The sequence below is a fragment of the Phaeovulum vinaykumarii genome, from assembly GCF_900156695.1.
GTDB classification, from domain to species: domain Bacteria; phylum Pseudomonadota; class Alphaproteobacteria; order Rhodobacterales; family Rhodobacteraceae; genus Bieblia_A; species Bieblia_A vinaykumarii.
This window is the reverse complement of sequence record NZ_FTOM01000007.1, coordinates 1-55,315: the sequence shown is the minus strand read 5'-3', so window position 1 is coordinate 55,315 and position 55,315 is coordinate 1. Positions and strand designations below refer to the sequence as shown.

General features: G+C 69.8%; 55 protein-coding genes and 2 tRNA genes (1 of these 57 cut by a window edge). 25 read left to right on the top strand and 32 right to left on the bottom strand.

Annotated features, from left to right (window positions below):
* The 4 genes from BW949_RS16890 to BW949_RS12895 all read left to right on the top strand — a co-directional run.
* Positions 1-148: the end of a hypothetical protein gene (locus BW949_RS16890; RefSeq protein ID WP_076366749.1), read on the top strand. Its footprint begins 242 nt before the window's first position; the window shows 148 of its 390 coding nt (coding positions 243-390); the start codon falls outside the window, past its left edge; the stop codon is at positions 146-148.
* A 296-nt stretch (positions 149-444) separates the two neighbouring features.
* Positions 445-1,779 carry an alanine/glycine:cation symporter family protein gene (locus BW949_RS12905; protein WP_076366747.1) on the top strand — a complete coding sequence of 445 codons (1,335 nt, stop codon included), beginning with the start codon at positions 445-447 and terminating at the stop codon, positions 1,777-1,779.
* 171 nt (positions 1,780-1,950) lie between these two features.
* Positions 1,951-3,111, top strand: a complete 1,161-nt coding sequence (locus tag BW949_RS12900) for a glycosyltransferase family 4 protein (RefSeq protein ID WP_083947762.1) — start codon at positions 1,951-1,953, stop codon at positions 3,109-3,111.
* A 208-nt stretch (positions 3,112-3,319) separates the two neighbouring features.
* Positions 3,320-4,069, top strand: a complete 750-nt coding sequence (locus BW949_RS12895) for a glutathione S-transferase family protein (protein WP_076366745.1) — start codon at positions 3,320-3,322, stop codon at positions 4,067-4,069.
* Here BW949_RS12895 and BW949_RS12890 read toward each other — a convergent pair.
* From BW949_RS12890 to trxB, 6 genes are all read right to left on the bottom strand, one after another.
* Complete coding sequence (locus BW949_RS12890; protein WP_076366743.1) at positions 4,033-5,010, bottom strand: Hint domain-containing protein; 978 nt, start codon at positions 5,008-5,010, stop codon at positions 4,033-4,035. The two genes, BW949_RS12895 and BW949_RS12890, sit on opposite strands and share 37 nt — an antisense overlap.
* Positions 5,007-5,327 (bottom strand): hypothetical protein, encoded by a 321-nt coding sequence (locus BW949_RS12885; RefSeq protein WP_076366741.1) that lies wholly within the window; start codon positions 5,325-5,327, stop codon positions 5,007-5,009. Before BW949_RS12885 ends, BW949_RS12890 begins: the two co-directional genes overlap by 4 nt.
* A 75-nt stretch (positions 5,328-5,402) precedes the next feature.
* Entirely contained in the window at positions 5,403-5,867 is a 465-nt protein-coding gene (locus BW949_RS12880) for a calcium-binding protein (protein ID WP_076366739.1), read from the bottom strand.
* 338 nt (positions 5,868-6,205) lie between these two features.
* Entirely contained in the window at positions 6,206-7,918 is a 1,713-nt protein-coding gene (locus tag BW949_RS12875; RefSeq protein WP_076366737.1) for a bifunctional sulfate adenylyltransferase/adenylylsulfate kinase, read from the bottom strand.
* A gap of 300 nt (positions 7,919-8,218) precedes the next feature.
* Positions 8,219-8,770 (bottom strand): VOC family protein, encoded by a 552-nt coding sequence (locus tag BW949_RS12870; protein WP_076366954.1) that lies wholly within the window; start codon positions 8,768-8,770, stop codon positions 8,219-8,221.
* 169 nt (positions 8,771-8,939) lie between these two features.
* The gene (trxB, locus tag BW949_RS12865; protein ID WP_076366735.1) at positions 8,940-9,884 is read right to left on the bottom strand and encodes a thioredoxin-disulfide reductase; all 945 of its coding nucleotides are present in this window, start codon (positions 9,882-9,884) and stop codon (positions 8,940-8,942) included.
* A 334-nt stretch (positions 9,885-10,218) separates the two neighbouring features.
* On the opposite strand from trxB, the gene BW949_RS12860 reads away from it, so the two are divergent.
* On the top strand, positions 10,219-10,719 hold the full coding sequence (locus BW949_RS12860; RefSeq protein ID WP_076366733.1) for an Lrp/AsnC family transcriptional regulator: 501 nt from the start codon (positions 10,219-10,221) through the stop codon (positions 10,717-10,719).
* A gap of 172 nt (positions 10,720-10,891) precedes the next feature.
* Here the strand turns inward: BW949_RS12860 and BW949_RS12855 are convergent, their stop codons facing one another.
* The 5 genes from BW949_RS12855 to lgt all read right to left on the bottom strand — a co-directional run bounded on the left by BW949_RS12855 (position 10,892) and on the right by lgt (position 15,555).
* Positions 10,892-11,737: a Hint domain-containing protein gene (locus tag BW949_RS12855; RefSeq protein WP_083947761.1), complete on the bottom strand. Its 846-nt coding sequence runs from the start codon at positions 11,735-11,737 to the stop codon at positions 10,892-10,894.
* 344 nt (positions 11,738-12,081) lie between these two features.
* Positions 12,082-12,261 (bottom strand): hypothetical protein, encoded by a 180-nt coding sequence (locus BW949_RS12850; RefSeq protein WP_076366731.1) that lies wholly within the window; start codon positions 12,259-12,261, stop codon positions 12,082-12,084.
* Positions 12,262-12,584: 323 nt separating this feature from the next.
* Positions 12,585-13,346: a peptidoglycan editing factor PgeF gene (gene pgeF / locus BW949_RS12845; RefSeq protein ID WP_076366729.1), complete on the bottom strand. Its 762-nt coding sequence runs from the start codon at positions 13,344-13,346 to the stop codon at positions 12,585-12,587.
* Between the two features lie 182 nt (positions 13,347-13,528).
* On the bottom strand, positions 13,529-14,626 hold the full coding sequence (locus BW949_RS12840) for a class I SAM-dependent methyltransferase (protein WP_076366727.1): 1,098 nt from the start codon (positions 14,624-14,626) through the stop codon (positions 13,529-13,531).
* Positions 14,623-15,555, bottom strand: a complete 933-nt coding sequence (gene lgt / locus BW949_RS12835) for a prolipoprotein diacylglyceryl transferase (protein ID WP_076366725.1) — start codon at positions 15,553-15,555, stop codon at positions 14,623-14,625. Before lgt ends, BW949_RS12840 begins: the two co-directional genes overlap by 4 nt.
* A 232-nt stretch (positions 15,556-15,787) precedes the next feature.
* Between lgt and BW949_RS12830 the strand changes: the two genes are divergently transcribed.
* Complete coding sequence (locus BW949_RS12830; RefSeq protein ID WP_076366723.1) at positions 15,788-16,036, top strand: accessory factor UbiK family protein; 249 nt, start codon at positions 15,788-15,790, stop codon at positions 16,034-16,036.
* 85 nt (positions 16,037-16,121) lie between these two features.
* Here BW949_RS12830 and BW949_RS12825 read toward each other — a convergent pair whose 3' ends face one another.
* The 6 genes from BW949_RS12825 to BW949_RS12800 all read right to left on the bottom strand — a co-directional run bounded on the left by BW949_RS12825 (position 16,122) and on the right by BW949_RS12800 (position 20,810).
* A complete protein-coding gene (locus BW949_RS12825; protein WP_076366721.1) occupies positions 16,122-17,102 on the bottom strand; it encodes a hypothetical protein in 981 nt (326 codons plus the stop codon).
* A gap of 69 nt (positions 17,103-17,171) precedes the next feature.
* Positions 17,172-17,873, bottom strand: coding sequence for an energy-coupling factor ABC transporter ATP-binding protein (locus tag BW949_RS12820; protein ID WP_076366719.1), 702 nt, complete (start codon positions 17,871-17,873; stop codon positions 17,172-17,174).
* A complete protein-coding gene (gene cbiQ, locus BW949_RS12815) occupies positions 17,870-18,613 on the bottom strand; it encodes a cobalt ECF transporter T component CbiQ (RefSeq protein WP_076366717.1) in 744 nt (247 codons plus the stop codon). The genes BW949_RS12820 and cbiQ overlap by 4 nt, the downstream gene beginning before the upstream one ends.
* The gene (locus BW949_RS12810; protein ID WP_235816301.1) at positions 18,610-19,317 is read right to left on the bottom strand and encodes a cobalamin biosynthesis protein CbiL; all 708 of its coding nucleotides are present in this window, start codon (positions 19,315-19,317) and stop codon (positions 18,610-18,612) included. Before BW949_RS12810 ends, cbiQ begins: the two co-directional genes overlap by 4 nt.
* Before the next feature lie 19 nt (positions 19,318-19,336).
* A complete protein-coding gene (cbiM, locus tag BW949_RS12805) occupies positions 19,337-19,963 on the bottom strand; it encodes a cobalt transporter CbiM (RefSeq protein WP_076366713.1) in 627 nt (208 codons plus the stop codon).
* Position 19,964: 1 nt separating this feature from the next.
* A complete protein-coding gene (locus tag BW949_RS12800) occupies positions 19,965-20,810 on the bottom strand; it encodes a DUF4198 domain-containing protein (protein WP_235816300.1) in 846 nt (281 codons plus the stop codon).
* A gap of 220 nt (positions 20,811-21,030) precedes the next feature.
* On the opposite strand from BW949_RS12800, the gene nikR reads away from it, so the two are divergent.
* Complete coding sequence (nikR, locus tag BW949_RS12795) at positions 21,031-21,525, top strand: nickel-responsive transcriptional regulator NikR (protein WP_076366711.1); 495 nt, start codon at positions 21,031-21,033, stop codon at positions 21,523-21,525.
* Between the two features lie 131 nt (positions 21,526-21,656).
* On the opposite strand, the gene BW949_RS12790 is transcribed toward nikR, so the two are convergent.
* The 3 genes from BW949_RS12790 to ectA form a co-directional block, all read right to left on the bottom strand.
* A complete protein-coding gene (locus tag BW949_RS12790; protein ID WP_076366709.1) occupies positions 21,657-22,061 on the bottom strand; it encodes an ectoine synthase in 405 nt (134 codons plus the stop codon).
* A 4-nt stretch (positions 22,062-22,065) separates the two neighbouring features.
* Positions 22,066-23,352: a diaminobutyrate--2-oxoglutarate transaminase gene (gene ectB / locus BW949_RS12785; protein ID WP_076366707.1), complete on the bottom strand. Its 1,287-nt coding sequence runs from the start codon at positions 23,350-23,352 to the stop codon at positions 22,066-22,068.
* A gap of 114 nt (positions 23,353-23,466) precedes the next feature.
* On the bottom strand, positions 23,467-24,006 hold the full coding sequence (ectA, locus tag BW949_RS12780; RefSeq protein WP_076366705.1) for a diaminobutyrate acetyltransferase: 540 nt from the start codon (positions 24,004-24,006) through the stop codon (positions 23,467-23,469).
* A 238-nt stretch (positions 24,007-24,244) separates the two neighbouring features.
* On the opposite strand from ectA, the gene BW949_RS12775 reads away from it, so the two are divergent.
* The gene (locus BW949_RS12775; protein WP_076366703.1) at positions 24,245-24,721 is read left to right on the top strand and encodes a MarR family winged helix-turn-helix transcriptional regulator; all 477 of its coding nucleotides are present in this window, start codon (positions 24,245-24,247) and stop codon (positions 24,719-24,721) included.
* A 336-nt stretch (positions 24,722-25,057) separates the two neighbouring features.
* Here the strand turns inward: BW949_RS12775 and BW949_RS12770 are convergent, their stop codons facing one another.
* Together BW949_RS12770 and BW949_RS12765 are read right to left on the bottom strand one after the other, a co-directional pair.
* A complete protein-coding gene (locus BW949_RS12770; protein ID WP_076366701.1) occupies positions 25,058-25,798 on the bottom strand; it encodes a hypothetical protein in 741 nt (246 codons plus the stop codon).
* A 314-nt stretch (positions 25,799-26,112) separates the two neighbouring features.
* A complete protein-coding gene (locus BW949_RS12765) occupies positions 26,113-28,410 on the bottom strand; it encodes an adenosylcobalamin-dependent ribonucleoside-diphosphate reductase (protein ID WP_076366699.1) in 2,298 nt (765 codons plus the stop codon).
* A gap of 212 nt (positions 28,411-28,622) precedes the next feature.
* Here BW949_RS12765 and BW949_RS12760 point away from each other — a divergent pair, with 212 nt between their 5' ends.
* Positions 28,623-29,045 (top strand): DUF1489 family protein, encoded by a 423-nt coding sequence (locus BW949_RS12760; RefSeq protein ID WP_076366697.1) that lies wholly within the window; start codon positions 28,623-28,625, stop codon positions 29,043-29,045.
* Positions 29,046-29,222: 177 nt separating this feature from the next.
* Here BW949_RS12760 and hisG read toward each other — a convergent pair whose 3' ends face one another.
* The 3 genes from hisG to hisS are packed head-to-tail and all read right to left on the bottom strand — an operon-like array spanning position 29,223 to position 32,493.
* Positions 29,223-29,924, bottom strand: coding sequence for an ATP phosphoribosyltransferase (gene hisG, locus BW949_RS12755; protein WP_076366695.1), 702 nt, complete (start codon positions 29,922-29,924; stop codon positions 29,223-29,225).
* Positions 29,918-30,994, bottom strand: a complete 1,077-nt coding sequence (locus tag BW949_RS12750) for an ATP phosphoribosyltransferase regulatory subunit (RefSeq protein ID WP_076366693.1) — start codon at positions 30,992-30,994, stop codon at positions 29,918-29,920. Before BW949_RS12750 ends, hisG begins: the two co-directional genes overlap by 7 nt.
* Complete coding sequence (gene hisS / locus BW949_RS12745) at positions 30,994-32,493, bottom strand: histidine--tRNA ligase (RefSeq protein WP_076366691.1); 1,500 nt, start codon at positions 32,491-32,493, stop codon at positions 30,994-30,996. Before hisS ends, BW949_RS12750 begins: the two co-directional genes overlap by 1 nt.
* 72 nt (positions 32,494-32,565) lie before the next feature.
* On the opposite strand from hisS, the gene BW949_RS12740 reads away from it, so the two are divergent.
* From BW949_RS12740 to BW949_RS12725, 4 genes are all read left to right on the top strand, one after another.
* Positions 32,566-32,811 carry a SlyX family protein gene (locus tag BW949_RS12740; RefSeq protein ID WP_076366689.1) on the top strand — a complete coding sequence of 82 codons (246 nt, stop codon included), beginning with the start codon at positions 32,566-32,568 and terminating at the stop codon, positions 32,809-32,811.
* A gap of 154 nt (positions 32,812-32,965) precedes the next feature.
* Positions 32,966-33,042: transfer RNA gene (locus BW949_RS12735), tRNA-Asp, on the top strand.
* Between the two features lie 30 nt (positions 33,043-33,072).
* Positions 33,073-33,149 (top strand) — tRNA-Asp (locus BW949_RS12730).
* Between the two features lie 85 nt (positions 33,150-33,234).
* Entirely contained in the window at positions 33,235-34,503 is a 1,269-nt protein-coding gene (locus BW949_RS12725; protein ID WP_076366687.1) for a glutamate-5-semialdehyde dehydrogenase, read from the top strand.
* Between the two features lie 91 nt (positions 34,504-34,594).
* Here BW949_RS12725 and BW949_RS12720 read toward each other — a convergent pair whose 3' ends face one another.
* A complete protein-coding gene (locus tag BW949_RS12720; protein WP_076366685.1) occupies positions 34,595-35,200 on the bottom strand; it encodes a histidine phosphotransferase family protein in 606 nt (201 codons plus the stop codon).
* 147 nt (positions 35,201-35,347) lie between these two features.
* Here BW949_RS12720 and BW949_RS12715 point away from each other — a divergent pair, with 147 nt between their 5' ends.
* From BW949_RS12715 to olsA, 3 genes are all read left to right on the top strand, one after another.
* Positions 35,348-35,536 carry a DUF3553 domain-containing protein gene (locus BW949_RS12715; protein ID WP_076366683.1) on the top strand — a complete coding sequence of 63 codons (189 nt, stop codon included), beginning with the start codon at positions 35,348-35,350 and terminating at the stop codon, positions 35,534-35,536.
* A 332-nt stretch (positions 35,537-35,868) separates the two neighbouring features.
* Positions 35,869-36,648 carry an L-ornithine N(alpha)-acyltransferase gene (gene olsB / locus BW949_RS12710; RefSeq protein WP_076366681.1) on the top strand — a complete coding sequence of 260 codons (780 nt, stop codon included), beginning with the start codon at positions 35,869-35,871 and terminating at the stop codon, positions 36,646-36,648.
* On the top strand, positions 36,645-37,475 hold the full coding sequence (olsA, locus tag BW949_RS12705) for a lyso-ornithine lipid O-acyltransferase (protein WP_076366679.1): 831 nt from the start codon (positions 36,645-36,647) through the stop codon (positions 37,473-37,475). Before olsB ends, olsA begins: the two co-directional genes overlap by 4 nt.
* 71 nt (positions 37,476-37,546) lie before the next feature.
* Here the strand turns inward: olsA and BW949_RS12700 are convergent, their stop codons facing one another.
* From BW949_RS12700 to BW949_RS12680, 6 genes are all read right to left on the bottom strand, one after another.
* Positions 37,547-38,146 carry a DUF1638 domain-containing protein gene (locus tag BW949_RS12700; RefSeq protein ID WP_076366677.1) on the bottom strand — a complete coding sequence of 200 codons (600 nt, stop codon included), beginning with the start codon at positions 38,144-38,146 and terminating at the stop codon, positions 37,547-37,549.
* 8 nt (positions 38,147-38,154) lie between these two features.
* Entirely contained in the window at positions 38,155-38,325 is a 171-nt protein-coding gene (locus tag BW949_RS17195; RefSeq protein WP_179747549.1) for a hypothetical protein, read from the bottom strand.
* 76 nt (positions 38,326-38,401) lie between these two features.
* A complete protein-coding gene (locus BW949_RS12695; protein ID WP_076366675.1) occupies positions 38,402-39,100 on the bottom strand; it encodes a corrinoid protein in 699 nt (232 codons plus the stop codon).
* 124 nt (positions 39,101-39,224) lie between these two features.
* Positions 39,225-40,235, bottom strand: coding sequence for a betaine--homocysteine S-methyltransferase (bmt, locus tag BW949_RS12690; RefSeq protein WP_076366673.1), 1,011 nt, complete (start codon positions 40,233-40,235; stop codon positions 39,225-39,227).
* Between the two features lie 257 nt (positions 40,236-40,492).
* On the bottom strand, positions 40,493-42,610 hold the full coding sequence (locus tag BW949_RS12685) for a phosphatidylglycerol lysyltransferase domain-containing protein (protein WP_076366671.1): 2,118 nt from the start codon (positions 42,608-42,610) through the stop codon (positions 40,493-40,495).
* A 205-nt stretch (positions 42,611-42,815) separates the two neighbouring features.
* Positions 42,816-43,130 (bottom strand): DUF1476 domain-containing protein, encoded by a 315-nt coding sequence (locus BW949_RS12680; protein WP_076366669.1) that lies wholly within the window; start codon positions 43,128-43,130, stop codon positions 42,816-42,818.
* Positions 43,131-43,503: 373 nt separating this feature from the next.
* On the opposite strand from BW949_RS12680, the gene purC reads away from it, so the two are divergent.
* The 9 genes from purC (at position 43,504) to BW949_RS16885 (ending at position 55,246) form a co-directional block, all read left to right on the top strand.
* Positions 43,504-44,259, top strand: a complete 756-nt coding sequence (purC, locus tag BW949_RS12675) for a phosphoribosylaminoimidazolesuccinocarboxamide synthase (protein WP_076366667.1) — start codon at positions 43,504-43,506, stop codon at positions 44,257-44,259.
* Between the two features lie 11 nt (positions 44,260-44,270).
* Positions 44,271-44,510, top strand: a complete 240-nt coding sequence (purS, locus tag BW949_RS12670; protein ID WP_076366665.1) for a phosphoribosylformylglycinamidine synthase subunit PurS — start codon at positions 44,271-44,273, stop codon at positions 44,508-44,510.
* 338 nt (positions 44,511-44,848) lie between these two features.
* Entirely contained in the window at positions 44,849-45,523 is a 675-nt protein-coding gene (gene purQ, locus BW949_RS12665) for a phosphoribosylformylglycinamidine synthase subunit PurQ (RefSeq protein ID WP_076366663.1), read from the top strand.
* A 919-nt stretch (positions 45,524-46,442) separates the two neighbouring features.
* The gene (locus BW949_RS12660) at positions 46,443-48,146 is read left to right on the top strand and encodes a sensor histidine kinase (RefSeq protein ID WP_412779625.1); all 1,704 of its coding nucleotides are present in this window, start codon (positions 46,443-46,445) and stop codon (positions 48,144-48,146) included.
* Between the two features lie 3 nt (positions 48,147-48,149).
* Complete coding sequence (locus BW949_RS12655) at positions 48,150-49,481, top strand: sigma-54-dependent transcriptional regulator (RefSeq protein ID WP_076366661.1); 1,332 nt, start codon at positions 48,150-48,152, stop codon at positions 49,479-49,481.
* Positions 49,482-50,043: 562 nt separating this feature from the next.
* Positions 50,044-53,058: an Rne/Rng family ribonuclease gene (locus BW949_RS12650; RefSeq protein WP_076366659.1), complete on the top strand. Its 3,015-nt coding sequence runs from the start codon at positions 50,044-50,046 to the stop codon at positions 53,056-53,058.
* A 252-nt stretch (positions 53,059-53,310) separates the two neighbouring features.
* The gene (locus tag BW949_RS12645) at positions 53,311-54,009 is read left to right on the top strand and encodes a phosphatidylserine decarboxylase (protein WP_076366657.1); all 699 of its coding nucleotides are present in this window, start codon (positions 53,311-53,313) and stop codon (positions 54,007-54,009) included.
* Positions 54,010-54,043: 34 nt separating this feature from the next.
* Positions 54,044-54,850 (top strand): CDP-diacylglycerol--serine O-phosphatidyltransferase, encoded by an 807-nt coding sequence (gene pssA / locus BW949_RS12640; RefSeq protein ID WP_083947760.1) that lies wholly within the window; start codon positions 54,044-54,046, stop codon positions 54,848-54,850.
* A gap of 174 nt (positions 54,851-55,024) precedes the next feature.
* Positions 55,025-55,246, top strand: coding sequence for a hypothetical protein (locus tag BW949_RS16885; RefSeq protein WP_143524451.1), 222 nt, complete (start codon positions 55,025-55,027; stop codon positions 55,244-55,246).
* Positions 55,247-55,315 lie beyond the last annotated feature (69 nt).

Genomic DNA, 55,315 nt, shown 5'->3' with positions numbered 1-55,315 from the left:
GGCCGCCGCCGCCCGCGCCCAGGCCGCGCTGGTGCTTGCCCCCGCGCCGGCCCCCGCGGCCCCCGACACGATCACCGCCCTGGCCGGCCCCACAGGCCCCGACGCCCTGGCCGCCATGGGGTTGAGCGCGCCCGTGACCGAGACCTGAGCAGGGCCCTGCCCGCGAGGGTCGGCAATGCATCTGGTGTCCGGGGCCTCGGGTGTCCGGGGCCCCCTGTTTCCTTGGAAGCCCTTGCTTCCAGGGGCGCGGTCGGCGTATTCCGGCGCCGGCCGCGCGGCTGTCTTTGCTGCACCTTGCCGGGTGAACGCGCGCGTTTCGGTCGATGACCGGGCCGGCAAGGCTGCCGTGACGCAGGCGGACCCCGTGTCCGTGTGCCTCATGTCTGCGGCTGACAGGGAGGGTTAGGCCGCACTGCCGAAACAAGAAGTCGGAAGAAGAACAAGATGGAAGACCTACTCAATACGATAAGCTCCTTTGTCTGGGGGCCGCCGATCCTGGTGCTGTTGCTCGGGACGGGGCTGTTCCTGACGCTGGGGCTGAAATTCCTGCCGCAGCGCAAGCTGGGCCACGGGATCGCCCTCATGTTCGAGGGCCGGCGCGGCGATGCTGCGCATCCGGGCGAGATCACCCCCTTTCAGGCGCTGACCACGGCGCTGTCGGCCACGATCGGCACCGGCAATATCGCCGGTGTGGCAACGGCCATCTTCCTGGGTGGTCCGGGGGCCGTGTTCTGGATGTGGCTGACCGCGTTGGTCGGGATGGCCACGAAATATGCCGAGGCCGTTCTGGCCGTGCAATTCCGCGAGACCGGCAGCGACGGGCGCACCGTCGGCGGTCCGATGTATTACATCCGCAACGGGCTGGGGCCGCGCTTTGCCTGGCTGGCCTGGCTGTTTGCCTTCTTCGCCACCATCGCGGCCTTTGGCATCGGCAACACGGTGCAGGCCAATTCGGTTGCGCAGGCCGTGCAATCGACCTTTGGCGTGCCGGTGCTGTGGACCGGGATGGCGCTGGCGGCGCTGACCTTCATCGTCGTGATCGGCGGCGTGAAGCGCATCGGCTCGGTGGCCGAATTCCTGGTTCCGCTGATGGCGGTTCTCTATATCACCGGGGCGCTGTCGATCCTGGTGGTGAATGCCGCCGACGTTCCGGCGGCCTTCGCGCTGATCTTCGAGGATGCCTTCACCGGCACCGCTGCCACCGGCGGCTTTGCCGGTGCCGCGGTGATGGCGGCGATCCGTTTCGGCGTGGCGCGCGGCGTCTTCTCGAACGAGGCGGGGCTGGGCTCGGCGCCGATCGCGCATGCTGCCGCGCTGACCGATGATCCGGTGCGTCAGGGCAATATCGCCATGCTGGGCACCTTCATCGACACGATCCTGATCTGCTCGATGACGGCGCTGGTCATCATCACCACCGGCGTCTGGACCAGCGGCGAGACCGGCGCGGCGCTGTCGGCGCTGGCGTTCTCGACGGGGCTGCCGGGGGGCGAGCTGATCGTCAGCCTGGGGCTGATCGTCTTTGCCTTCACCACCATCCTGGGCTGGAGCTACTACGGCGAACGCGCGGCCGAATACCTGTTCGGGCCCAAGATCATCCTGCCGTTCCGCCTGCTGTGGGTGGCCGGTGTCGTGGTCGGTGCGATCTCGAACCTCGGGATGGTCTGGATCGTGGCGGACATCATGAACGCGCTGATGGCGATCCCGAACCTGATCGCGCTGATCGCGCTGTCGGGCACGGTCTTTGCCGTGACGCGCGCCTATTGGAAGAAAGCGGCCTGAGATCTGCGGGTCGTGCAAGACAGGGCCGCGCCGGGTGATCCGGCGCGGCCCTTCTTCATGCCGGCGGGCGAGCGGGGGCCGGTCTTTGCGCAACCTTTTCGGTTCTGACACGAGGGCGTCACCTGAACGCAATAGAGCGGCGGGGAACGCGGCCCGCCGAAAGGATGCGGAATGTCGGTAACCCTGGACCAAGCGCCGATCCTGCGGCGCAGATCCGCCGTGCGCCCGGCGCGCGCCGCGGTGCCCGGTGACGCCGGGCGTATCCTCATCATCAGCGACGCCTGGCAGCCCCAGGTCAACGGCGTCGTGCGCACCTATGAAAACATCTGCCACGCGCTCGAGGCGCAGGGCTGCACCGTCCGCGTGATCGGCCCGGCCGATTTCCGCGCCGTGGCGTTGCCCTCCTATCCCGAGATCCCGCTGGCGCTGTTTCCCGGCCGCCGGCTGGCCGCGCTGATCGAGAGCTTTGCCCCCGATGCCGTCCATATCGCGGTCGAGGGGCCGCTGGGTTGGGCCGCGCGCGGCTGGTGCCTGGCGCGCGGCGTGCCCTTCTCGACCGCCTTTCACACCAATTTCCCGGCCTATGCGGCGGTGCGCGCGCCCCGCGGTCTGCGCGGCGGTGTCGAGGCGCTGACCATCGCGGGCTTGCGCCATTTCCATGCACCGGCGCGTTTCATCTATGTGGCGACCGCCTCGCTTGAAGAGCAGCTCCGCGGCTGGGGCTTTGCCAACCGCTTCGTGCGGCTTTCGCGCGGGATCGACTTCACGCTGTTCCACCCCGCCATGCCCGACCGGCGCAGCCCCGGTGCGCGCGGGACGGCAAATGGGGCGGGGCCGGTCCTGCTCTATGTCGGGCGGGTGGCCCCCGAGAAGAACATCGAGACCTTTCTTGCCCTGCGCACGCCGGGCCAGAAGGTCGTGGTGGGGGATGGCCCGCTGCTGCCGGCCTTGCGCGCGCGCCACCCCGAGGTGATCTTTCACGGCACGCTGCGGGGGCGGGCGCTGGCCGATGCCTATCGCGCGGCCGATCTCTTCGTGTTCCCCTCGCGCACCGACACCTTCGGGAATGTGGTGATCGAGGCGCTGGCCTCGGGCCTGCCGGTGGCCGCCTATGACGTGCCCGGACCGCGCGACATCGTGGCGGGCGATGCCCGTCTGGGTGCGGTCGATGCCGATCTCGAGGCGGCCGTGGCGCGCGCGCTGATCGCGCCCGGCACCGCGCAGGAGCGCCACGATCTGGCCCGCGCGCGGTTCTGCTGGAACAAGGTGGCGCAGGTCTTCCGCGATCATTGCGCGGAATTGCGCGGCCCCGGGGCGGTGCCGGCGGGCTGAGCGGGGGGCCGCGCGGGTAGCCCTTTTCCTGGGCGCGGCGCGCCATGCGGGCCGCACGATAATATGACTTTTCTGCACATCTTTTGGTTGCCCGATCCCCCCGCCCGGCGCTATGACCTGAGGTCGGGCGGGCCATCGGCGCCCCTGTCATGTCCGCGCCCGGCCGTTCAGGCCCCCCGAAGGCCGGGGGCAAGCAGGAAAGACCGCCATGACCGACGACGACGACGCCGCCGCGCCCCGGACCATTCTCTATCAGTTTCCCGCCATGCTGGGGCTGCCCAATGCCTCGCCGCCCTGCATGAAGGTCGAAACCTATCTGCGCTTTCGCAAGCTGCCCTACCGCACCGAGATCCGCTCGACCCGGCAATCGCCCTCGGGGCAATTGCCCTTTGCCACCATGCCCGACGGACGTGTGCTGGCCGACAGCGAACGCATCATCGACGCGCTCGAGGCCGAATGGGAGGCCGCGGGCAAGGGGCCGGCGCTCGATGCCGGGCTGAGCGACGCCGAACGCGGCCTCTCGACACTTCTGTGCACCACCTTCGAGCGCGATCTCTATTGGCAGATCGTCTGGAGCCGCTGGGGCGAGGACGCGACCTGGCGCGCCTTCTTCGGCGAGATGCGCACCCATCTGCCCTGGCTTCTGGCCAATGGCCCGGTGATGCCGATGGCGCGGCGCAAGGTCGTCAAGCGGCTCAAGGTCGAGGGGCTGAGCCGCGAGAAACGCGCCGCGATCCCGGTCAAGGCGCAGGCCATCCTGGACACGCTGGCGCAGATCCTGGGCGACAAGCCGTTCTTCCTGGGCGATGCGCCGCGGCGGATCGACATGACCGCCTATGCCGGCCTTTCAAGCGCGATGGACCAGACGCTGGACACGCCGCTGACGCGTGCGGCCAATGCGATGCCGACGCTGCTGGCCTATCAGCGGCGGATGAAGGCGCTGACTTTCGGCGGCTGATCGCCCGCGGTGTCGGCGGCATCGGCGCAGGCAAAGGCCCCGGCCTGCCGGCTCCAGTCGCGGCAGGCCGCGCGCGTCACCGCCCGGCGCGGCAAGAGCGGGCGCACCCGCGGCGAATAGAGTCGCTCGACCGCCACCATTCCCGTCAGCGCGGCAAAGAGATCGGAGCGCGCGGCCAGAAGCGCAAGCTGGCCGGCGCGGTCCTGGGCGGCAAGGGCCATCGGGCCGGGCCAGAGGCTTTCGAGCCACAGCCCTCGGCGCAGACCAGCGCGTGGCGCGGCAGCAGAAGGTGGTGGTAGGCAACGCGCCGCAGGCCGCGCAGGAGGCGCACGCCCCCCCCAGCCGGTGGCGGCCAGATGGCCCGCTCGCACCAACCGTTCGGGGGGCGCATCGCCGGGGCGGTCGCGGGTGGCGGGCAGGTGGTGGGGGGCAAGGGGGCCGTGGGGCGCAAGGGGGCGTGCGGGGCAAGGGGCACCATCACGCAATGCCGCCCCGAGACCCGCACCGCTGCCCAAGGCCCCGGCCCGGATCTCGATCGCGCGCATCCGCGGATCGGCGTCAAGCGCGGCGCGCCCGGCCAGGCTCTGCCCGGCCCAGAGCACGGGCAGCGCTGCGCCGTCGCGCACCCGCACCAGATCGCCCGCGCGCAGATCCTCGACCGGGCGGGGGCCGGTGGGCGTGTCGATCCGCGTGCCCGCGACAAAGCAGGGGATCCCCATGGAATACAGGGGCTTGGCGCTGGAGACGCTGGTGTGCGGGATGCCGATCAGGGTCAGCGTCTCGCCGTTGGGAAAGGTCAGCAGCGCATTGCCCGAGCCGTCGTTGGTGACATTGACATCCCAGGCATTGACCGGATTGCCGTTCGCATCGGTCAGCGCGCTGACGTCGATCAGGTCGAACGTGCGGCCGAAGCCGTCGTCGGTCATGTCGAAATCGGTCACCGTGTCGGCGCCGTCGCCGTCGCCGACGCTGAAGCCCAGCGTGTCGGCCCCGGTGCCAGAGTCAGCCGATCATCGCCCGCGCCCCCGGCAATGACGTCATCGCCCGCGCCGCCCGAGATCGTCTCGGCAACCGTCCCTCCTGCGAAGCGGTCGCCGCCTCCGCCCAGATCGCAGCTGAAGGCGCCGCTGTTGGCGCCGGCGTCGATGCTGCCGCTGGCGCTGCCCGAGGTGGCCACCGTGTCATAGACATAGGTGAAGCTGCCCGCGCCGGTGAAGGTGGCGCTGATCCCGTTGCCGGTGCCGTCGCTGAAGACCACGGTGCCGGTGTCGCCGTCGATCAGGGCGGTGCCGTTGCCGTAATCGGCCTCGATTCGGTTGTTGCCGCCGTTGCCCTAAAGGCTGTCGTCGCCGCCGCGCAAGGTCTCGGCGCCCGCGCCGCCATGGGTCGTGTCGCCGCCCGCACCGCCGTCATAGCTTGCGGTCAGCGTGTTCGAGGTGGCGTCGATCCAGTCATAATGATCGGTGCCGGTGATGTTCTCGATGCCTTGCGCGGTGCCGCGCTCGGTCAGGGTGCCAAACTCGAAATAGTCCAGCGTGCCGCCGCCGGTGTAATGGATATAGGTGCCCGCGGTCGTGGCGTTCGAGACGAACTCGAGCCGGTCGGTGCCGCTGTCCCCCGCGAGGACGCCGAAGCCGTCGGTGTCGGTGACGCGGATCGTGTCGTCGCCGGTGCCGCCGAAGATCAGGTCGTCGCCGGTGTCGGTGATCCAGGAGCCGAAGCTGTCGTTGCCGTCGCCCAGGTCGACGGTATCGGCGCCGGCGGTGCCAGTGATCGTGTCGTCGCCGTTGCTGGCCATATGCGCCCGCGCCCCCCCCCTCCTCAGATCGGGCGCCGGCCGGATGCCGGTCCGGTGGCGGGCGGGTGGGCATGCCCGAAGGGCCCGCCGGGCCTGGGGCGCCAGCAGGGCAGGGCGCCGGAAATCCGGCGCGCGGGGCGGCGGCAGGCGAGGGGCGGACATCGGGACCAGGCTCCAACGCGAGCTGAACCGAGCATTCAGATGCGGGCACAGTCCTGATTGATGGCGCGGCGTTGGTGCGCGCAGCCCAGGTGCCGGAGGGCCCGCCGCAGGGGGCCAAAACGCAAGACGCCCCGGAAGACCGGGGCGCCACGCGAGTGTCTGGGGGCAAGGGGCGATCAGGCCTTGATCAGGCCCATCGACTCGAGCTTCAGGATCACCTGATGGGCGCAGTGATCGACATCGACCCCGGTCGTGTCGACGGCCAGTTCCGGGCTTTCGGGCACTTCGTAGGGGTCGGAAATGCCGGTGAATTCCTTGATCTTGCCTTCACGCGCCAACTTGTAGAGACCCTTGCGGTCGCGCGCCTCGCATTCCTCGAGGGGGGTGGCCACATGCACTTCGACGAAGGCGCCATAGGCTTCGATCATCTCGCGCACGGCGCGGCGGGTGGCGGTATAGGGCGCGATCGGGGCACAGATGGCGATGCCGCCGTTCTTGGTGATTTCCGACGCCACATAGCCGATGCGCTTGATGTTGATGTCGCGGTGCTCCTTCGAGAAGCCCAGCTCCGAGGACAGATGCTTGCGCACCACATCGCCATCGAGCAGCGTGACCGGACGGCCGCCCATTTCCATCAGCTTGACCATCAGCGCGTTGGCGATGGTGGACTTGCCCGAGCCCGACAGCCCGGTGAAGAACACGGTGAAGCCCTGCTTGGCGCGCGGCGGCGAGGTGCGGCGCAGCTCGTTGACCACTTCGGGGAAGGAGAACCACTCCGGGATCTCGAGCCCCTCGCGCAGGCGGCGGCGCAGTTCCGTCCCCGAGATGTTGAGGATGGTCACCTGATCCTTGTCGGCGATCTCGTCGGCGGGCTCGTATTGGGCGCGCTCCTGCACATAGACCATGTGCTTGAAGTCCACCATCTCGATGCCGATCTCGTCCTGATACTGGCGGAACAGATCCTGCGCATCATAGGGGCCGTAGAAATCCTCGCCCGCGGAATTCTTGCCGGGGCCCGCGTGGTCGCGGCCCACGATCATGTGGGTGCAGCCGTGGTTCTTGCGGATCAGGCCGTGCCAGACGGCCTCGCGCGGGCCGGCCATGCGCATGGCCAGGTTCAGCAGGCTCATCGTGGTGGTCGATTGCGGGTATTTGTCCAGCACCGCCTCGTAGCAGCGCACGCGGGTGAAATGGTCCACGTCGCCCGGCTTGGTCATGCCCACGACCGGGTGGATCAGCAGGTTCGCCTGGGCCTCGCGCGCGGCGCGGAAGGTCAGCTCCTGGTGGGCGCGGTGCAGCGGGTTGCGGGTCTGGAAGGCCACGATGCGCTGCCAGCCCAGCTTGCGGAAATAGGCCCGCAGCTCGTTGGGCGTGTCACGGCGCGCCTTGAAGTCGTAATGCACGGGCTGCTGGATGCCGGTGATCGGGCCGCCCAGATAGACCTTGCCGGCGGTGTGATGCAGGTAATTGACCGCCGGATGCGCCAGATCGTCGGCGCCAAAGACCTTTTCGGCCTCGCGCGACTTGTTGGGCACCCATTTGTCGGTCACCGACAGGATCGCCAGGATCACGCCTTCCTGATCGCGCAGCGCGATGTCCTGGCCGACCTCGACGCGGGCGGCGAAATCGTCGTTGATGTCGAGCGTGATCGGCATCGGCCAGAGCGTGCCGTCGGCCAGGCGCATGTTCTCGACCACGCCGTCGTAATCCGCCTCGCTCAGGAAGCCCTTGAGCGGCGAGAAGCCCCCGTTCATCAGCAGTTCCAGGTCGCAGATCTGACGCGGCGTCAGATCCCACGACAGCAGGTTGCCCGCCTCGTGCTTCAGCTTCTGGGCGCTTTCATGAGAGACATAGAGTTCCGGGATCGGAGACAGGTTCGGGCTGGGCATCGGACGTCCTTTGCAGATGGCACGGTCACAAGGGTGGCGCGGGGCTGGCGCGCGGGCTGGAAATTCGCGTCAGGGCCTTGCGCGCTTTTGCCCGAGGGCCAATTCTCTTTCAACCCGCGCGCAGGGAAATGCGTGGAAAAAGGAAGGGTGTGACCGGGATTTTGCCGAAGCCGGGAACAAAGGTGCTGCGGCGCGGCATCGCGGGGGAAGGGCGGCTCGGGCGGGCGGGCGCCGCAGGCCGCCGTTCCCGGTTCCTTCCGCCTTGCCCGTCCGTTTCTCGCGTGGGGGGCAGGGCCAAGGTCAGGGCCTGTCGGGCCGTCCCGGCAGCTTGCGCATCGCCGCCTGCGCAAAGGGGCCGCGCTCGGGGTGGCGGGCGTCCTCGGCCTTCAGCGCGGCCCGCCAGCGCCGAAGCTGCCCGAGCGAGGGCAGCCGCGGGGTATGGGCCAGCTCCCAGTGGATGCCGGTCACGGGATCGTCGAAGAAGACGGCGTAATAGCCCGGCGCATAGACCGGGTATTCGGCCGGGGCCTCGGTCGGGGTCAGCCCCTCGGCGGCCAGGAAGCCGGTGTGAAAGGCGTCGACCTCGGCGCGGTCGCGGGCCCAGAGCGCAATGTGATGGATGCCGGTCGCGCGCGCCTCATGCGCCAGTTTCGCGCCCGAGCGCGCCGGCTGGATGCCGACATAGGAATGCGGCAGCGGAAAACGCGCCATGTAATAGGTGCTGCGATAGCCGATATCGAGCGTCGAGAAGCTGCGCCATCCCAGCCAGCCGAACATCCGGTCATAAAACGCGATCGAGGTCTCGTAATCGAGAACCGAGAATTCGACGTGATGCACCCCGCGCCAGCGCATGATCCTGCCCCCGTTGGTCATTCCCGTCCGGCGTGGCCGGAAGCCGCGCCGGGACGATGGCGCAGCCTTGCATGTCCGGTGCGACCCTCCGGTGACAGCCGGCGCGGCCGAAGGACGCGGGGGCGGCGGCGGGCGACCCGGAAGGGGGTCGCCCCGCCCGGTTTTGGCCTCAGCCCTCCTCGCCGGCCAGGAAGCGTTCGGCGTCGAGCGCGGCCATGCAGCCCATGCCCGCCGAGGTCACCGCCTGGCGATAGACATGGTCGGTCAGATCGCCCGCGGCAAAGACGCCGGGGATCGAGGTGCGGGTCGTGCCCGGCTCGACCTTCACATAGCCGCCGTGGTGCAACTCGAGCTGGTCCTTGACCAGTTCCGAGGCAGGCGCATGGCCGATGGCCACGAAGAAGCCCGTGCAGGGGATCACCTGGGTCGCGCCGGTCTCGACATGGGCCACGCGCACGCCGGTCACGCCCAGCGGCTGTTCGGTGCCCTCGACCTCCTCGATCGTGTGGTTCCAAAGGATCTCGATCTTGGGATGCTTGAACAGCCGGTCCTGAAGGATCTTCTCGGCGCGCAGGCTGTCGCGGCGGTGCACCAGCGTCACCTTCGAGGCGAAATTGGTCAGAAACAGCGCTTCCTCGACCGCGGAATTGCCGCCGCCCGCCACCACGACCTCCTGGCCGCGATAGAAGAACCCGTCGCAGGTGGCACAGGCCGAGACGCCGAAGCCCTTGAACTTCTCCTCGGACGGAAGACCCAGCCAGCGCGCCTGCGCCCCGGTGGCCAGGATGACGGCATCGGCGACATAGGTCGTGCCGCTGTCGCCCGTGGCGCGGAAGGGGCGGGTGGACAGATCCAGATCGGTGATCAGGTCCGAGATCACCTCGGCGCCCATCGCGCGGGCGTGGTTTTCCATCCGGCTCATCAGGTCGGGGCCCATGATCTCGGTCTCGCCGGGCCAGTTCTCGACCTCGGTGGTGATGGTCAACTGCCCGCCCGGCTGCATGCCCTGCACCAGCACCGGCTGCAACATCGCCCGCGCGCAATAGACCGCGGCCGTATAGCCCGCAGGCCCCGAGCCGATGATCAGCACCCGCATCCGCTTTTCGTCCGACATGCGCACCCCTCGCGTTCTTGCTCCTTGTCGCCGGTCTGGATATAGGCCGCACGGGCGGGGCGGAAAACCCCCCGCGGGTCGGGCCGCTGTCGGAAGGCCCGTGTGGGGCGCTCGTGTGGGGCGCCTGTGCAGGACGCAGGGCCAGGGCCGCCCCTGCCGCCGCACCACGTCACGCGGCCGGTGGGGATGCCCGTTTCGCAGGCAATGCAGCGAAATTGCGCAACCTGCTCTCGTGATCGCGCTCGATTGCGCTTGCGTGACGGACCGCGAAATAATATTGCGCAACGCAAAGGCCGGGGCTACGGTCTCGAAGCGTGAAACCGGAGAGGGACGAATGGCGGGCAGCAGGCTCGATGAGATCGATCGCAAGATCCTGGCCGAGCTTCAGGCCGATGGGCGCATGACCAACGTCGAGCTGGCCAAGCGCGTGGGGATCTCTGCGCCGCCCTGTCTGCGCCGGGTGCGCACCCTCGAGGAGGCCGGCTATATCCGCGGCTATCACGCCGAGGTGGATGCGCGCGAGCTGGGCTTCGAGGTGGCGGTCTTTGCCATGGTGCGGCTCAAGAGCCAGGCCGAGTCGGACCTGTCGGCCTTCGAGACGCTGGCGCGGTCCTGGCCGCTGGTGCGCGAATGCCACATGCTGAATGGCGAGATCGACTTCATCCTGAAATGCGTGGCGCCGGATCTGTCGTCGTTCCAGAGCTTCCTGACCGGGCAATTGACCGCCGCCGAGAACGTGGCCTCGGTCAAGACCTCGCTGGTGATCCGCTGCGCCAAGGACCAGCCCGGCGTGCCCTTCGACGTGCTCGAGGAGCGCCTGTCGAAGCTGGCCTGAGCCGGTTTCCCGCTCGCTTCGCCACCCTTTCGTTTCCCCACCCTTTCGTTTCTCTGGCCGCCGCGCCGCACCCCTGGGGGCGGCGCGTGCCTGTTCGGGCGGGCGCGCGGCAGCGGCGCCGGCAGCGGCGTCGGGGGGGCAGCGTCGGCGGGCAGCGTCGGGGGGGCGGCGGTCAGCCGGACAGCAGGCTCTCGACCTCGTGCCGGGTCAGCCGCGGATGCGCCATCCGGCCAAAGGCCGACAAGGTGCGGAAGCTGGGAAAGATATCGGCAAAGAGCGACAGCATCCGCGCCTCGTGCATGGTCTCGATACCGCCGCCGGGGTGATAGCTTTCGACATCCATGCCCAGGATGCGCATCGAGCCCTGATGCTCCAGCGCGACGTGATGCACCGCGACGGGCGAGAGCGGCGCCACCTCGATCACGCTGACGCCATCGACGAAGCTTTGCGCCGGGACATAGGCGCGGTCGTCTCCGGCCAGTGCGCGCAGACGCGGGTCGCGCAGCAGAAGGCGCGCGCGCGGGCCCAGCACCAGATCGCTGGACGGCCGGCCGGGGCCAAAGGCATCGGCGGTGATGCGGATCATGCGCGCGGGCGGCGCGTCGGGATGGGCGGCATCGGGGAAGATCAGCATCGAGCCGATCCAGAGCACGGTTTCGGCGCGCCCCTCGGCGGTCATCACCCGCATGCCGGGCAAAAGGTCTTCGATGGCGACGGGGCCGTCCTCGGTGGCGACGACCGCGCCGCGGGCCAGCGCGGCGAAGGCTTCCTCGAAGAGCGGCGTGGCGGGCGCGATGCGGGTCGCGTCGGCGATGTCGCCCTCGGGGGTCAGCCACATGGTCTCATAGCGCCGCGTCAGCGGACGGGCACGGGGCCGTTCGGGCGGCGCGGGATCGGGCGTGGCGCGGGGCAACGCGGGCGCCCGCGCAAGGGCTGCGGCAGCCGCGGCCGTTTGCGGAGATGCAGGGGCGCTGACCCGCGGCAGGCTGCCGCCGGTCGGCCGGTGGAGATAGGACATGCGAACAGCCTTCCGGTCTGGTCACATCTGCAACGGCCCCCACCGAGCGCAGAGAGACAGCCCATGAAAGGCCTGCGATTTACCGCGATGTCAAATTATTGCCGGAATTGGTCCGGGGCGCGCTGACAATCCTGCCGCGCGCCCCGAGACTGTTTCGCCTGATCCGACGGACCGGCCCCGGGCCGGTGAGGGTGCGAATCGTTTCCGGAAAGGGAGGCCCGGAAAGGGGGGCCGGAAAGGGAGGCCCGGAAAGGGAGGCAAGGCGATCCGCGCTGATGTCACCCGCAATCGGGAGTGGCAGCCCCCGTGGGGCCGGCCCGCGGGACAGGCGAAGGAAAGCGGGGTCAGCCGGCCGCGCGGCGCGGCGCCGGTTGGGCTGCGGCGGCGCGACGGGCGTGCATTTCGGCCCGGGCCGTGCCGCGTGCCCAGGGCATGTCGGGCTGCGGACGGGCGGTCTCGGCCAATGCGGCGGCCAGCCAGCGGCGGGGGCGGGAAGACGGCGTGGTGCCCTGTGCGGTGGCCATGTTCGGTGCTCCTTGATCGGGCGGGCGTTTTGCCCGCCGGGCCTCAGCGATCCGGGTCTTCTGCCCGGACACCCTTTTTCTGACCGCGATTTGCGGCAGGTCTTGGGCATGCGGGGGGAATGTTTCCGGCGCGGGGACAGAATGGCGGCGCGAATGTGGCGGGGGGGGCGCGCCTCTCGCCCGCGGCAAGGGCGGGGTGCGGATCAAGGCAAGCGCGGTTCCGAGAGGGGGGCGCAGGGCGGCCGGTGCGCAGGGCGGATCGCGCGGGGCGGATCGGTTCGGCCGGGATCGGCGCGTGTGGGGCCGTCACGTGTGGCGGCGGTTCAGAGACGGATCGCCGAGATCAGGCGGCCGTAATCGACTTCGCCCAGATGGGTGGCGCGGCGGAACGAGAAGAACCGCGCCGGGTCGGAATAGGTGCAATGCCCGGTCCAGACCGCCCGGCCCACGCCCGCCGTATTCAGCCGGTGCAGGCCATAGGCCGGCAGGTCGAAATGGGCCCGTCCGCCGGGGCCGCGGCGAAAGAAGCGATGCGCCTCGGGGTCGTCGCCCAGGAAGGTGGCCTCGAATTCCGGGCCGACCTCATAGGCCATCTGCGAGATCGTCGGCCCGATCACGGCGGTGATCTGCGCGCGCTGGGCGCCCAGCTCCTCCATCGCGTCCAGCGTGCTTTCCAGCACGCCGCCGCGCGCGCCTTTCCACCCGGCATGGGCCGCCCCGATCACGCCCGCGCGGGCATCGGCGAACAGGACCGGCTGGCAATCGGCGGTCAGCACGCTCAGGCACAGCCCCGGCGTCGCCGTCACCAGCGCATCGGCCTTGACCGGCGCCAGCGGCGGCGCTTGCAGGGTCACCACATCGGGCGAATGGATCTGGTGCACGCCGACCAGGTGCTCGGGGTCGACCCCCATCGCATCGGCGACGCGGGTGCGGTTGACGGACACGGCCTCGGACAGATCCGACGAGCCATGCCCGCAGTTCAATCCCTGGAAGACCCCCGAGGATGCGCCGCCCCGGCGGGTGAAGAACCCGTGCGTGACGCCTTCGAGAAGCGGTGAGGTGATGATGTCGAGCGTGGCCGGCATGTCGCCGTTATCGCCAGCTTGGCGGGCGGGTGCAAGCCCCGGCGTGGACCGGCTGAACCCGATCATTCGGCGGGATGTGGGGCCGGTGGCGTTTGGGGCCGGGGCATGGGGACGCTGCGCAGGGCTGGCGGGATCGGGCCTGCGGGCGCCGGGCTGGCGGCGCTGGCGCGCCGGGGGGCAGGTCAGCGGGGGGCGGGCGCGCTCAGGCCGGGGGGAAGCGGCGTGCCCGCGGGGTGCAGCGCCAGCACCTTGAAGAGATGCCCCATCTCCTGCGGGTGCACCAGCCGGCGATGCGCGGCGACATGGGCCGCCAGCGCGTCGCCCGACAGCTTGCCCGCCAGCGCCTGGGCGCGCGCGGTGATGCCCAGACGTTCGAGAAAGGCGCCCTGGGTCTCGGGTCCGGCCACGGCGACACCGGCGGCGCGCGCCGCCCGCGCCAGCGGTGCGAAATCGACATGCGCGGTCAGATCGGCGCAGCCCGGTTCGGCCAGCACATCCTGGGGGGCATGCGCGCGCAGGGCCTGGAGCGTGTCGCCGACCCCGTCCCAGCCGCCGTAATCAATGAAGAGCGCCGCGCCGCCGCCATCGGCGATGCGCCGGGCAATGGTCTGCACGATCGGCACGGCCGCGGGGCAGGTCTCGACCCAATCGCCGGGGCGCGTGTGCGCCCGTTTGCCGTCCAGTTCGGGCACCGCGCGCGGCGGCGCCAGCCCGAAGGCCAGCCGGTGGCATCCCGCGCCCGCCGCCGCCGGGGCAAGGCCCACCAGCCGCTCGGCCCAGCCCGTGTCCGTGCGCTGGAACTGGCGGATCGGCAGCGCGTCGAGGAATTCATTGGCCACCACGAAGAGCGGCCCCTCGGGCAGGGTCTCGAGGCTGTCGTGCCAGATCGCGCCGGGCACCCGTTCGCCCTGGAGCGCGCGCAGCCGCGGCGAGGCCTCGAGCAGATGCACGCGCGCCGCCGCCGCCATGCCGGGCACCTGACGCGCCACCCGCAGGATGTCGGCCATCAAGGTGCCGCGGCCGGGGCCCAGCTCGGCCAGCACGAAGGGCGCGGGCGCCCCCGCGGCCTGCCACATCTGCGCGAGCCAGACGCCCAGCATCTCGCCGAACATCTGGCTGATCTCGGGGGCGGTGATGAAATCGCCCGCCCGCCCGAAGGGCTCGGCGCGGGTGTAATAGCCGTGCTCGGGGTCCAGCAGGCAGGCGGCCATGAACATGTCGATCCGCATCGGCCCCTCGGCGCGGATGCGGGCCGCCAGCCGCCCGGCCAGCGGGCTCATGCCGCCCCCTTGCGCGCGCGGAGCACGAAGACGAGCCCCGCAAGGATCATCGGCAGCGACAGAAGTTGCCCCATCGACACTCCCAGCGGCCCTAGCGCCAGCACATGGCCCAGGGGATTGTCGGGGGTGATGAATTGCGCATCGGCCTGGCGGACGAATTCGACCACGAAGCGCGCCGCGCCATAGCCGATCAGGAACACCCCCAGCACGCGCCCCGGCGCCCTGAGCGCGCCGCGCGCGATCAGCACCCACAGCACGACCCCCAGCGCCAGCCCCTCGAGCCCGGCCTCGTAGAGCTGCGAGGGATGGCGCGCGCAGAGCCCGTCAACCAGCCCCGCGGGGCCGGGGCAGGCCTGCGCCGCGGCGCCGGGGAAGATCACCCCCCAGGGCAGGTCGGTCGGCCGGCCCCACAGCTCGGCGTTGATGAAATTGGCCAGCCGCCCGAAGAACAGCCCCACCGGCGCCACCGCGGCCATCGCATCGGCCAGGCTGAGCGCGGGCACCCGGTCGCGCCGCGCAAACCACAGCCCGGCCAGGATCACCCCGGCAAAGCCGCCGTGAAAGGACATGCCCCCCTGCCAGACCGCCAGGATCTCGAGCGGGTGGGACAGGTAATAGCCCGGCTGATAGATCAGCACATAGCCCAGCCGCCCGCCCAGGATCACGCCCAGAACCACCGCCGTCAGCAGATCGTCGATGCGCGCCGGCGCGACGGGGGCGGTCGGGCGGCCCCAGATCGCGGGGCGGTTCATCAGCGCGATGACCAGCCGCCAGCCGATGACCAGCCCGGCGATATAGGCCAGCGCATACCAGCGCAGCGCAAAGGTCATGAAGCCCAGGTCGAGGGCGAACACCTCGGGCGCGAGGTCGGGGAAGTTCAGCGCCGCAAACGGCAGGGGCGACAGGGCGGGAAGCAGGCTCGCGGGCATGGGGGCTCCGGGTTCTGGGCGCGGGCGGGTTCTGGGGCGTGGGCGGGGTTCCGGGGCGCCGGGCCCCCGCCCGAAAGGCGCGTCGGAAGCCCTGCGCAAGGGCAAAGAGCCGCGCCGGGCCGGTGAAGTCAACCTTGAGGTTTTGCCTCGTCCGCCCCATATAGGGCCCGATGCCGCATTGCGGCCCGTGAAACAGTTTCTCCGCGCGCGCGGACAGCCGAAGGAAACGCAGATGCAGGCCCCGAACAAGTTCTTCGACGATGTCTCCAAGCTGATGACCAATGCCATGGGCGTGGCGCATGGCGCGCGCAGCGAGGCCGAGACGGCGATGAAAAGCTGGATGGATCGCTGGCTTGCCGACCGCGATCTGGTCACCCGCGAGGAATTCGAGGCCGTCCGCGCCATGGCCGCCCGCGCCCGCGAGGAAAACGAGGCCCTGAAGGCGCGCATCGCCGCGCTCGAGGCCGCGCAGGGCAAATAAGCCCGCGCCGGGCGCGCACGCGCCCCACGCCGCGACAGGACACCCGATGACGCGCCTCGCCGCTGCGGGGCGCGCGCGTTGCCGTTCAGGGCCCCGCGTCTGGGTCCGCAGCCCCGGCGCCCTTGATATACCACGCCAGCAGGACGCGCATCGCCGCGCAGGCCCGGCGCCCGATCTCGGGGTCAAAGCCCGTCGCCTGGCGCATCTCGGGCACGCGCAGCGACAGCTGACCCCCCCGGCCCTTCGAGAAGGGCGCAAGCTCTGCCCCCGCCAGATCCCCCGCGTTCCGATCCGCAGCCACGAACCGGGCCCGTGTCGCCGGATCGGCCTGCCGTGCGATCAGGTCGACCTGGCCCGCGGGCAAGCGCTGCGTCGTCCATAACCTGTGGCGCAGCACCACGCCGTCGGGCAGCGCGGGATGCGTGATCGGGTAGATCCAGCTGTCGCCGTCATAGCATTCGGGCCGCAGCGCCGGAAAGGTGAAGGCCAGCCCGAGCTGCGCGCAATGGGACGCGGCAAACTCCAGATAGGCGGCGCGCAGCGCGTGCAGTCGCGGGTCGTGCACCTTCACCCCCGTCTGCGTGGTCTTGCCGAGCGCGCGGGCGATGACGGCGCGCCGATGCGTCAGGCGGCGCGGGTCGGCGGCGCGCAGAAGACCGGCCAGCCTCTCGAGATCCAGCCGCGCGTCATAGGTGGCGCTGGGGTCGCCCGGCCAGGCGGCGGGGGCGACCAGAATCGTGTGGACCCGGTCCCAGCCCTCGGCGCGCATCCGTGCGGCATGCTCGGCATAGCGTGCGGCCTGACGTGGCGGGGCTGCGGCGGTGATCTTGTCCTCGATCAGCAGCGCGACTCGGGTGTCTTGCGTGCGTCCCGTGACCAGAAGGTCACCGAAACCCGCCCCGCCCAGGCTGGGTTCATGCAATGCCGTCTCGACCGCAAAGCCCGGCTCGGGCAGGCCGCAGGCCTCGAGAAACCGCCCCGCAAAGCCCTGATCGCAGAGGAATTCCTCCTCGAGCAGGCGGTCGATCTCGACCTCCTGCGCGGATTTGCGGGGTATCTCGTCCATGCCGGCCCTCCGCTGCGGCAACGCGCGGGCCAGTGTGGCACGGGCCGGCGCCGCGCGCAAACGGCGGTCCTAATCCTCGTGGATATGGGGGTGGCTGTGCAGATGCGGGTGGGTGTGCACATGCGCGGGGTGCAGCCGTCCGTCATGGAGAACCGCGGCGCGGGTGGCGATCTCGGCCACGAAGCCGTCGTCATGCGAGACCAGGATCATCGCGCCGTCAAAGGCCATCAGCGCCGCGCGCAGCTTGCGGCCGTTCTCGGTGTCCACCCCGTTCGTGGGTTCGTCGAGCAGCAGGACATCGGGGCGCATCGCCAAGAGCCCCGCCAGGCACACCAGCCGCTTTTCCCCGCCCGAAAGGCGATGGGTGAAGCGGTCGGCCAGATGGGTCAGGTCGAGCTGCGCCAGCGCGGCTTCGGCGCGGCGGCGGGCGTCCTCGGGGCGGGCGCCCAGGTTCAGCGGCCCGAAGGCCACGTCCTCGATCACGCTGGGGCAGATCAGCTGGTCGTCGCTGTCCTGAAACAGGAAGCCGATGCGCGGGCGGGCGGCGCGGAACTCGGCCTCGCGCCGGCAGGGTGTGCCGAAAAGCGTCACGCGCCCCTCCTGCGGGGGTTCGAGCCCGACGAGACAGCGCAGCAGCGTGGTCTTGCCGCTGCCATTGGCGCCGACGATGGCCAGCCGCTCGCCCGCGGCCAGTGTCAGCTCCACCCCGCGCAGCACGTCGCGCCCGTCCCGCCGCAGCGTGAGCGCCTCGATCTCGATCAGCCCGCTCATGCGCTTCCGGCCCCCTTTGCGATCAGATCCCAACCAAGGTTTGCCGCGGCCAGCAGTGGCAGCGCAAGCGCCGCGATCCGGTCGGGGGCGGTCAGCGGCGACGGCGTGTCATGCAGGAAGCGGCCGGTATAGCCGCGCAGGCGCATGGCGTCTTCGGCGCGCTGGGCGCGGGCCAGCGCCCGCAAGAGCATCATGCCCAGAAGATAGCCGTAGACGCGCCAGGTGTGCAGGTTCGACCGTGGCCGGAAGGCGCGCGCGCGCATCGCATCCTGAAGCCGCTGCATCTCGGCGCGGATCAGTCCGAGATAGCGCACAAGGCCCAGGAACACGCGCACCAGGGCTTCGGGGACATGCAGGGCGCGCAGGGTGGTGCCCAGCCGCGCGGGCTCGACCCCGGCAAAGAGCAGCGTCAGGAACAGGACCGAGGCCGCGACCTTGGCCGCGACCACGCCTGCGCGCAGGACGCCTTCGCGGCTGGCGCTCAGCGGGCCCAGTTCGAGGATCGGCGTGCCGGGCACCGAAAAGGGCAGCGTCACCAGCAGCAGGATCAGGAAGGCCTCGAGATGCCACAGCCGCCGCCAGGGGATCGGCTGGCGGCGAAGCACGATCAGCGCCAGGACGCCCGCCAGCGCCGCCAGCGCGGGGCCGAGATGCGCCAGGGGCGCGATCAGGAGAAGGACGGCGACACCGGCTATGAGCCGGGCGCGCAGGTCGCAAGGCAGCAGCGGCGGCAGGGTCATGGGCGGCGGCTGCGCGCCCAGAGCAGCATCCCCGCGATGCCGAAGATCAGGCTGAGCCCGGCCACGAGGTCGGTCAGCCGCATCCGCGCGTCCATCTGCTCGAGCCGTTCGAGGACCGGGGCCACCTGGGCGGCCACCGCGCGTTCGATCTCTGCCGTGGTGGGCTGGGCCGTTGCGGGTTGGGCCGGGGCGGTCGGGGGTGGCGCGGCGGGTGCCGGTGCGGCGGGGGCTGGGCGCAGCCCCTGCGGGGCGATCTGGCCCGGATAGGCGGGGCCTGTAGTGGATGGGCCCGTGGTGGAGGGGCCCGTGGTGGCGGGACCGGGCAACTGGGCGCTGGGCGTGGTGGCGCCGGGCGCGCCCTGCGCAGGCAAAAGGCGGCTCTGCGCCAGGGTGGTGCTGGCGATATGGCCCTCGGCGGTGTTGACGGTGATCTTCAGATCCCCCGTCACCGGCTCCGGCACGGGAAAGCGGAAGGCGCCCTCGGCGTCGGTGCGGCCGCGGGCCAGGGGCGCGCCCCCCATCTGCGCCACCCATTCGACATCGCGCGGTCGCCCGCCGCCGATGAAGAAGCCATAGCCGCTGATCTGGTCGCCCTCGAGCCGGGCAAAGACGCGCAAGGCATGGGCGGCGGCGGGGCTGGCCGACACAAGCGCCAGCAGCAAGATCAGCAGCGGCGCCAGCAGCAGGGCAGGGGATCGGGGCAAGGCAAAAGGCGGCATCGGTTCAGGTCTCGCGCATCTTCAGGGCCGGGGCCAGCGCCGCCGGCTCGACCCGTGTCAGGAACCCCACGACGATGGCCGTCACCGCCGCTTCGACCAGGGCAAGGGGAAGGTATGTCACCAGCAGCACCCGCGCCACCGGCGTATATTCGGGCGCCGACAGCCAGAGCGCCCCGGCCACCAGAGCCCCGGTCCCGAAGACCGCCGCCGCCGCGCCGGCGCCGGCCAGCGCCCCGGCCCGGCCCGGCCGCGTCTGGCGCCGGATCAGCGGCCCCAGCGCCAGCCCCACCACGGCGCCGGGCAGCGCGATATTGACCGTGTTGACCCCCAGCGTCGTCAGCCCGCCGAAGCCGAACAGCACCGCCTGAAGCGCCAGCGCCACCAGCACGGCGGGAAAGATGCCGACCCCCAGCAGGACGCCCATCAACCCGCCCAGCAGCAGATGCACGCTGGACGGCCCGACCGGGATCGACAAGAGCGAGGTGGCAAAGAACACCGCCGAAAGAAGCGCGACGCGCGGAATGGCGCGGTCGTCAAGCGCGCGCAGCCCCAGTCCCACGCCTGCCGCGGCCAGCGCACCGCCCCCCAGCAGGACCGGCAGGCTGAGGACACCGTCGGGGATATGCGCCATTTCAGCGGGCCGCGGCGCGGGTCTGCACCCAGATCAGCGCGCCTTCCTCGACGGGCACTTCCGCGCCCTCGGGCGAGGTCATGGGCTGATCGGCCTCGATCAGCGCGGCAAAGCCCCACCAGCCGGCGAAGGGCATCGCATAGCTGAAGGTGCCGTTGGCATCGGCGGTGATGACCTGGGTCACATAGGCGTCATTCGGGGCCATGAGCCCCTGATCATTGACGAATTCGACCTCGATCTCGGCAAAGGGCACCGGCGCACCGGCTTTCGTGACGACGCCGGTGAAGAGATTGCCCGCCCAGAGACCCGTGGGGCGCGTCAGCGGGCGGATCTCGACCGGCAGGCCGACCATCCGGTCCCAGCCCTCGCCCGAGGCATAGGCATCGACCACGACCTTGGCGTGATGGACGATGAACTTGCCCTCGGCGGGCTCCCAATAGGGTTGGGGCGTCACGTGAAAGATCGCGGCGCCCGGCTCGGCCAGCTCATGCGTGACCTGCCAGGCCATGGCGCCGTCACGCGGGGCCTGACGCAGCGCGGGGGCCAGATCGACGGGCCCGCGCGGGGTCAGAACGCCCACCGCGGCGGGGCGCGCCATCTCCATCACCGGGCCGGTCTCGAAAGGATGGGTGAAGACCAGATCCAGCGTCACCGGACCGCCTTCGGGCAGGACATCCGCGGCGGGCAGGATCTCCTGGAAATGCGCGGCGGCGGGGGTGGCGGTGGCCAGCGCCACCCCCACCACGGCGCCGGCCAGCGCGGCAGGGACGGGGCCGGAGCCGGGATGGGCGGAACGGAATGGGGCAAATTGGGGCATGAAGAACTGGGGCATGAAGAATCGGGGCATGGCGCGGGCTCCCTGCGGGTGATCTGTCGCGGTATGATGTTTTGAATGCTAAGTCATACGTCGCGCGCCGGGCAAGGATTAGATTGCGCGGCCGTTCGGCGGCATTTGGGGGGGGGCGGTCCGGGGGGCAAACCCCGCGCCGGCTTTCGCGCCGCCCCGCCCGCTGCTAGGCTGATCCGGCCGCCGGAGGAGTAGGCCGGAGGAGTAGGAAGGGGCCGCCATGCAGCGCATCACCATCACCCTGACCGACGAGATCGTGGCCGAGCTGGATCGGTTCATGGCCGAAAGCGGCGCGCAGAACCGCTCGGAGGCGATCCGCGATCTGGTGCGCCGCGCGCTTCTGGCCCGCCCCGAGGCGCCCGAGACCTCGCCCTGCCTTGGCGTGCTGTCCTTCACGGTGGATCAGACCACGCGCAATCTGGGCGCGCGGATGTCGCTGCGGCGGCTGGCCCAGCACGACCGGACGCTGGCGGCGCTGTCGGTGCCGCTGGATCATTCCACCTCGCTCGAGGTCGAGGTGGCGCGGGGCTCGGTGGGGGCGGTGCGGGCCGGCGCCGAGGCCCTGTTTCTCGAACGTGGGGTGGCGCATGGCGCGCTGGCGCTGATCCCCGTGGCCGAGGCCGGCCCGCGCCATTCCCACGCCGGCGAGGCCGGTCACGAACACAGCCACACGGTCGTGCAGACAAGTTTCGTGCCCAAGGACGGGGCGTCCTGACCCGGCCTGGGGCTGCGGGGTGGCGGAATGCGGCGCGCTTCGGATTGCGGGGCCGCGCTGGCGGGGCGCAATGGAAAACGGGTCCGGCCATGGCCGGACCCGTTCGCGGGTCATTCTGGACGGGGGAGGCGTCAGCCGTCGGCGGGCGCCAGCTCCTCGGCCGGGGCATAGGAGCCGTCGGCGCGGTGCACCTCGGTCCCCGTCACCGGCGGGTTGAAGCAGCAGGCCATCACCAGTTCCTCGTCGGCGCGCAGGGTGTGATGGTCGTGCAGGTTCAGCGCATACATCACGCCGGGGCGGATCTCATGCGTCTCGCCGGTGGCCAGATCGGTGATCGCCCCGCGCCCCGAGATGCAATAGACGCTCTCGAAATGGTGCTTGTAGTGGAAGGTGTGGGTGCTGCCCGCGGCCAGCGTGGTGATGTGGAAGGAAAAGCCCATCCCGTCATCGGCCAGCAGCATCCGCACCGAGGTCCATTGCGCATCCGACACCGCACGCGGGCCGGTCTTGAGTTCATGAAAATCGCGCACGATCATGGGGTTACTCCGCAGCCATGGGCAGGGACACGATATTGTCCACCGCCTCTTCCAGAATGTCGAGCCCGGCGCGGAATTGCGCGTCGGGGATGGTCAGCGGCGCCAGCACCTTGACCACCTCGTCATGCGCGCCCGAGGTCTCGATGATCAGCCCCGAGCGGAAGCAGGTCTCGCAGATGGCGGCGGCGCGGCTGCCGCTGCCCACGTCGATGCCGCGCATCATGCCGCGGCCCTTGACGCGGGCGCCGTCGATGCGCGCGGCCATCGCGCCCAGACGCGTCTCGAGCAGGCGGGACTTGGCGGCGACCTCGCGGGTCAGGCTGTCGTCGGACCAGAATTTTTCCAGCGCCACGCGCGCGGTCACGAAGGCGTGGCCGTTGCCGCGGAAGGTGCCGTTGTGCTCGGCCGGTTCCCAGATGTCATGCTCGGGGCGCACCAGCACGCAAGCGAAGGGCAGCCCATAGCCCGACAGCGACTTGGCCATCGTCACCATGTCGGGTTCGATCCCCATGCCGTCGAAGCTGAAGAAGCTGCCGGCCCGGCCGATCCCGGCCTGGATGTCGTCGATGATGAGCAGCGCGCCATGCGCCCGTGCCAGCCGCGCCAGCCCGCGCACCCATTCCGCCGAGGCCGCGTTGAGCCCGCCCTCGCCCTGCACCAGCTCCACCACGAAGGCCGCGACGGGTTCCATCCCCGAGGAGGGGTTCTCGAGCATCGCCTCGATCTGGGTCAGCGTGTCGATGCCTTCGCCGAAAGCGCCGTCATAGGGCAGCCGCGTCACATCGGTCAGCGCCACCCCGGCGCCGGCGCGTTTGGACAGGTTCGCCGTCAGCGACAGCGCGCCCAGCGTCATGCCGTGAAAGCCGTTGGTGAAGGACACGACATTCGTCCGCCCCGTCACCTTGCGCGCCAGCTTCAGCGCCGCCTCGATGGCGTTGGTGCCGGTGGGCCCGGTCATCATCACGCGGTGATCCATGCCGCGCGGACGCAGCACCAGCGCCTCGAAGGTCTCGAGGAAGGCGGCCTTTTCCGGCGTGTGCAGGTCCAGCCCGTGGGTCAGCGCATCCCGCGACAGGTGCTCGACCAGCGCGGCCTTCATGTCGGGGTCGTTGTGCCCATAGTTGAGCGACGCACAGCCGGCCAGGAAATCCGTGTATTCCCGCCCCTGTTCGTCGGTCAGCGTGGCGCCCTGGGCTTGCACGAAGCTTGCGGGGAAGCTGCGGCAATAGGCGCGCACGACGGATTCGCGGCGGGTGTAGATGTCGGTCTCGGCTTCGGGTGCGGTCGACATGGGCAATTCCTTCGGTTGTGGACGAAAGGGGGGCATCCGGCCGAGCGGGGAGGGGGCCCGGAAGCTCTGTCCGGGCCGGCTCCGTGATCGGGCGGGCGTGTTCGGGTTGCGGGATCAGGCGGCGTGCGTTGCGGCGCCCGAGAAGCGCAGCGTCACCATGTGCTCGGTTGCGTGCCGGCCTTCGAAATGCGTGGCGCGGGTGAAATGCGGCCGGTCCGCGAGGCGGGCGCCGCGGTGGCGCGCCAGGCTGCGAAACAGCGCCCAGGAGGCGTCGTTGTCAGGCGTGATCGTGGTTTGCAGCCGCGTCACGTCGCGGCATTCGGGGCGGTCGAGCAGGCGCTCGAGCATCTGCCGGCCCAGGCCGAGGCCGCGCGCCTCGGGCGCGACGGCGACTTGCCAGACGAACAGCGTGCGCGGATCGGCGGGCAGCAGATAGCCCGAGATCCAGCCTGCAAGCTGGCCGTCGCGTTCCGCCAGGATGCAGGTGTCGCGGAAGTGGTCGCATTGCAGCAGGTTGCAATAGAGCGAGTTCTCGTCGAGCGGGGCGCAGGCCCGGATCAGGGCCCAGACCGGGGCGCCATCGGTGGGGACCGGCTTGCGAAACGCGATCCGTGCGTCGCCATCCCGAGGGACCGCCGTGATCGTTTCGGCCATGGGATCATGTCCTTTGTTGGTTCGGGGTCTTAAATATACTTCGTTGTGCGAAATTTCAATAGGCTAATAAAAAGCGGCGTTCGCGCCTTTAATATGGGCATAAAACCCTTGAATCATTGGAGTATCAGCGGGTTCTGCGCCAGATATGTTGACATTATGCTTAGTGTGACGAATTTGTGGCGCTTGCATCTGGGCGGCGTTTGGCCGACCGTCCGCCGACATCTGCCGGAGAAGGGCCGTGAAGCGATCCGAAATCAGCCTTGTCGCCTTGCGCCGCATCCTGCGCGCGACCGAACTCTATGGCCGCGAGCTGGCGCGGGCGGCCGGTCTGACCCCGGTGCAGATCCGCGTGCTTCAGGTGCTGGACGGTCCCGATATCCTGACGCCCAAGGCGATCGCCGCGCGCATGGGGGTGTCGCAGGCCACGATGACCACGCTGATCGACCGGCTGGTGGCCAAGGGCCTGGTCGAGCGCCAGCGCTCCGAGACCGACCGGCGGCAGATGAACGTCCGGGTGACCGAGGCCGGGCGCGCCGCGCTGGCCCGGGCGCCCGACCCGCTGCATGACCGCTACGTGAGCGCTTTCGAGGCGCTGCCCGACTGGGAACAGGCGATGATCGTCGCCGCGCTCGAACGGGTGGCGGGGCTGCTGGATGCGGGGCATCTGGACGCGTCGCCGGTGCTCGACCTGGGCGATCTGCGCAAGAGCCCCTGAGGGGACGCGTCAGCCGTTGCCGGACAGCGCCGCGGCAAGAATGCCGAGCGCCAGCGGCGGTAGCCCAGCAAGGCGCAGTGGACCAGCCCGGCTTTTCGCGGAGAGTGTTTAGCTCACTTCCCAGGCCTTTCGCTCGAATGGGGCGGGGCTTCGACTGCCGAGCGATGCGCGCCGTCTGACGGGATCATGGAACCCGTCGATGTAATCTGGCGATGGCGTTTTCGGTCCGGGCGCGTGATCTCCAAGCGACCGGCCAGATGAGCTCGTACGCGATGGCCTGGAGGACCGTTTCCAACATCGCGTTGTCGTCGCAGATCCCGCGCCCGCACATCGAGATCAGGATGCCACGTTTGCGGAGCAGCGCCTGATCGTTGGCCGAGCCATATTGCGACCCGCGGTCGGAAGCGCTGGAATGGCAATTAAGAGCTCGAGGTCGCCGTTCCTCGCGCGTTTCTCGAACGGCGGCCTCGAGCCCCCGTTCCAGTCATCAGGGTAAGGCTGTGTTTCCTGCAAGCCGACGGGCCGCTTGCCCATGCTGCGCTGCCCATCACGCGGAGATCGCTTGCCGGCTCCGGGCGCGATGGGCGATAGGCGGGCTCTCCCGCGGCTTGGGTAGGGGGTATCCGGGCTCCCCCACCCGCACACCGAGCGGCGCATCGCCTTCCACGGTAAGTCGGTCGCCGCCACCACCCAGGGCATCTCGGCATGGATCGCGGTCGCGATCTCATCGGCGCGGTGGTCGCTGGCGATGCCGACCAGATCCGCCCCGCCACGGAACACCTCGAGCGCGCGCCGGTCATCCGCGCTGAGATGGCTGAGCCCGGACACCTCGGCGCGCGCCCGCATCACCCGACGTGCGCGACGCAAGACCTTGGTCCGATCCTTCTCCGAGAGATGCACCGCGATGAGGTCCTCGTTCCAGCGCAACTCATCCTCAAAGTCTCCAGGCATCTTTGGGGACACCCCGTCCTGAAAGGCACGGGGCTTGCGCAGATGCCTCTCGAAGCGGCGCTTGAGAGCGAGCTCATTCTCGTCGGGATCGGCGAAGCGGGCAGCGATGAACTTGATCTTCGTCATGGCGGTCCTCTCTGGCGCATTGCGCCACACCCTCGGGCAGAGGTTCTGCTGGAGGGGGATGTTGAAAAGAACCCGGCCGGATTTGCCCTGAGGGATGCCGAAAGCGCGTCAGGCCGTCAACGGCGCCCACCAGGACGAAGCGCTACGACAGCGCATCAAAGGCCGCACATCAGGTGGACCATCAAGCCACTGATATAAAAAGAAACCACCGATTGCAGCGCAGCCGGTGGTCATTAATCCTGTGCCGGAATGGACAAATTACCCCGGAAATGGACAAGATTTAGTGGATCCTGCACTACACTAGCTGCGGGCGGTCAGCCGCATTTGGAATGGCCGCAATCGGCGCAGGTCATGCAGCCCTCGACCATGCGCATGGCATAGGCGCCGCAATTGGGGCAGGCCGGGCCGCGGGGGCGTTCGGTGGTCTCGGGCGCGACCTCGGGGATCTCGGCGGCGGCGGGTTCGGCCAGGGCGCGCGGGTCGGTCTTGAGGCCCAGCCCCTCGCCGGCGATGAAGCCGATCGAGATCATGTGGCGCTCGATCACGCCGCCGATCGCGGCCAGGATCGAGGGGATGTAGCGCCCCGTCATCCAGGCGCCGCCGCGCGGGTCGAACACCGCCTTCAGCTCCTCGACCACGAAGGACACGTCGCCCCCGCGCCGGAACACCGCCGAGATCATCCGCGTCAGCGCCACGGTCCAGGCGTAATGTTCCATGTTCTTCGAGTTGATGAAGACCTCGAAGGGGCGGCGCTTGTCACCTTCGACGATGTCGTTGACGGTGATGTAGATCGCGTGTTCCGAGCCGGGCCATTTCAGCTTGTAGGTCGCGCCTTCAAGCGCCGCGGGCCGGTCCAGCGGCTCGGTCAGATAGACGGTCTCGGCGCCGCTGTCGGCCTCGGGGGTCTTGTCGCTGGTTTCCGAAACGCTCAGCACCGAACCCGTCACCGCATTGGGGCGGTAGGTGGTGCAGCCCTTGCAGCCCATCTCCCAGGCTTGCAGGTAGATGTCCTGGAAGCTTTCGAAGGGGATGTCCTCGGGGCAGTTGATGGTCTTGGAAATCGAGCTGTCCACCCAGGCCTGCGCTGCGGCCTGCATGCGCAGGTGGTCGATGGGCTCCAGCACCTGGGCATCCACGAAATGTTCGGGCAGGGGCGTGTCGCCGTGGGTTTCGCGCCACATCCGCACGGCGAAATCCACCACTTCCTCCTCGGTGCGCGAGCCGTCCTTTTGCAGCACCTTGCGGGTGTAGGAATGAGCGAAGACGGGCTCGATCCCCGAGGACACATTGCCGGCATAAAGGCTGATCGTGCCGGTGGGTGCGACCGAGGTCAGGTGGCTGTTGCGGATGCCATGTTCGGCGATCTGCGCGCGCAGATCCGGGTCAAGCTTCTGCATCATTCCCGAGGCCAGGAATTTCTCGGCGTCGAACAGCGGGAAGGGGCCCTTCTCGCGCGCCAGCGCCACCGAGGCGCGGACGGCGGCCTCGGCGATGGCCTTCATCCAGGCCTCGGTCTGGGCCACGGCATCATCGGCGCCATAGCGCAGCCCCAGCATCATCAGCGCATCGGCAAGCCCCGTGACACCCAGGCCGATGCGGCGCTTGAGGCGGGCTTCCTCGGCCTGCTGGGGCAGCGGGAAGCGCGAGGCATCGACGACATTGTCCATCATCCGCACCGCGACATGGACCAGCTCCTCGAGCGCGTCGAGATCGAGCCGCGCGGCGGGGGTGAAGGGGGCGGCGACCAGGCGCGCCAGGTTGACCGAGCCCAGCAGGCAGGCGCCATAGGGCGGCAGGGGCTGTTCGCCGCAGGGGTTGGTGGCCGCGATCGTCTCGCACCAGGACAGGTTGTTGAGCCGGTTGATGCGGTCGATGAAGATCACGCCGGGTTCGGCGTAATCATAGGTGGCGCGCATGATCCGGTTCCACAGATCGCGCGCGGGCAGCGTGTGATAGACCTTGCCGGCGAAGGTCAGCTCCCAGGGGCCGTCGGCCTTCACCGCCTCCATGAAGGCATCGGTGACCAGAACCGACAGGTTGAACATGCGCAGCCGGGCGGCATCCTGCTTGGCGGTGATGAAATCCTCGATATCGGGGTGGTCGCAGCGCATCGTGGCCATCATCGCGCCGCGGCGCGAGCCCGCCGACATGATCGTGCGGCACATCGCGTCCCAGACATCCATGAACGACAGCGGCCCCGAGGCATCGGCCGCCACCCCGTGCACCGCGGCGCCGCGCGGGCGGATGGTCGAGAAGTCATAGCCGATGCCGCCCCCCTGCTGCATGGTCAGCGCGGCTTCCTTGAGCATGTCGAAGATGCCCGACATGCTGTCGGGGATGGTGCCCATCACGAAACAGTTGAACAGCGTGACCGCCCGCCCGGTGCCCGCGCCGGCCAGGATGCGCCCGGCCGGCAGGAAGCGGAAATCGGCCAGCGCGTCGAAGAAGCGGTCCTCCCAGGCGGCGGGGTCGTTCTCGGTCTGGGCCAGGGCGCGGGCGACGCGGCGCCAGCTGTCCTCGACCGAGATGTCGAGCGCGGTGCCGTTGGCATCCTTGAGCCGGTATTTCATGTCCCAGATCTGCTCGGCGATGGGGGCGGCGAAACGGGTCATGAAGGCTCCTTGAAGGGCAGGGGGGGCAAAGGCCCCGCGGCAACGGGCAGAGTGTGGAAGGGCTGCCACGATAATCGGGGCGCCGGAGGCGGTCAATAAAGCGGGCAGGCGGGGCGGTCAATCGGCGCGCGCACGGGCGGTCGGGGCGGGCATTGAAGCGGGCGCTGCCGCGGGATAGATCTGCGCGGCATCGGTGCGGAGATGACGGCGAAATGGCAGGCGATCTCAATCTACTCAAGCTCTGTGTCGGGGCGGCGGGCCCCGAGGATCTGCTGGCCTGGCAGAGCGCGCATTTTCGCGCCCGCGCGCCCGAGCATGTCACCCGGATGTGGCCCAAACGCGGGGCCGAGCTGCTGGATGGCGGATCGCTTTACTGGGTGTTCAAGGGCATGGTGCTGGCACGGCAGCGGCTTTTGGGGCTTGACGAGCGGCGCGGGGCCGACGGGGTGCTGCGCTGTGCGCTGGTGCTTGACCCCGAGATCGTGCGCACCCGACCGATGCCGCGGCGGCCCTTTCAGGGCTGGCGCTATCTGGCCGCGGCGGATGCGCCCGAGGATCTGCCCGCCGGGCGCGAGGCCGAACCCGAATTGCCCGACAGCCTGGCCGCGGAACTGGCGCAGATGGGTTTGCGCTAGGACCGGGACGCCGCGCTGCGTTTTGGCGGGGGCGCGGCACGAAGGCGGCATCGAGCCGCCTGCGTGCCGGCCTTTGCCGGCCCCTCGATGGGGGCGGCAAAGGCTTCCCTGTTGCGGGGGCGGGCCGGAAACCTGGCGGATGGCGCGTGGAAACGGCGGAAAAAGGGGGCGGAGGCGTCAGAGCGCGGGCGGCTCCAGCCCCAGCGCCGCGCAGAGCCGTGCCAGCGTCGCGCCTTCCTCCGTCCAGTCGGCCGCGCGGGCGGCAAACAGCGTCGCCTGGCTCTGATGGATCAGCCCGTCGGACAGGATCTTCAGGTGGTTGGCGCGCAGCGTCTCGCCCGAGGAGGTAATATCCGCGATCGCCTCGGCGGTCAGGTTCTTGACCGTGCCTTCGGTCGCGCCCTGGCTGTCCACCAGCTGATAATCCGCCACGCCCGCCTGGCGCAGGAAGTCGCGCGTCAGCCGGTGATATTTCGTGGCGATCCGCAACCGGTGGCCCTGCGCGCGCCGGAAGGCCGCGGCCACCGCGTCCAGATCCTCGAGCCCGTCCACATCGGCCCAGGCCGCGGGCACGGCGATGATCAGATCGGCATGGCCAAAGCCCATCGGCGCCAGTTCGGCCACCTGCGCCGGCCAATCGGCCAGCTTCTCGCGCACCAGATCCGACCCGGTCACGCCCAGATGGATGCGCCCCGCGGCCAGCTCGCGCGGGATCTCGCCGGCGGACAGGAGCACCAGCTCCAGCCCCTCGAACCCCTCGACCGCGGCGGCATATTCGCGGTCGGTTCCGGTCCGCGCCAGACGCAGGCCGCGTTCGGCGAACCAGTCGAAGGTCTTTTCCATCAGCCGGCCCTTCGAGGGCACCCCCAGCTTCAGCATGCGAGCTTCCCCCCCAGATCGGCCACGACGCCGGGCCGGATCACCCCGCCCACGGCCGGGATCTCGCGCCCGCCGCCCAGCACCCGCGTCAGCGCATCATAGCGCCCCCCCGAGGCCACCGGCGGCATGCCGGGCCGCGGCGCGGCGAAGGTGAAGACGAAGCCGTCGTAATATTCCATCGTGGCGCGGCCGTGGCTGGCCTCGAAATTCAGCCGCGCGGGGTCGATCCCGTGCGAGACCAGCGCCGCCAGCCGCCGTTCCAGCCGGTCGATGGCAGGCGCCAGCGACGCCAGGCCCAGCCCGGTCAGCCGCGCGGGGGCCTCGGCGGCCGGACAGCGCAGCGCAAAGAGCGCATCGAGCCGTTCCACGATCGGCGCCGGGATCGGCGGGGCCTTGGCATCCTGGGCCAGCGTGGCGATGCGGGCTTCCATTTCCGCGGGGCTGCGCAGGCCGATCCAGGGCGCCTCGGGGCGGGCGCCGTCCAGAAGCGCGCGCCGCGCATCGGTCATGGGCGCAAGCCCGGAATAGCGCTCGAGCAGCGCGTGGAACCGGTGCGGGCGCCAGATGTGACGCATCAGCGCCGCCTTGCGCGGGGCCAGCGTGTCCAGCCCGTCGACGGCGGCCCGCAGCACGCCGATGTCGCCGATCGTGGCCGTCAGCCCCATCGGCGCCAGCAGCCGCGCGAAAAGCGCAAAGACCTCGGCGTCGGCCTCCTCGGGGGTGTCGCGGTCGAAGACCTCGTAGCCGGCTTGCAGATATTCGGCCGGGCGCTCGGGGTCGGGCTGCTCCTGGCGGCGGAAGACCTCGCCCAGATAGGCATAGCGCGCAGGCTCGGCGCCGCCGGCCATATGCGCCTGCACCACCGGCACGGTGAAATCGGGGCGCAGCATCATCTCGCCGCGCAGCGGGTCGGCGGTGACATAGGCGCGCGCGCGGATGTCCTCGCCGTAAAGGTCGAGAAGCGCCTCGGCCGGTTGCAGGATGTCGGTCTCGATCACCGCCGCCCCTTCGGCGCGGAAGGCGGCCAGCAGCCGGGCCCCCAATTGGCGGGCTTCGGCGCGCACCGGCATCACAGGCCCCCGTTGCGGGCAAGGATCTCGCGGACGCGGGCGACCAGCTCCCCGCGCGGGGCCTCGAATTGCGCGGGCTGGGACTTCCATTCCTCGACCGTGGCATTGGCCGCGATCTGCGCGCCCAGCACCAGATCCTTGATCTGCACGACCCCGCGCGCGGCCTCGTCCGAACCCTGGATGACGGCCACGGGGCTTTGCCGCTTGTCGGCATATTTGAGCTGGTTGCCGAAATTCTTGGGGTTGCCCAGATAGACCTCGGCGCGGATGCCCGCGGCGCGCAGATCGGCCACCATGCCCAGGTAATCGGCCATGCGGTCGCGGTCCATCACGGTCACGACGACGGGCCCGGTGCTGGTCCCGCCCGCGCGGCCCTTGGCGCGCAGCGCGGCCAGCAGCCGGTCCACCCCGATCGAGACGCCCGTGGCCGGCACTGCCTGCCCGGTGAAGCGCTTGACCAGATCGTCATAGCGCCCCCCGCCCGAGACCGAGCCGAACTGCCGCGGCCGGCCCTTCTCGTCGAGGATCTCGAAGGTCAGCTCGGCCTCGAAGACCGGGCCGGTGTAATAGCCAAGGCCGCGCACGACCGAGGGGTCGATGACCAGCCGGTCGGCGCCATAGCCCATCTGGTCGAGCAATTGCGCGATGGTTTCCAGCTCGTCCACGCCCTCGGCGCCGATCCGCGACGGGCCGACCAGCTCGCGCAGCCGCGCCACCGTCGCCGCGCCGCTGTCGCGCCGGGCGTCCATGAAGGCCATGACGACCTCGGCCTGGGTGTCGCCCAGCCCCGCCCCGGCGGTGAAATCGCCCGAGGCATCGAGCCGCCCCTTGCCCAGGAGCGCGCGCACGCCGTCCGGGCCCAGCCGGTCCAGCTTGTCGATGGCGCGCAGCACGATGCCGCGTTCGGCGGCGTGCCTGTCGGGGTCGGCGGGGTCCAGAACGCCCGCCACCTCCATCACGCCGTTCAGAACCTTGCGGTTGTTGACGCGCACGATGTAATCGCCGCGCTCGATCCCGACGGCCTCGAGCGCATCCGACAGCATCGCGCAGATCTCGGCATCGGCGGCGACCGAAGGCGCGCCCACGGTATCGGCGTCGCATTGATAGAACTGGCGGAAGCGGCCGGGGCCGGGTTTCTCGTTGCGCCAGACCGGACCCATCGCATAGCGGCGATAGGGGCTGGGCAGGTCGTTGCGGAACTGCGCCGCCACACGCGCCAGCGGCGCCGTCAGATCATAGCGCAAGGCCAGCCAGTCGCCGTCCTCGTCCTGCCAGCCGAAGACGCCCTCGTTGGGGCGGTCCACATCGGGCAGGAACTTGCCCAGCGCCTCGACCGTCTCGACCGCGCTCGTTTCCAGCGGGTCGAAGCCATAGCGATGATAGACCTCGGCGATGGCATCCAGCATCACCTTGCGTTCGGTCACGTCCGCGCCGAAATAATCGCGGAAGCCCTTCGGGGTCTCGGCGCGCACGCGGCGCGGGGACTTGTCCTTGGCCATCTATCTTGCCTCGTCTATCTTGCGCGCGCGGTGTAGCCCAAGGGGCAGGGCACGACAAGCACGGAGGGCGCGATGACGCAGAAGACGCAATCGCCGGAGGCCGCAATCGACCTGCCGGCGCGGATCGAGAAGCTGGAGGAGGCGCTGGCCCACGCCCTGCGTCTGGGCGAGGATCTGTCGGCCGAGGTCGCCCGCCAGGAAGCCGAGATCACGCGGCTGGCGCGCCGGGTGCACCTGCTCATGGAGCGCGCGGCCGAAGCCGAGATGAACGCCGGCGGCACCGTCCCGCTGGCAGACCAGCGCCCGCCGCATTGGTGAGCGGCCGGGGGACGCGCTGCACCTGTGGCCGCCCGCGGTGCAAAATCCCGAAAAGCGGGGGCATCGGAAAATTCCCGACCTTTCGCGCTTGACGCGGGCGAACGGGCTGCGTAATAGGCACCCCACGCCCGCGGCGAGCGGGTGCAGGTGCTACGCGGTTGTAGCTCAGTTGGTTAGAGTACCGGCCTGTCACGCCGGGGGTCGCGGGTTCGAGCCCCGTCAACCGCGCCACCACCTGCCCTCTCGCCCGACGCGAAAAGCGCGGTTGTAGCTCAGTTGGTTAGAGTACCGGCCTGTCACGCCGGGGGTCGCGGGTTCGAGCCCCGTCAACCGCGCCACTTCTTCCCCTTCGCCTGTTCCTGCGGTCTTTTCGGCGCGCCCTTGCGCCGCTAAAAGAACGCCACGGAACCGGAGGCCGAAGACATGAACGACATCGCCCAAGACATCCCCGCCCTGATCGACACGATGGGCCGCGCCGCGCGCGCGGCTTCGGTGGTGCTGGCCGAGGCCCCGGCCGAACAGCGTGCCCTGGCGCTGACCGAGGCCGCCGCCGCCCTGCGCGCGGCCACCCCCGAGATCCTGGCCGCCAATGAACGCGACATGGCTTACGGCCGCGACAAGGGGCTGTCGGCGGCCATGCTGGACCGGCTGCGGCTCGACGAGGCGCGGATCGCGGGCATCGTCGCGGGCCTCGAGGCGGTGGCGGGCCAGCCCGATCCCCTGGGCGCGGTGATCGCGGAATGGGACATGCCCTCGGGGCTGCATATCGCGCGGGTGCGCCAGCCGCTGGGCGTGGTCGGGGTGATCTACGAATCGCGCCCCAACGTGACCGCCGATGCCGCGGCGCTGTGCCTGAAATCGGGCAATGCGGTGATCCTGCGCGGCGGCTCGGAGAGCTTCCATTCCTCGGGCGCGATCCACGCGGCGGTGGTCGCGGGGCTCTCCCGCGCGGGTCTGCCGGCCGAGGCGGTGCAGATCATCCCCACGCGCGACCGCGCCGCGGTGGCCGAATTGCTGCGCGCGCAGGCGCATGTGGACGTGATCGTGCCGCGCGGCGGCAAGGGGCTGGTGGGGCTGGTGCAATCCGAGGCCCGCGTGCCGGTCTTCGCCCATCTGGAAGGCATCTGTCATGTCTATGCCGACGGCGCGGCGGATCTGGCCAAGGCCCGCGCCGTGGTGCTGAACGCCAAGACGCGGCGCACGGGCATTTGCGGGGCGGCCGAATGCCTGCTGATCGACCGCGCCTTCTACGCCCGCCACGGCGCCGTGCTGATCGAGGATCTTCTGGCCGCGGGCGTCGAGGTGCGCGCCGAGGGCGAACTGGCGCGGATCCCCGGCACCACCCCCGCCCGCCCCGAGGATTTCGGCTGTGAATTCCTGGACATGATCATTGCCGCCAAGCTGGTCGATGGCATCGAGGAGGCCATCGCCCATATCCGCCGTCATGGGTCGAGCCACACCGAATCGATCCTGACCGAGGATGACGCCGTGGCCGCGCGGTTCTTCTCGGGGCTCGATTCGGCGATCCTGATGCGCAATGCCTCGACCCAGTTCGCCGATGGCGGCGAATTCGGCATGGGCGCCGAGATCGGCATCGCCACCGGCAAGATGCATGCGCGCGGGCCGGTGGGTGCCGAGCAGCTGACCACTTTCCACTACCGCGTGACCGGGGATGGCACCATTCGCCCCTGAACACCGCCCTTGGGCATGAAGGAAGGGCCGCCGCGGGACGATCCCCGCGGCGGCCCTTTCGCATTCGGCCCTTTCAGATTCGGGGCGGCGCTCAGAAGGTGATGCGGATCGTGGTCTCCGTCACCTCGGCGGCAACGCGGCGGCCCTGCTGGGCGGCCTCGCGCGGCAGAAGCGCGAATTGCACCTGCGCCGGGGCCAGCCCGTCCTCGGGCAGCGGTCCGCCGTTCAGAAGCGCCCAGAGCGGGGCCAGGTCGCGCAGCCGCGTCGCTTCGGCGGTGAGGGTCCAGGTATCGGCCTCGGCGCGCACCGCGATGGCGCCGCCCCAGGGCATCGCGGTTTCCAGACACAACAGCGCCAGGAACGCCAGCTTGACCGACCGCCGGGCCTGATCGCCCTCGGCCAGCCAGTCCAGCGTCATGCGCCCGCCGGCGGTATATTCGGCGATCACCGCCGCGATCTCGGGGCGGCCGACGCGCTGTTCGGCGCTGGCCTGACCGAAGGCCACCCGAAAGAACTTCAGCTTGGCATTGGCGCCGGTCACGCTTTCGGTGACCAGCTGCATCTCGGGCCCGGCGCCCACGCCCGACATCTCGAGCAGCTCGAGCCCGTTGGCGATCGCGCCCAGAGGCGAGATCAGGTCGTGGCACAGCCGCGAGCCGACCAGCGCGGTCAGATCAGGCGTCAGGGGGTCGGTCATGCAGGTCTCCTTGGCGACAAACTTGGGGGCAGCAAACGAAGGGGCAGGGGGTCGCGGATCGGCGCGGCCGGCTTGTGCGCGGCGGCTCTGTCGGGGCAGGATGGCGTCATCTTGGTGAACGCCACGTCTGCACAGTCAGGAAATCGCATGTCCGATGTCTTTCCCACCGCCCTTCTGGAACCGGGCATGATGGTGCGCCATCCCGGCGCGCCCGAATGGGGGCTGGGCCAGGTGCAATCGCGCATCGGCGCGCGGGTGACGGTGAATTTCGAACATGCCGGCAAGCAGGTCATCAACGGCGATGTGGTCGGCCTGACCCGCGTTCTGGAGGACTGACGCCCGCCGCCCCCTGGCCACGCGCGGCCCCGACGCAGGGATCGGGTCGTCGACGGGGAGGGAAGGGCGTTCATCGGCGTTCCGCGCGTGTTTTCGTTGCGTTGCAAGCTAACACAACGCCCCGACCTGTCAACGCGACGGCCCTGAGCGGGGCGCCCCACCCGCGCTCCGTTTCCCGCGGACGGTGAATGTTTCGCTTTTATGACAGATGCTTGCGCGGCCTGCCTGCGACAAGGCGACGGCCGTTCCGGGGCTCTGGCCGTGGCGGCGTGCTTGCATTGGTGCGGGGGGGCGCCTAAATGGGGCGGATCGTAGGAAGGACGGTTTCCCGCATGGCCTCGCCGAGCCCGGCTCTTGTCACCCGTCTTGCGCAGGATGCGCGCGACCTCGCCGCGGCCCATCGGCTGCGTTACGAGGTATTCGTTTCCGAACTGGGCGGTGGTGGCGCCGGTGTCGACCATCAGGCCCGGATCGAGCGCGACGAATTCGACGAGGTGTGTGACCACCTGATCCTGGTCGACACCCGTGTCGATCCCGACAGCGAATCCCATGTGGTGGGCGTCTATCGCGTGCTGCCGGGGGAACGCGCGCGCGAATTCGGCCGGTTCTATTGCGACGCGGAATATGACCTGGGGCCCCTGCGCGCCTCGGGGCGGCGGCTGGTCGAGCTGGGCCGGTCCTGCGTGCATCCCGACCACCGCGGCGGCCCGGCCATGTTCCTGATCTGGAACGCGCTTGCCGATTACGTGCTGAGCCGCGAGATCGAGATCCTGTTCGGTGTGGCCAGTTTCCACGGCACCGATGTCGAGGCCCTGGCCGAACCGCTGTCCTGGCTGCACCACCACCATCTGGCCCGGCCCGCGCTGCGCGCCCGCGCCCGCGCCTTCCAGCGCATGGACCTGATGCCCCCCGAGGCATTGGACCGGCGCCGCGTGGTGGGCAAGATGCCCGGCCTGATCCGCGCCTATCTGCGGCTGGGCGGCTGCGTGGGCGAGGGGGCCTTCGTCGATCATGAATTCAACACCACCGACGTGCTGATGATGATGGACACCAAGGCGATGAGCACCCGCCATCTGGATTATTACGCCCGCCGCGTGGGGGAAAAGGGATGAGCACCTGGGCGCAGGTGCCGCCGCCGCCGAAGACACGCCTGGACGCCTGGGGCTGGGCGCGGGCGTTGGCCAGGCTGGCGGTGCTGGGGGGCGTGGTCTATGGCGGGCTGGCGGTGTTTCTGGTGCTGCGCGGGGCCGAGATGGCGCTGGCCTCGGGGCGCCGCGCGCTGACGCCTTATCTGACGCAGGCCGTCTGCAAGGCCGCGCTGGTGGTGATCGGGCTGCCGGTGCAGCGGCAGGGCACGCCCATGCGCCATATCGGGGCGGTCGTGGCCAACCATGCCTCGTGGCTGGATATTTTCGTGCTGAATGCCTGTCAGCGCGTGCAGTTCGTGGCCAAGGCCGAGGTGGCGGGCTGGGCCGGCATCGGCTGGCTGGCGCGCGCAACGGGGACGTTGTTCATCCGCCGCGACCCGGCCGAGGCCCGCGCGCAGCAGGCGCTGCTTGAGGAACGCATCCGTGCCGGCCACCACCTGCTGTTCTTCCCCGAGGGCACCTCGACCGACGGGCTGCGGGTGCTGCCGTTCAAATCCACCCTCTTTGCCGCCTTCCACGCCCATGGCCTGGACAAGGTGATGCAGATCCAGCCGGTGTCGGTGATCTATCACGCCCCGCCGGGCGCCGATCCGCGCTTTTACGGCTGGTGGGCCGACATGGGCTTTGCCGATCACATGCTCAAGCTGCTGGCGGCGCCGCGGCAGGGGCGGGTCGAGGTGATCTTCCACGCGCCGCTCGATGTGGCCGATTTTCCCAATCGCAAGGCACTGGCGCGCGCCTGTGAAGCCGCCGTGCGCGCGCCCTTCCCGCCGATCCCCGAAGGGTATTGAGCGCGCATTTGCCGTCGTGCGACCGGCGCCCTACCTGCACACAGGGAAATTTCCCCGCGGCTTGACCTTTTTCAACCTTTTGCCGCCAGCGCCGCGGCCAGATCGCCGTAGCCGGTGAAGCGGCGCTCATAGGCCAGGCCCAGTCTTTGCGCGGCGGCCTCGGCCTGCCGGTCCAGCGCGGGATCCTCGGTCTGGGCCAGATAGATCAGGCGGCGGTAATGGCCGAACATCATGTCGCGCAGCTCGGGGTGGCGGTCGAGCCCCATCGCCCGCCATACGAAGGCGTCGAAATGGCGGGTCAGGAAGTCGGTCAGATAGAAGGCGTCGAATTCGCCTTCGGCGCGGTCGGCAAAGGCGGCATTGCCGTCGAAGAAGGCATAACAATGCGGGCCGTCCAGCATCTCGACGCCCAGTTCGGCGCAGGTCCGCTGCAACTGGCCGCCGGTGCCGCAATCGGCATAGAGCACGAATATCTGGGCCGCGGGCGTTTCCGCGCGGATCTCGGCCACGGCGCGTGCGACGGCGGCGGGGATGCGTTCGGGGCGCAGATGCAGATCGGCCGGCAGGCAGCGCAGCGCCATATGCGACCAGCCATTCGCCGCGATCAGGGCCAGAACCTCGCGCGCGAGGGCGCCGCAAGCCAGCAGCCGGAGCGGGGCAGGGGCCGTCATGGCGCGGGTTATTCGACCCGCGTCATCAGACGCACGACCCCCGCACCGGCCAGGGCCAGAAGCCCCACCGCCATCAGCGAGATGCCGGCACGGAACGCGGCCCAAAGGGTCAGGGCGGCGGCCAGGATCACGGCCACGACCAGCACCAGGAAATGGGGAAGCGGGAGAGCGTGTTTCATGGAACCATTATGCGCCTGAAAAGGTTAAAGCCAAGCGCAAAGACGCCCGGCCCGTGCGGGCCGGGCTGCAACCGGCTCAGACGGTCTGGTTGTGGCGCCGGGCGATCAGCGATTTGGCGGTTTCCACCGCCACCGCGGCGTCGCGGCAATAGGCATCCGCGCCGATGGCCCGGCCGAATTCCTCGTTGAGCGGGGCGCCGCCCACCAGCACGATATACTTGTCGCGCAGGCCCTGTTCCTTCATCGTGTCGATGACGACCTTCATGTAGGGCATCGTGGTCGTCAGCAGCGCCGACATGCCCAGGATATCCGCGCCCTCGCGCTCGATCGCCTCGAGATAGGTCTCGACCGGGTTGTTGATGCCCAGATCGACGATCTCGAAGCCCGCGCCTTCCATCATCATGGCGACAAGGTTCTTGCCGATGTCGTGGATGTCGCCCTTGACCGTGCCGATGACCATCTTGCCCATGCGCGGCGCGCCGGTCTCGGCCAGAAGCGGCTTGAGGATCGACATGCCGGCCTTCATGGCATTGGCGGCCAGCAGCACCTCGGGGACGAACAGGATGCCGTCGCGGAAATCGTTGCCGACGATGGTCATACCCGACACCAGCGCCTGGGTCAGCACCTCGTAGGGGGTCCAGCCGCGTTCGAGAAGAATGCCGACGGCTTCCTCGATCTCGTCCTTGAGCCCGTCATAGAGGTCGTCGTGCATCTGCTGCACGAGTTCCTCGTCGTCCAGCTCGGACAGGATGATGTCGTCGTCTTCGTCTGCCATGTCAGATCTCTCCTGGCGCGGGGCAAAGGGCCTTCGTCAATCAATGAGGCCAAAGCACGCAGCGCTGTTGGCAATTTGCGACCTGTGCCCGTATGGTTGCGACGCGTGCATTCGGGCGGGGCGATCAGCGACGGCGGCCGCGGCGTTCGCGGGGGGCGGGGCCGTCGCCATCGGTGCCGTCGGAGGCCGAGGAGAAGGCGCCCAGCCGGGTCGAGATATCCTCGAGCGTGGGGCGCGGGCCGCGCGGGCGGGTGGATAGCGCCTCATGCATGGCGGCCAGATGCTCGGGCATGGTCCCGCAGCAGCCGCCGATGATCGTGGCGCCGGCGTCGCGCGCCAGGCAGGCATAATCGGCCATCAGCTCGGGCGTGCCGTCATAATGGATGTGCCCGTCGTGATAGCGCGGGATGCCGGCATTGCCCTTGGCGATGATCGGCCGTTCCGAGCCGGCGGCGACAAAGCCCAGGATGGTGCGCATCAGATCCGCCGCGCCGACGCCGCAATTGGCGCCGAAGGCGATGGGCGGATGGGCCAGTTTCTCGACCATGCCGGCCATCTGCGCCGAGGTCATGCCCATCATGGTGCGCCCGGCGGTGTCGAAGCTCATCGTGCCGCACCAGCCCATGCCGGCCAGCGCCGCGGCTTCGGCCGCGGCGGCATATTCCTCGGGCGCCGAGATCGTCTCGACCCAGAGCACATCGGCGCCGCCTTCCTTCAGGCCCTCGGCCTGTTCGTGGAACATCTCGACGGCCAGGGCATGGGTCAGGGTGCCCATCGGCTCCATGATCTCGCCGGTCGGGCCCATCGAGCCGGCCACCACGACCGGGCGGCCGGCCTTGTCGGCCACCTCGCGGCCCAGTTCGGCCGCCACGCGGTTGAGTTCGCGCACCCGGTTCTGGGCGTCGTGCAGCTTCAGCCGCGAGGCATTGCCGCCGAAGGAATTGGTCAGGAAGATATCCGAGCCTGCATCCACCGCCAGGCTGTAGAGCTTGCGAATATTGTCGGGCTTGTCGGTGTTCCACAATTCCGGCGGCTCGCCCGAGCTCAGCCCCATGTTGAACAGGTTGGTGCCGGTGGCGCCATCGGCCATCAGCCAGTCGCGGGTTTCCAGAAGACGTGTCAGCGCGTTTTGCATGTCGGGCCTTTCGCGGAACGGGGGGCGCCGTCCGGACGGGCCGGGCGGCGGCTTTGCGCCGTGGTCTGCCACGCGCGCGCGTATTTGGCAAATGCAACGGGCGGTGTTCATTGGCCCGTCGGCGGGATCTGCCATTGCGCGGTCAGGATCGGCCCACGCGCGACGGGGCGCGCGCTCAGGACAGGGGCGCTGCGGTCCCTTCGCGGCGCATCCGGGGCGCGCGCGCGCGCGGCGCGGGGACCGTGCGCTCGCGGTGATCAGGCGCGCGGCGCCACCTGCGCGGGCGCGGCCTCTCCGGGGACTGCGCGATGGGGCGTGGCGATCCGAGGTGCCCCGCCGCGGGACGCCGGGGCGATCCGTGGCGGGGCGGTCAGCGGCGACGCCGGAAGCGGGCCCGGCCTGCGGATCTGGCGGGCGATATCCATCGCGGCCAGCGTCAGCGCCCCGCGTGTGGGCGCGGCGATATAGAGCGTCTCCCAGCTGGGGCCGAAGCCTTCCTTGAACTGGCGCAGGCCCGCGGTGCCATTGCCCTTTTCGGCGCGCTTCCAGATCAGCGCGGCGGGGCCGGTGGCGGTGTCGGCGGGCGGCGGCAGCGCTGCCAGCGACAGCCGGCGCGCGCCTGCCGCGCGGGCCTCGGCAACGGCGGCCACGATCAGCGCATGCATGGTGCCCTCGGGGGCGGCCGCGCCCGGCCGCATCAGGTCCAGCACCCATTCCGAGTCGCTGGCGTGGAAGCTGGCAAAGGCCACCAGATCGTCGCCCATCCAGGCCAGCAGCACCTTTTGCCCGGCCACGTAATGGGGGGCGAACCGACCCATCGAGAACCCGCGTTCTCCGCCGCGCGCTGCGGTCCATTCCGTGGCGATCTGCGCCATCGGGGCCAACGGCAGCGGCGCATGCGCCAACTCGATTCGCAGGCCGGCTTTCTCGGCCTTGCGCAGCTTGCGGCGCAGCCCGGCGCGGGCCGCGCCCTTTTCGGTGAAGCGGGCGGTGTCGATCCAGGCCTCGCGCGCGACGGGCACCACATGCCAGCCGGCACGCCGGGCCGCAGCGGCGGCGCGGCCGCCCACCTTGTAGAGACAGGCCACGCGGCCCTGTTCGATCGCTTCGGCGCGCAGCCGCGAGAGCAGCGCCGCCGCGGGCGTGCCGAAGGGGTCGCGGATCGCCACCAGCGCCTGGGGCGTGCGGCCGGCCATCCAGCCGCCGGTGCCATCGGCGGCCATCAGCACGCCGTGTTCGCCCTGGCGCAGAAGGCCCAGCTCGGCCTGCGGCGCGGCCGCCACGAGGCGCGCCAGATGCGGCGTCAGCTCGGGCGCGGGCGGCGCGATGCGCGGCCGGGGCGCCTGGGCGCGCAGCCGCAGGTCCGGCCGCGGCGTTCTGGCGCGCGCGCGGCGCGGCATCGGGCGCAGGATCATCGCCCCGGCGCCCATCATCGCGGGAAGCGCGTAATAGACCACTCGCCAGGCCAGGATCGCGGCCAGCAGCGGTTCGGCCTGCGTGCCCGGCAGAAGCGCAACCAGCGCCATCTCGAATGGGCCGACGCCGCCGGGCGTGCCCGAAACGAGACCCGCGCCCTGCGCCAGCAGAAAGGCCGGGAACAACGCCAGAAGCGGGATCGGGCTGCTGTCGGGCAGCAGGATCCATAGCGCCGCCGCGGCGGCGAAGGTGTCGATGAAGGTCAGCACCAGCACGCGGCCCACGACCGGCAGGCTGGGCGTTCTCAGGGTCCAGCGGCCGATCCGCAGTTGCGGATGCATCACCATCAGCCCCATCAGCGCGCCGGCGCCTGCTAGCCCCGCCAGACCGATCAGCGCCGCCCCCGGAAAGGCCGCGCCCAGCAACACCAGCGCCAGTGCCGTGACCACGGCCCAGCCGGCCAGGAAGCTGGCGGTGACCGCGGCGGTGATGCGGCTGGCCTCGGCCAGGCCCGCGCCGGGCAGGAGCCGCCAGCGCACCAGCGCCCCGGTGACCAGGCCCAGCCCCAGCGTCTGTCCGACCGCGATCGCGGCCGCACCCGAGATGCGCGCGCGCGCCGCCGGCTGCCCGGTGCCCAGCATCCGGTGCACCACGGCGTCATATTGGCCGACCGCGAGGAAGGATATCAGCGTCGCCGCCAGCGCCCCGGCCCATTGCGCCGCCGAGACATCGCCCACCGCGGCGAGAATCGCGCCGGTGTCGAGCGCGGCGAGACGTTCGCGCAGCAGCCAGGCAAAGAAGACCAGCGCCCCGATCACCGCCGCCTGGCGCAGGAGCGCCTTGGACAGCCGCGGCAGCCCGGCGGCGGCCAGCTGCGGCCGGGCGGGCATGTCGAGTGCAAGATCGCGGGACAACGAATGATGGCGCCCCTCACGGGGCGCGGCGCGCTGCTCGGTCATCTGGACTCCCCTCACTGATCCCACGCGAATCGTTCTAGGGTGTCGGAGTTCATGTCAGCTTAATGCCGCCCGGAAAACGCGCGTTCGGGGCGGCATTTCGTGCACGGTGCGCGTGTTTCGCCCCCACATGCCGCGCATGAAGAACCCGCCGTTGCGGGGCAACGGCGGGCGGAAAAGGACAGGGGCCGCGGGGGTGGGGAGGCGCTCAGGCCTCGTTCATGATCTGGGTCTTGGCGGTGGCCAGAAGCTCGGTCATCTTGGCGCGGATGGTGGCTTCGTCGGCCAGCGGGCCCAGATCGCCCGCGACCTTGCGATAGACGTCCTCGGAGCCGGCTTCCTCGAGGTCCGAGGCCACGACTTCGGCGGCATAGGCGGCGGCGTCGTCGCCGGTGCGGCCCATCAGTTCAGCCGCCCACAGGCCCAGCAGCTTGTTGCGGCGCGCGTCCACCTTGAACTGGAGTTCGGCATCGTGCTGAAACTTGGCTTCGAATGCGTGTTCGCGGTCGTCGAAGGTGGTCATGTCACATCCCTCTGGGTGTCCGTGGTTCCAGCCGTTATGCCCATGCGCGCGCGTGCGCGCAACCCCTCGTGCCCGTCGTGTTGTGCCGCTGTCCCATCCTGTCTTGTCGCCCGCGCGCTGCCCCGGGCTCTGTGTGGGGTGGCGCGATGAGATCGCGGGTGCGCTGGCCGCGCGCCCTCGCGGTGTCCAGATCGCACTGGCGCGCGCGGCACCGGCATCGCTTGCCCCGCAGCGCACCTTGGCCTATAGGGGCGCGATGAAGCCCCCTTTTCCGGGGACGGGCCGTCCGGGCCCGGCAGGCGCCCCGCGCGGGCCTGCCGGGCGGGGCGCGCCGCAACAAAGCCCGCCACGGGCCAGCACGAACGGAGCAGCAATGGCACCTCGGCGCAAGAAGGTCTACGAAGGCAAGGCCAAGATCCTGTACGAAGGCCCCGAGCCCGGCACCCTGGTGCAGTATTTCAAGGACGACGCCACCGCGTTCAACGCCCAGAAGAAGGCCACGATCGAGGGCAAGGGCGTCCTGAACAACCGGCTGAGCGAGTTCTTCATGACCGGGCTGACCAATATCGGTGTGCCGAACCACTTCATCCGCCGCATCAACATGCGCGAGCAGCTGATCCGCCAGGTCGAGATCGTGCCGCTCGAGGTGATCGTGCGCAATTTCGCCGCCGGGTCGCTGGCCAAGCGTCTGGGTCTCGAGGAAGGCACGCCGCTGCCGCGTCCGATCGTCGAATACAGCTACAAGAACGACGAGCTGGGCGATCCGATGGTGTCGGAGGAATACATCATCGCCTTTGGCTGGGCCAACCAGCAGGATCTGGACGACATCGTGAGCCTGGCGCTGCGCGTCAACGACTTCCTGTCGGGGGTGTTCTTCGGCGTCGGCATCAAGCTGATCGACTTCAAGATCGAGATCGGCCGGATCTGGGATGGCGATTTCATGCGCCTGATCGTGGCCGACGAGATCAGCCCCGACAGCTGTCGGCTGTGGGACGTCAAGACCGGGCAGAAGCTCGACAAGGACGTGTTCCGGCGCGATCTGGGCAATCTGACCGACGCCTATACCGAGGTTGCGCGCCGGCTGGGGGTTCTGCCCAGCGCGCCGACCGCCCCGACCCTGATCAACTGAAGAGGTCCGTGATGAAAGCCCGCGTTCATGTGATGCTGAAGGATGGCGTTCTGGACCCGCAGGGCGAGGCGGTGCGCCACGCGCTGGGGAGCCTGGGGTTCTCGGGGGTCGAGGGCGTGCGGATGGGCAAGGTGATCGAGCTGGAGCTTCAGGCCACCGATGCCGCCCAGGCCGAGGCCGAAGTGCGCCAGATGTGCGAGCGCCTGCTGGCCAATACGGTGATCGAGAAATACACCGTCGAGATCGCCTGAGCGATCCGTGATCCGGCGGCCCCTGCGCGACGGCGGGGGCGGCCGCCGGACCCATCGAGGGTCCGACGCCCGCGCGCAAGGCCCCTGTTGGGGCCTGCGCCGCACCGGGCCGGCCCGTTTGCGCGGCCCCTTCGTGCGGTACGTCCGCGCGTGGCCCGCGGGGCGCTCGGCGTCCGCAGGTCTGGTGCCGCAGCGCCGGACGGAGGTGCGGGGCGCGCGCGTGCCCGCGTGAGGGTCGGGACACCCGCGCCGGAAAGGCGGCGCATTGCGAATGGCCTTGCGGCCCCGGCCGGGGCCGCGCCACAGGACACTGACGCCAGCCAGCAAGGGGCACCACGATGAAAGCCGCTGTCATCACCTTTCCCGGTTCCAACTGCGACCGCGACCTGGCCTGCGCCTTCGCCGAGATGGGCGCCGAGGTCACCCGCGTCTGGCACAAGGACGACGCGCTGCCTGCGGGCACCGATATCGTGGCCGTTCCGGGGGGCTTTTCCTATGGCGATTACCTGCGCTGCGGCGCCATTGCCGCGCGTTCGCCGGTGGCCGCGGCGCTGCGCGCGCATGCCGCGCGGGGCGGGCTGGTTCTGGGTGTCTGCAACGGCTTCCAGATCCTGACCGAGCTGGGCCTCCTGCCGGGCGCGCTGATGCGCAATGCCGCGCTGCGCTATATCTGCCGGCCCGAGCGCCTGATCGTGGCCTCGACCGACAGCCCCTTTACCGCCGGCTACGCCCTGGGCGATGCCGTCACCTTCCCGATCGCGCATCACGACGGCAATTACGTGATCGACGCCGAAGGCCTGGCGCGGCTGAAGGCCGAGGGGCGCATCGCCTTCCGCTATGCGACGAACCCAAATGGCTCGGTCGACGACATCGCGGGCGTGCTGAGCGAGAACCGCCGCGTGCTGGGCATGATGCCCCACCCCGAGCGGGCGATGGGCATGACGGGCGCGCAGGAAAGTGCCGATGGTTCGGCCTTTTTCCGCGCGCTCTGTGCGGCGATGACGGCGGCCTGACCGCCGGCCCTTGAGCCCGTTGCGCCGCCGCGCCAAGATCGGCTTCATGACGGACGACACCGGGAAAAGACCCTCTGGACCGCCCCCCGTGCCGGGGCGCGCGCCGGCGCCCAAGGGCCCGGAAACGGACCCGTCCGGGGCCGTGGGTGTGCCCGAACGCCCGGAGAGCCCGTCGGGCCTTGTCCCCCCCGGTGAGGGCGCGGACCGGGGGCGGACGGGGGCGCCCCCTTCGCCTGCCGTCGCCGATGGCTCGTCTTCGCATCTTTCCCCTGACCGCGATGGGCGGGGGAGCCCCGGCGCCGACAGGCCGGAGGATCGTGCCGCGCGGTCCAAGGACCAGACGGGCCCGGTGCCGCACTCCCGCGGAGAGGGCGGGGCAGCGCCCGCTCCGGGCCGCGCGCCGCAGGGCGCTGCGCCCGCGCCCGCTCTGCCCCCGTCGCCCGAGGACCAGACCCCGCCGCCGTCCCGTCTCCAGCCTGAAAGGGGAAAGCCCTTTGGTCGCCGCACCGCGCCCCTGGCCGGCAGCGGCCCGGCCGCACCGCCCGCGCCTGAGGGCGCGCCGCGGGGCCGCGAGGTTTCGGCGCTGTCGGGCGGGCAGGGGCGGCCCGAGTCGCCGGGCCATCCCGGCACGTCTTTCGAAAACAGCACCCACGCGGCCGGTCAGGGCGACCCCGCCGGGGCCTATCCGTCGGTGTCTGAGAGGGGGCCGGGGCAGGGCGGTGTGGGGCGCGCGAGCGCGGAGAGGGGCGACAGGACGCCTGGCGCCGAGACGGAAGGCGCGGGCGCGTCGGGAACGGGCGCATCGGGAGCGGGCGGGGCGGCCGCGCGCGAGGGGCGCCCGCGCGAGGGCAGCCCCTTCGGCTTTGGCACCGGTGACAGCTCCGAGTCCAGCCGCCGATCCTGGGCCCTGCGCCTTGTCGTGGGCGCAATCCTTGCGCTGGCGGTCGCGGTGATCTGGTCCACGAATTCCTGGCTGTCGGAGCGCTTCACCGAAACCACGCGGGTGCGCGCCGAACTGCGGCTGGCGCTCTATTCGGGCAACATCCTGTCGGAACTTCAGCGGTCCTCGGTGGTGCCGCTGCTGCTGGCGCGCGATCCGCAGCTGATCTCGTCGCTGGCCTCGTCGGAATTCTCGACCACCTCGGCGCGGCTGATCTCGGCCGAGAAGGAGATCGAGGCCGCCTCGATCCGGCTTCTGGATATCTCGGGGCGCGTGGTGGCGGCCACCGACCGCCAGCTGATCGGCACCAATTACGCCCAGCAGCCCTGGTTCGTGGAGGCCATGCGCTCGCGCGAGACGGTGTTCACCGCCGCCCCTCGGGTCACGGGCGGCACCGAATTCGTCTATTCCCGCGCGTTGCGTCAGGAGGGGCGGCCCGTCGGCGTGATCGTGGTCGAGGCCGATCTGATGAAATTCGAACGCTCCTGGGCGGGGATCTCGGACGTGATCGCGGTGGCCGACAGCGAGGGGCGGATCATCCTGGCCACCGAGCCGCGCTGGCGCGGGTTGACCCTGGACGAGGCGATGGCCACGCGCGACCCGCCCTCGGCGATCCAGCGCGCCTTTCAGCTGACCTCGGACTGGGCCAATGCGCCGCCCGATGCCTATCTGCGCGGGGTGGCGGTGATGCGCGCGCAGACGCGGCTGCCGTTCCGGGGCTGGCGGATGATCTCGTTCACCTCCTATGATTCGATCCGCGAGCGGGTGAACGCCGTGCTGGCGCTCGAGATCATGGGCTTTGCCATCCTGCTGGCCTGGGTCTTTTACCTGATGTCGCGGCGCGCGCGGGTGCTGTCGGCGCGCTACCGGCGCGAATCGGTCGAGCTGCGGGCGCTGAACGCGCGCCTCTCGCGCGAGATCGCCGAGCGCGAGCGGGTGCAGAAGGATCTGGCCGTGGCCGAGCAGACGCTGGCGCAAAGCTCGAAGCTGGCGGTGCTGGGCGAGATGTCGGCCTCGGTCAGCCACGAGCTGAACCAGCCGCTTGCGGCGATGAAGACCTATCTGGCGGGCGCGCGGCTTCTGCTGCAACGCGGGCGCGTGGTCGAGGCGCTGTCCTCGTTCCAGCGCATCGACGACCTGATCGAGCGCATGGGCGCGATCACGCGGCAGCTGAAATCCTATGCCCGCAAGGGCGGCGAGGCCTTCGAGCCGGTGGACCTGCGCGCGGCGATCTCCTCGGCGCTGTCGATGATGGAGCCGCAGTTGCGCGCGCGCACGGTGCGCATCACCCGCACGCTGCCGCGTGGCACCTACCTGGTCATGGCCGACCGCATCCGGCTGGAACAGGTCATCATCAACCTGTTGCGCAACGCCATCGACGCCACCCGCGACGCGCCCGAGCCGCAGATCGAGCTGATGCTGACGGTGGGCGAGACGGCGGTGCTGAGCGTGCGCGACAACGGCCCCGGCATCGCCGATCTGGACAAGCTGTTCGAGCCCTTCTGGACCACCAAGAAGCCGGGCGAGGGCACGGGGCTGGGCCTCGCCATCTCGTCGGGGATCGTCAAGGATTTCGGCGGTCGCCTGACCGCCCATAACGCCGCGGGCGGCGGCGCTGTTTTCGAGATGCAGCTGCCCCTATATAGCGAAGATCCGCGGGATGGATCCCGCGCAGCGGAGTGACCCATGGCACGAATGATGAAAGTCGCCATCGTCGATGACGAAGAGGACATGCGCCAGTCGGTCAGCCAATGGCTGGCGCTGTCGGGCTTCGACACCGAAACCTATGCCTGCGCCGAGGAGGCGCTCAAGGTCATCGGGCCCGACTGGCCCGGCGTGGTGATTTCCGACATCCGCATGCCCGGCATGGACGGGATGGCGTTTCTCAAGCGGCTGATGGGGATCGATTCGGGGCTGCCGGTCATCATGATCACCGGGCATGGCGACGTGCCGATGGCGGTCGAGGCGATGCGGCTGGGCGCGATGGACTTCATGGAAAAGCCCTTCAACCCCGACCGCATGACCGAGCTGGCCAAGAAGGCCACGCAGGCCCGGCGCATGACGCTGGACAACCGCGCGCTGCGCCGCGATCTGGCCGAGGGCGCGCAGGTCATGGGCAAGCTGATCGGCACCTCGGCACCGATGGAGCGGCTGCGCGAGGATATCCTCGATCTGGGCCAGGCCGACGGCCACGTCCTGATCGACGGCGAGACCGGCACCGGCAAGACGCTGGTCGCGCATGCGCTGCATGCCGTGGGCCCGCGCGCAGGCCGCAAGTTCGTGGTGATCTCCTGCGCGGCCTTCTCCGAGGATATCCTGTCGGCGCGGCTTTTCGGCCCGATCGAGGAGGGCGGGGTGATCCCGCTGGTCGAGGAAGCCCGCGGCGGCACGCTCTGCCTCGAGGATGTCGAGGCGCTGTCGCAGGCGCTTCAGGCGCGGCTTCTGACCTTCATCAACGAACAGGGCAGCCCCGCCGAAACCCGCATCATCGCCATCTGCAACACCCATGGCGAGGGCCGCACCCTCGAGGATGCCTTGCGCCCCGATCTCTATTACCGGCTGGCGGCGATGAAGATCACGCTGCCGCCCCTGCGCACCCGCGGCGAGGATATCCTGACGCTGTTCACCCGGATGACCGAGCAATTCGCCGAGGAATACGGCTGCGAGGCCCCCGAGGTCACCGCCCAGGAGGCCGCGCAGCTGCTTCAGGCGCCCTGGCCGGGCAATGTGCGCCAGCTGATCAACGTGGCCGAGCGCGCGGTGTTGCAGAACCGGCGCGGGACGGGCTCGATCGCCTCGCTCCTGATGGCCGACAACGAGGAAGCCGGCCCCGCCATGACCACCGAGGGCAAGCCGCTCAAGGAATATGTCGAGAGCTTCGAGAAGATGCTGATCGACAACACGATGCGCCGGCACAAGGGCTCGATCACCGCGGTGATGGAGGAATTGTGCCTGCCGCGGCGCACCCTCAACGAGAAGATGGCCAAATACGGGCTGAGCCGGTCGGATTATCTGTGACCGGCGGGGTTGGACGTCAGGGCGCGCGCAGCTGTGGCGGCGGGCCCTGTCGCGCGCGCCTGTCCTTTCAGGCGGGTGCGCTTGGGGCGGTGCGCTTGGGGCGGGGGCGGCGGAAAGGTCGCGCCGGTTCCGGGGTATCGTTAGCGGAAAGTTAATGAAAAAGCGGTTGTATATGTCGCACCTGGCCCGCTAAAGTCGGGCTGTATCGGTCTGCGCCGCCATAAGCGGTGCCCGGACACAAGAGTTTCGCTGATTTCAGGTGCGGATCGCCCCCGTGAAAGGGCCCCCCTTGGATCATCCGATCGGTCGGAAGACCAGCTATCGCCCGGCGTTCCAGACCCATGATCGGGTCAAGGGCCGCCTGGGTTTCAATAAATGGCGCCGCTTCGGGGGCGACTGGGACAAACCGCGATGAGACGAGCGACATCGGAACAGGCATACGGGGGCTGGCAGAGCGCCGCACCGGCCTGCAATGGCGCCGCCATCGCTTCAACGGATCGGCAGAGACCAAGCCCCCCGCGCCCCTGGCGCGGCGGTGACGGCGGCTGCCCGAATGGATCACATGGCAAAGAAGATGCTCATCGATGCCACCCACGCGGAAGAGACCCGCGTCGTGGTGGTGGACGGCAACAAGGTCGAAGAATTTGACTTTGAAACGGTAAACAAGCGGCAACTGGCCGGGAACATCTATCTGGCGAAGGTCACGCGGGTCGAACCCTCGCTTCAGGCGGCCTTCGTCGATTACGGCGGCAACCGCCATGGCTTCCTGGCTTTCGCCGAGATCCACCCCGATTATTACCAGATCCCCGTCGCGGATCGTCAGGCGCTTCTCGAGGAGGAGCGCGCCCTGGCCGAGCGCGAGGAGGCCGAGGAAACCGGCGCCAGCTCGGGCGGCGGACGGTCGTCGCGCCGTCGCAGCCGTCGTGGCGGTAACAGCGCCCCGGCGGCGCTGGCGTCGTCGGATCCGGTGACGCGCAGCGACGAGATCCCCGGCATGGAAGTGCGCGATCCCGACGCCGAGGGGCCCGACGCCGAGGGGCCCGACGCCGAGGGGGCCGACGCTGGGGGGGGCAACGCTGGGGGGGATGTGGCCGAAACGCCCGTGGCCGCCGCGCCGGAGGCTGTGGCCGACACCACGACGACGGATGCTGCGACGGATGCCAGCACGGGGGACGACACCACGGCTGACGCCGCCCCCGAAGCCGCACCGGAGGCGCAAGACGCCGAAGCCGCCACCGATGAAAACGGGGCGGAGGACAACGAGGGCGCCAAAGCTGCCGCGTCCGCCGACCATGCCGATCAGGGCGACGACGAGACCGCGGACGACGCGCCCTATGTCGCGGCAGATCACGCCGCCGACACCGACGACGAGATCGAATCGGTGGCCGACGAGGATGTGGCCGAGGAAATCGCCCAGCCGCGCAAGCCGCGCCCGCGCCGCTACAAGATCCAGGAAGTGATCAAGGTGCGCCAGATCATGCTGGTGCAGGTGGTCAAGGAAGAACGCGGCAACAAGGGTGCGGCGCTGACCACCTATCTGTCGCTGGCCGGCCGGTATTGCGTGCTCATGCCCAATACCGCGCGCGGCGGCGGCATCTCGCGCAAGATCACCAATGCCGCGGACCGCAAGAAGCTCAAGGAGATCGCCGCCGAGCTTGAGGTGCCGCAGGGCGCGGGGCTCATCATCCGCACCGCCGGCAGCCAGCGCACCCGCACCGAGATCCGGCGCGATTACGAATATCTGATGCGGCTGTGGGAACAGATCCGCGATCTGACGCTCAAGTCGGTCGCGCCCGCGCCCATCTACGAGGAAGGCGACCTGATCAAGCGGTCGATCCGCGATCTCTATTCCAAGGAGATCGACGAGGTTCTGGTCGAGGGCGATCGCGGCTATCGCGCGGCCAAGGACTTCATGAAGATGATCATGCCGTCGCATGCCAAGAACGTGAAGCATTACGCCGAGCCGCTGCCGCTGTTTGCGCGCTATCAGGTGGAAAGCTACCTGGCGGGGATGTTCAACCCGGTCGTGCAGCTCAAGTCGGGCGGTTATATCGTCATCGGCGTCACCGAGGCGCTGGTGGCCATCGACGTCAACTCGGGCCGCGCCACCAAGGAAGGCTCGATCGAGGAGACCGCGCTCAAGACCAACCTCGAGGCCGCCGAGGAGATCGCGCGCCAGCTGCGTCTGCGTGACCTGGCCGGGCTGATCGTGATCGACTTCATCGACATGGAGGAGCGCAAGAACAACGCGGCCGTCGAGAAGCGTCTCAAGGAGAAGCTGAAGACCGACCGCGCCCGCATCCAGGTCGGCCGCATCTCGGGCTTCGGCCTGCTGGAGATGTCGCGCCAGCGCCTGCGCCCCGGCATGATCGAGATGACGACGCAGCCCTGTCCGCATTGCCACGGCACCGGGCTGATCCGCTCGGACGAGAGCCTTGCGCTCCAGATCCTGCGCCAGATCGAGGAAGAGGGCACCCGCAAGCGCTCGCGCGAGGTTCTGTTGCGCGCGCCGGTGGCGGTGGCCAACTACCTGATGAACGCCAAGCGCGAGCATATCGCCGGGATCGAGGCCCGCTATGGGCTGTCGGTGCGCATCGAGGCCGACGGCGCGCTGGTCAGCCCCGATTACACGCTCGAGAAGTTCAAGACCGCGACGCGCGTCGTGCCCGAGCCCGCTCATCACGTGGTGTCGGTCGATGCCCGGCTGATGGCCGAGATCGACGAGGACGAGGCCGAGCTCGAGGTCGAGGAAGACCCGATCGAGGAGGTGTCCGACGCTGCGCCGCCGCCCCCCGCGGGCGAGGAAGAGCCGCGCAAGAAGAAGCGCCGTCGGCGCCGCAAGAAGCGGTCGGACGGGGATGCGGAGAGCGGGTCCGATGCGGATGCCGGCGCCGAGGGGGACGAGGATGAGGCCGCGTCCGAGGAGACGGGCGAGGCGCCCGCCGCCGAGGAGGCCGAGGCCAAACCCGCGCGCCGCCGCCGGTCGCGCCGCAGTGCCCGGCTCGAGGCCGAGGCGGAGACCGCCGAGGACGCGGCGTCCGAAGAGGCCGCGCCCGCCGATGATGCACGCGCCGATCCCGCCGCGGAAGGCGATGCGCCGGCCCCCAAGAAGCCGCGTAGCCGCAGCCGCAGCACCCGGTCGCGCAAGAAGCCCGAGACGGAGGCGCCCGCTGAAAGCGCGCCCGAGACCGTCGCGCCCGAGACAGCTGCGGAAGAGGCTGTTGCCGAAGCGCCCACGCCGGCCGTGACGGCCGAGGACGTGCCGGTGGCGCCCGCGGATGCGGAAGCCGCCCCTGAGGCCGCCCCTGTGGCGGAGGTCGCGGAAACTGCGCCCGAAGCTGTTGTCGAGGCGGTGGCCGAGGCGGCCCCTGCGCAGCCTGCGCCGACCGATGCGGTTGCACCGGCACAGCCTGATGCGCTCTGGCCCAATGCAGCGCCTGACACGCTGGCGGGCGATGGTCCGTCCAACGCGGCACCGGGTGGCGCCAAGACGGGCGGTGCGGAGACGGCGACGGGGGACAGCGAAGACGACGCGGATCGCCCCAAGCGGCGTGGCTGGTGGTCGCTCGCCCGCTGAGGGCATTCCGTTTCACAGATGCAGGAAGCCGGGTCTTCGGGCCCGGCTTCTTTCATGCCGGGCTGTGCGTCTTGTGCTGCGGGGGCAGGGGGCGAATCGCGCCGTCCACCGGACGCAAGCGCGGGGCGGGGGGGCGCGATTCGTCCCCCCCCTGCGGGGCCTCCCCCGCCGGGCCGGGGCGTTAAGCGCAGTTGCAACGCGCCCGCGTTCGTCTAAGCATCGAAAGCCAGTGAAACAAGCGGAGGTCCGGCCATGTCGGTCAGCATGTTGTCCACCTTTCTCAAACCGATGCACCCCGAGGGCTGGCGGTTTGTCGGCATCTTTGCCGCCGTCACCCTTGTCGCCTTCTTCATTTCCGATCCGCTGGGCTGGCTCTGCCTGGGGCTGACGGTATGGTGCTATTACTTCTTCCGTGACCCGGTGCGGGTGACGCCGCAGCGCAAGGGGCTGGTCATCGCGCCGGCCGATGGCGTGGTGTCGCTGGTCGATCACGCGGTGCCCCCGCCCGAGCTGGAGCTGGGCTCCGAGCCGCTGCCGCGCGTGGCCATCTTCATGAACGTTTTCAACTGCCACGTGAACCGCGCCCCGGTGCCGGGCCGGGTGGTCAAGATCGGCTACCGCAAGGGCAAGTTCTTCAACGCCTCGCTCGACAAGGCCTCGGTGGACAATGAACGCAACTGCGTCACCATCGAGATGGAGGACGGCACCAGGATCGGCACCGTGCAGATTGCCGGGCTGGTGGCGCGCCGCATCGTGTGCTTCGTCAACGAGGGGCGGATCGTCTCCTGTGGCGAACGCTTCGGGCTGATCCGCTTCGGCTCGCGGCTGGATGTCTACCTGCCGGCGGAGACGCAGACGCTGGTCTGTCCGGGGCAGACCATGGTGGCGGGTGAAACCGTTCTGGCCGATCTGACCGGCGAGGAACGCGCGCGCGCGGGCTTCGGGCATTGATCCCGGCGCCCCGGCTTCACGACAAGGAGAGAAGATGACCGACGACCCCACGCCCGCCGAGGGCGCCGCCGACACGCAGGGGACAACACGCGGGCCGGTGTCGCGCACGGGCGAACCCGTGCCGGCGCTGCTGCTGTTGCCCAATCTCGTGACGATGACGGCGATGTGCCTGGGGCTGACCTCGATTCGCTTCGTCTTTGCCGAGCGATTCGAGATCGCGCTGGTGCTGCTGATTCTCGCCGCCGTGCTCGACGGGCTCGACGGCTTGATCGCCCGAAGGTTGCGCGCGACCTCGGATTTCGGCGCCGAACTCGATTCGCTGTCGGATTTCCTGTGTTTCGGGGTGGCGCCGGGTCTGTTGATCTATCGCTTCAGCCTGTCCTCGGCCGATGGCGGGCTGGCCAGCCTGGGCTGGGTCTTCGTGCTGGTCTATGTCTGCTGCGCCTGCCTGCGGCTGGCCCGGTTCAACGTGGCCCGCGACGAGCCCACCCCCGACGGGGTCAAGCATTTCACCGGCGTGCCCTCGCCCGCGGGGGCGATGCTGGCGCTTTTCCCGGCGTTTCTGGCGCAGGCGGGGGTGGTCGATCTGTCGGCCGCGCCGATGCTGGTGGCGCTCTGGCTGGGGATCGTGGGGGCGCTGATGATCTCGCGCATCCCGACCTTCTCGCCCAAGGCGATGAAGGTGCCGCGGGCCTGGTCGCGCTGGTCGCTGCTGTTGACGGCGGTGGTCGTGGGGATGCTGTTCACGCGGTTCTGGCTGTTCTTCGTGGTGGCCGATCTTCTCTATCTTGCGGGGCTGTTGCAGGCCGTGCGGGCGCGCCGGGGGCGGGATCTGATCTGATCCGCCCGCGCGCGCGCAAGACAACGAAGGGGCCGAGTCGGGACACGACTCGGCCCCTTGTCGTTTCGGGGGTGTCAAACCCGGCGCGGGGGCGGGGGGTGCAGAAGCCGGCCCGTGCCCGGCGCGCACGCAGCAGGGGCATTCCCTGAACAAAAACGGGGCGGCGGAAGAAAAATGCACGAAGATGCAAAAAGCCTCTTGCGGCCCCCGATCACTGTGCGTAGAAAGCCCCTCACCGACGCAGCAAACGCTGCACCGGACGGCGGCTCGCCGGAGACGAAAGGAAACGATCGCCTCGTCGGGTTGCAAAATTCTGGAGAAGCGGGCTGGGAGCGCCAAGCAATTTTGGCGGTTCTGTTCGTTTTTTCACGCTCTTTGACATTATTGGATGCATGAAGGGATATGCGGGCGGTTTGGTCGTTCAGGCGACTGAGGTCTTGCATATCGGCTCTCTAGGGTTTGTTC

Coding starts and splice junctions, on each gene's coding strand:
- BW949_RS12855 (WP_083947761.1), bottom strand. CDS start 11,737: ATGTCCTATCTCCACCGGCCGACCGGCGGCAGCCTGCCGCGGGTCAGC.
- BW949_RS12715 (WP_076366683.1), top strand. CDS start 35,348: ATGTCCGATGTCTTTCCCACCGCCCTTCTGGAACCGGGCATGATGGTG.
- BW949_RS12800 (WP_235816300.1), bottom strand. CDS start 20,810: ATGCCCCGATTCTTCATGCCCCAGTTCTTCATGCCCCAATTTGCCCCA.
- bmt (WP_076366673.1), bottom strand. CDS start 40,235: ATGCAAAACGCGCTGACACGTCTTCTGGAAACCCGCGACTGGCTGATG.
- hisG (WP_076366695.1), bottom strand. CDS start 29,924: ATGCTGAAGCTGGGGGTGCCCTCGAAGGGCCGGCTGATGGAAAAGACC.
- pgeF (WP_076366729.1), bottom strand. CDS start 13,346: ATGCCGGCCACGCTCGACATCATCACCTCACCGCTTCTCGAAGGCGTC.
- BW949_RS12860 (WP_076366733.1), top strand. CDS start 10,219: ATGGCGGGCAGCAGGCTCGATGAGATCGATCGCAAGATCCTGGCCGAG.
- BW949_RS12700 (WP_076366677.1), bottom strand. CDS start 38,146: ATGACGGCCCCTGCCCCGCTCCGGCTGCTGGCTTGCGGCGCCCTCGCG.
- BW949_RS12725 (WP_076366687.1), top strand. CDS start 33,235: ATGAACGACATCGCCCAAGACATCCCCGCCCTGATCGACACGATGGGC.
- cbiQ (WP_076366717.1), bottom strand. CDS start 18,613: ATGACCCTGCCGCCGCTGCTGCCTTGCGACCTGCGCGCCCGGCTCATA.
- purS (WP_076366665.1), top strand. CDS start 44,271: ATGAAAGCCCGCGTTCATGTGATGCTGAAGGATGGCGTTCTGGACCCG.
- olsA (WP_076366679.1), top strand. CDS start 36,645: ATGAGCACCTGGGCGCAGGTGCCGCCGCCGCCGAAGACACGCCTGGAC.
- BW949_RS12880 (WP_076366739.1), bottom strand. CDS start 5,867: ATGGCCAGCAACGGCGACGACACGATCACTGGCACCGCCGGCGCCGAT.
- BW949_RS12840 (WP_076366727.1), bottom strand. CDS start 14,626: ATGAGCCCGCTGGCCGGGCGGCTGGCGGCCCGCATCCGCGCCGAGGGG.
- lgt (WP_076366725.1), bottom strand. CDS start 15,555: ATGCCCGCGAGCCTGCTTCCCGCCCTGTCGCCCCTGCCGTTTGCGGCG.
- BW949_RS12765 (WP_076366699.1), bottom strand. CDS start 28,410: ATGACCCGTTTCGCCGCCCCCATCGCCGAGCAGATCTGGGACATGAAA.
- pssA (WP_083947760.1), top strand. CDS start 54,044: ATGACCGACGACCCCACGCCCGCCGAGGGCGCCGCCGACACGCAGGGG.
- BW949_RS12770 (WP_076366701.1), bottom strand. CDS start 25,798: ATGACGAAGATCAAGTTCATCGCTGCCCGCTTCGCCGATCCCGACGAG.
- BW949_RS12790 (WP_076366709.1), bottom strand. CDS start 22,061: ATGATCGTGCGCGATTTTCATGAACTCAAGACCGGCCCGCGTGCGGTG.
- BW949_RS12695 (WP_076366675.1), bottom strand. CDS start 39,100: ATGGCAGACGAAGACGACGACATCATCCTGTCCGAGCTGGACGACGAG.
- BW949_RS12900 (WP_083947762.1), top strand. CDS start 1,951: ATGTCGGTAACCCTGGACCAAGCGCCGATCCTGCGGCGCAGATCCGCC.
- cbiM (WP_076366713.1), bottom strand. CDS start 19,963: ATGGCGCATATCCCCGACGGTGTCCTCAGCCTGCCGGTCCTGCTGGGG.
- BW949_RS12875 (WP_076366737.1), bottom strand. CDS start 7,918: ATGCCCAGCCCGAACCTGTCTCCGATCCCGGAACTCTATGTCTCTCAT.
- purC (WP_076366667.1), top strand. CDS start 43,504: ATGGCACCTCGGCGCAAGAAGGTCTACGAAGGCAAGGCCAAGATCCTG.
- ectB (WP_076366707.1), bottom strand. CDS start 23,352: ATGTCGACCGCACCCGAAGCCGAGACCGACATCTACACCCGCCGCGAA.
- BW949_RS16885 (WP_143524451.1), top strand. CDS start 55,025: ATGCACGAAGATGCAAAAAGCCTCTTGCGGCCCCCGATCACTGTGCGT.
- BW949_RS12720 (WP_076366685.1), bottom strand. CDS start 35,200: ATGACCGACCCCCTGACGCCTGATCTGACCGCGCTGGTCGGCTCGCGG.
- BW949_RS12680 (WP_076366669.1), bottom strand. CDS start 43,130: ATGACCACCTTCGACGACCGCGAACACGCATTCGAAGCCAAGTTTCAG.
- BW949_RS12650 (WP_076366659.1), top strand. CDS start 50,044: ATGGCAAAGAAGATGCTCATCGATGCCACCCACGCGGAAGAGACCCGC.
- BW949_RS12830 (WP_076366723.1), top strand. CDS start 15,788: ATGCAGGCCCCGAACAAGTTCTTCGACGATGTCTCCAAGCTGATGACC.
- BW949_RS12760 (WP_076366697.1), top strand. CDS start 28,623: ATGGCAGGCGATCTCAATCTACTCAAGCTCTGTGTCGGGGCGGCGGGC.
- BW949_RS12825 (WP_076366721.1), bottom strand. CDS start 17,102: ATGGACGAGATACCCCGCAAATCCGCGCAGGAGGTCGAGATCGACCGC.
- BW949_RS17195 (WP_179747549.1), bottom strand. CDS start 38,325: ATGAAACACGCTCTCCCGCTTCCCCATTTCCTGGTGCTGGTCGTGGCC.
- BW949_RS12870 (WP_076366954.1), bottom strand. CDS start 8,770: ATGCGCTGGCGCGGGGTGCATCACGTCGAATTCTCGGTTCTCGATTAC.
- hisS (WP_076366691.1), bottom strand. CDS start 32,493: ATGGCCAAGGACAAGTCCCCGCGCCGCGTGCGCGCCGAGACCCCGAAG.
- BW949_RS12740 (WP_076366689.1), top strand. CDS start 32,566: ATGACGCAGAAGACGCAATCGCCGGAGGCCGCAATCGACCTGCCGGCG.
- BW949_RS12850 (WP_076366731.1), bottom strand. CDS start 12,261: ATGGCCACCGCACAGGGCACCACGCCGTCTTCCCGCCCCCGCCGCTGG.
- BW949_RS12895 (WP_076366745.1), top strand. CDS start 3,320: ATGACCGACGACGACGACGCCGCCGCGCCCCGGACCATTCTCTATCAG.
- ectA (WP_076366705.1), bottom strand. CDS start 24,006: ATGGCCGAAACGATCACGGCGGTCCCTCGGGATGGCGACGCACGGATC.
- trxB (WP_076366735.1), bottom strand. CDS start 9,884: ATGTCGGACGAAAAGCGGATGCGGGTGCTGATCATCGGCTCGGGGCCT.
- BW949_RS12750 (WP_076366693.1), bottom strand. CDS start 30,994: ATGCCGGTGCGCGCCGAAGCCCGCCAATTGGGGGCCCGGCTGCTGGCC.
- BW949_RS12820 (WP_076366719.1), bottom strand. CDS start 17,873: ATGAGCGGGCTGATCGAGATCGAGGCGCTCACGCTGCGGCGGGACGGG.
- BW949_RS12655 (WP_076366661.1), top strand. CDS start 48,150: ATGGCACGAATGATGAAAGTCGCCATCGTCGATGACGAAGAGGACATG.
- BW949_RS12685 (WP_076366671.1), bottom strand. CDS start 42,610: ATGACCGAGCAGCGCGCCGCGCCCCGTGAGGGGCGCCATCATTCGTTG.
- BW949_RS12645 (WP_076366657.1), top strand. CDS start 53,311: ATGTCGGTCAGCATGTTGTCCACCTTTCTCAAACCGATGCACCCCGAG.
- nikR (WP_076366711.1), top strand. CDS start 21,031: ATGCAGCGCATCACCATCACCCTGACCGACGAGATCGTGGCCGAGCTG.
- olsB (WP_076366681.1), top strand. CDS start 35,869: ATGGCCTCGCCGAGCCCGGCTCTTGTCACCCGTCTTGCGCAGGATGCG.
- purQ (WP_076366663.1), top strand. CDS start 44,849: ATGAAAGCCGCTGTCATCACCTTTCCCGGTTCCAACTGCGACCGCGAC.
- BW949_RS12905 (WP_076366747.1), top strand. CDS start 445: ATGGAAGACCTACTCAATACGATAAGCTCCTTTGTCTGGGGGCCGCCG.